Origin of the sequence: Pseudomonas fluorescens (genome assembly GCF_902497995.1) — a bacterium.
GTDB classification, from domain to species: Bacteria; Pseudomonadota; Gammaproteobacteria; order Pseudomonadales; family Pseudomonadaceae; genus Aquipseudomonas; species Aquipseudomonas fluorescens_BK.
The window spans coordinates 1-55,837 of sequence record NZ_CABVII010000028.1; the positions used below are offsets into that span (position 1 = coordinate 1).

General features: G+C 60.9%; 60 protein-coding genes and 4 pseudogenes (1 of these 64 cut by a window edge). 14 read left to right on the forward strand and 50 right to left on the reverse strand.

What is annotated here, in order from left to right; all coding sequences use genetic code 11:
* The 8 genes and pseudogenes from F8N80_RS25865 to F8N80_RS25900 form a co-directional block, all read left to right on the forward strand.
* The coding region (locus F8N80_RS25865; RefSeq protein ID WP_150784976.1) for a TIM barrel protein at positions 1-419 on the forward strand (419 nt) is incomplete at its 5' end.
* A gap of 148 nt (positions 420-567) precedes the next feature.
* Positions 568-1,458: a 2-hydroxy-3-oxopropionate reductase gene (locus tag F8N80_RS25870; RefSeq protein ID WP_150784977.1), complete on the forward strand. Its 891-nt coding sequence runs from the start codon at positions 568-570 to the stop codon at positions 1,456-1,458.
* A 64-nt stretch (positions 1,459-1,522) separates the two neighbouring features.
* A complete protein-coding gene (locus F8N80_RS25875; RefSeq protein WP_150748685.1) occupies positions 1,523-2,803 on the forward strand; it encodes a glycerate kinase type-2 family protein in 1,281 nt (426 codons plus the stop codon).
* Positions 2,793-4,208: a pyruvate kinase gene (gene pyk, locus F8N80_RS25880; protein WP_150784978.1), complete on the forward strand. Its 1,416-nt coding sequence runs from the start codon at positions 2,793-2,795 to the stop codon at positions 4,206-4,208. Before F8N80_RS25875 ends, pyk begins: the two co-directional genes overlap by 11 nt.
* 164 nt (positions 4,209-4,372) lie before the next feature.
* Positions 4,373-5,288 (forward strand): annotated as a pseudogene (locus F8N80_RS25885) (urea transporter).
* Positions 5,289-5,309: 21 nt separating this feature from the next.
* Positions 5,310-6,134 (forward strand): ion transporter, encoded by an 825-nt coding sequence (locus F8N80_RS25890; protein WP_150748682.1) that lies wholly within the window; start codon positions 5,310-5,312, stop codon positions 6,132-6,134.
* Positions 6,135-6,358: 224 nt separating this feature from the next.
* The gene (locus F8N80_RS25895; protein ID WP_064680773.1) at positions 6,359-7,357 is read left to right on the forward strand and encodes a sulfate ABC transporter substrate-binding protein; all 999 of its coding nucleotides are present in this window, start codon (positions 6,359-6,361) and stop codon (positions 7,355-7,357) included.
* A gap of 467 nt (positions 7,358-7,824) precedes the next feature.
* The gene (locus F8N80_RS25900; RefSeq protein WP_150784979.1) at positions 7,825-9,030 is read left to right on the forward strand and encodes an MFS transporter; all 1,206 of its coding nucleotides are present in this window, start codon (positions 7,825-7,827) and stop codon (positions 9,028-9,030) included.
* 67 nt (positions 9,031-9,097) lie between these two features.
* Here F8N80_RS25900 and F8N80_RS25905 read toward each other — a convergent pair whose 3' ends face one another.
* The gene (locus tag F8N80_RS25905) at positions 9,098-9,502 is read right to left on the reverse strand and encodes a type II toxin-antitoxin system HicB family antitoxin (protein WP_150748679.1); all 405 of its coding nucleotides are present in this window, start codon (positions 9,500-9,502) and stop codon (positions 9,098-9,100) included.
* A complete protein-coding gene (locus tag F8N80_RS25910; RefSeq protein WP_150784980.1) occupies positions 9,502-9,714 on the reverse strand; it encodes a type II toxin-antitoxin system HicA family toxin in 213 nt (70 codons plus the stop codon). Before F8N80_RS25910 ends, F8N80_RS25905 begins: the two co-directional genes overlap by 1 nt.
* A gap of 318 nt (positions 9,715-10,032) precedes the next feature.
* Here F8N80_RS25910 and F8N80_RS25915 point away from each other — a divergent pair, with 318 nt between their 5' ends.
* A complete protein-coding gene (locus F8N80_RS25915; RefSeq protein WP_150748678.1) occupies positions 10,033-10,500 on the forward strand; it encodes a helix-turn-helix domain-containing protein in 468 nt (155 codons plus the stop codon).
* Positions 10,497-11,072, forward strand: coding sequence for a PIN domain-containing protein (locus F8N80_RS25920; protein WP_150784981.1), 576 nt, complete (start codon positions 10,497-10,499; stop codon positions 11,070-11,072). Before F8N80_RS25915 ends, F8N80_RS25920 begins: the two co-directional genes overlap by 4 nt.
* Before the next feature lie 37 nt (positions 11,073-11,109).
* Here F8N80_RS25920 and phnN read toward each other — a convergent pair whose 3' ends face one another.
* The 11 genes from phnN to ccmA form a co-directional block, all read right to left on the reverse strand.
* Complete coding sequence (phnN, locus tag F8N80_RS25925) at positions 11,110-11,679, reverse strand: phosphonate metabolism protein/1,5-bisphosphokinase (PRPP-forming) PhnN (protein ID WP_150784982.1); 570 nt, start codon at positions 11,677-11,679, stop codon at positions 11,110-11,112.
* Positions 11,680-11,950: 271 nt separating this feature from the next.
* Complete coding sequence (locus F8N80_RS25930) at positions 11,951-12,361, reverse strand: hypothetical protein (protein ID WP_150784983.1); 411 nt, start codon at positions 12,359-12,361, stop codon at positions 11,951-11,953.
* Positions 12,362-12,391: 30 nt separating this feature from the next.
* On the reverse strand, positions 12,392-13,594 hold the full coding sequence (ccmI, locus tag F8N80_RS25935; RefSeq protein ID WP_150784984.1) for a c-type cytochrome biogenesis protein CcmI: 1,203 nt from the start codon (positions 13,592-13,594) through the stop codon (positions 12,392-12,394).
* Positions 13,587-14,060, reverse strand: coding sequence for a cytochrome c-type biogenesis protein (locus tag F8N80_RS25940; protein ID WP_150748673.1), 474 nt, complete (start codon positions 14,058-14,060; stop codon positions 13,587-13,589). Before F8N80_RS25940 ends, ccmI begins: the two co-directional genes overlap by 8 nt.
* Positions 14,057-14,593, reverse strand: a complete 537-nt coding sequence (locus F8N80_RS25945) for a DsbE family thiol:disulfide interchange protein (RefSeq protein WP_150784985.1) — start codon at positions 14,591-14,593, stop codon at positions 14,057-14,059. The genes F8N80_RS25940 and F8N80_RS25945 overlap by 4 nt, the downstream gene beginning before the upstream one ends.
* Positions 14,590-16,593, reverse strand: coding sequence for a heme lyase CcmF/NrfE family subunit (locus tag F8N80_RS25950; RefSeq protein ID WP_150784986.1), 2,004 nt, complete (start codon positions 16,591-16,593; stop codon positions 14,590-14,592). The genes F8N80_RS25945 and F8N80_RS25950 overlap by 4 nt, the downstream gene beginning before the upstream one ends.
* A gap of 3 nt (positions 16,594-16,596) precedes the next feature.
* The gene (ccmE, locus tag F8N80_RS25955; RefSeq protein WP_064679076.1) at positions 16,597-17,052 is read right to left on the reverse strand and encodes a cytochrome c maturation protein CcmE; all 456 of its coding nucleotides are present in this window, start codon (positions 17,050-17,052) and stop codon (positions 16,597-16,599) included.
* A complete protein-coding gene (gene ccmD / locus F8N80_RS25960) occupies positions 17,049-17,225 on the reverse strand; it encodes a heme exporter protein CcmD (RefSeq protein ID WP_150748670.1) in 177 nt (58 codons plus the stop codon). Before ccmD ends, ccmE begins: the two co-directional genes overlap by 4 nt.
* Positions 17,222-17,977 carry a heme ABC transporter permease gene (locus tag F8N80_RS25965; RefSeq protein ID WP_150748669.1) on the reverse strand — a complete coding sequence of 252 codons (756 nt, stop codon included), beginning with the start codon at positions 17,975-17,977 and terminating at the stop codon, positions 17,222-17,224. The genes ccmD and F8N80_RS25965 overlap by 4 nt, the downstream gene beginning before the upstream one ends.
* A gap of 91 nt (positions 17,978-18,068) precedes the next feature.
* A complete protein-coding gene (ccmB, locus tag F8N80_RS25970; RefSeq protein WP_150784987.1) occupies positions 18,069-18,737 on the reverse strand; it encodes a heme exporter protein CcmB in 669 nt (222 codons plus the stop codon).
* Positions 18,734-19,369: a cytochrome c biogenesis heme-transporting ATPase CcmA gene (ccmA, locus tag F8N80_RS25975; protein WP_150748667.1), complete on the reverse strand. Its 636-nt coding sequence runs from the start codon at positions 19,367-19,369 to the stop codon at positions 18,734-18,736. Before ccmA ends, ccmB begins: the two co-directional genes overlap by 4 nt.
* A gap of 255 nt (positions 19,370-19,624) precedes the next feature.
* Between ccmA and fliK the strand changes: the two are divergent.
* Together fliK and F8N80_RS25985 are read left to right on the forward strand one after the other, a co-directional pair.
* Positions 19,625-20,710: pseudogene (gene fliK / locus F8N80_RS25980) on the forward strand (flagellar hook-length control protein FliK); the annotation flags it as partial.
* Entirely contained in the window at positions 20,707-21,036 is a 330-nt protein-coding gene (locus tag F8N80_RS25985; protein WP_150784988.1) for an EscU/YscU/HrcU family type III secretion system export apparatus switch protein, read from the forward strand. The pseudogene fliK and the gene F8N80_RS25985, both read left to right, overlap by 4 nt.
* Here F8N80_RS25985 and rarD read toward each other — a convergent pair.
* From rarD to flhA, 16 genes and pseudogenes are all read right to left on the reverse strand, one after another.
* Positions 21,030-21,929 carry an EamA family transporter RarD gene (gene rarD, locus F8N80_RS25990; protein ID WP_150748665.1) on the reverse strand — a complete coding sequence of 300 codons (900 nt, stop codon included), beginning with the start codon at positions 21,927-21,929 and terminating at the stop codon, positions 21,030-21,032. The genes F8N80_RS25985 and rarD overlap by 7 nt on opposite strands.
* A 169-nt stretch (positions 21,930-22,098) precedes the next feature.
* A complete protein-coding gene (locus F8N80_RS31260) occupies positions 22,099-22,242 on the reverse strand; it encodes a hypothetical protein (protein ID WP_191632981.1) in 144 nt (47 codons plus the stop codon).
* A 206-nt stretch (positions 22,243-22,448) separates the two neighbouring features.
* Complete coding sequence (locus F8N80_RS25995) at positions 22,449-22,844, reverse strand: DUF2802 domain-containing protein (protein ID WP_150784989.1); 396 nt, start codon at positions 22,842-22,844, stop codon at positions 22,449-22,451.
* Positions 22,845-23,330 (reverse strand): chemotaxis protein CheW, encoded by a 486-nt coding sequence (locus F8N80_RS26000; protein WP_150748663.1) that lies wholly within the window; start codon positions 23,328-23,330, stop codon positions 22,845-22,847.
* A 144-nt stretch (positions 23,331-23,474) separates the two neighbouring features.
* Positions 23,475-23,639, reverse strand: a pseudogene (locus tag F8N80_RS26005) (chemotaxis protein CheW); the annotation flags it as partial.
* 64 nt (positions 23,640-23,703) lie between these two features.
* A complete protein-coding gene (locus tag F8N80_RS26010) occupies positions 23,704-24,492 on the reverse strand; it encodes a ParA family protein (RefSeq protein WP_150748662.1) in 789 nt (262 codons plus the stop codon).
* 42 nt (positions 24,493-24,534) lie between these two features.
* Positions 24,535-25,428, reverse strand: a complete 894-nt coding sequence (gene motD, locus F8N80_RS26015; protein ID WP_150748661.1) for a flagellar motor protein MotD — start codon at positions 25,426-25,428, stop codon at positions 24,535-24,537.
* Positions 25,429-25,443: 15 nt separating this feature from the next.
* The gene (locus F8N80_RS26020; protein ID WP_150748660.1) at positions 25,444-26,184 is read right to left on the reverse strand and encodes a flagellar motor protein; all 741 of its coding nucleotides are present in this window, start codon (positions 26,182-26,184) and stop codon (positions 25,444-25,446) included.
* Positions 26,184-27,311: a protein-glutamate methylesterase/protein-glutamine glutaminase gene (locus tag F8N80_RS26025; protein ID WP_150784990.1), complete on the reverse strand. Its 1,128-nt coding sequence runs from the start codon at positions 27,309-27,311 to the stop codon at positions 26,184-26,186. The genes F8N80_RS26020 and F8N80_RS26025 overlap by 1 nt, the downstream gene beginning before the upstream one ends.
* A gap of 50 nt (positions 27,312-27,361) precedes the next feature.
* Entirely contained in the window at positions 27,362-29,146 is a 1,785-nt protein-coding gene (locus tag F8N80_RS26030) for a chemotaxis protein CheA (protein WP_150784991.1), read from the reverse strand.
* 23 nt (positions 29,147-29,169) lie between these two features.
* Positions 29,170-29,499 (reverse strand): annotated as a pseudogene (locus tag F8N80_RS26035) (protein phosphatase CheZ); the annotation flags it as partial.
* A 67-nt stretch (positions 29,500-29,566) separates the two neighbouring features.
* Positions 29,567-29,938: a chemotaxis response regulator CheY gene (locus F8N80_RS26040; protein ID WP_191632982.1), complete on the reverse strand. Its 372-nt coding sequence runs from the start codon at positions 29,936-29,938 to the stop codon at positions 29,567-29,569.
* 167 nt (positions 29,939-30,105) lie between these two features.
* Positions 30,106-30,846, reverse strand: a complete 741-nt coding sequence (gene fliA, locus F8N80_RS26045; protein ID WP_150748851.1) for an RNA polymerase sigma factor FliA — start codon at positions 30,844-30,846, stop codon at positions 30,106-30,108.
* The gene (fleN, locus tag F8N80_RS26050; RefSeq protein WP_150748850.1) at positions 30,843-31,673 is read right to left on the reverse strand and encodes a flagellar synthesis regulator FleN; all 831 of its coding nucleotides are present in this window, start codon (positions 31,671-31,673) and stop codon (positions 30,843-30,845) included. Before fleN ends, fliA begins: the two co-directional genes overlap by 4 nt.
* Positions 31,674-31,789: 116 nt before the next feature.
* Positions 31,790-33,115, reverse strand: coding sequence for a flagellar biosynthesis protein FlhF (gene flhF / locus F8N80_RS26055; protein WP_150748849.1), 1,326 nt, complete (start codon positions 33,113-33,115; stop codon positions 31,790-31,792).
* An 11-nt stretch (positions 33,116-33,126) separates the two neighbouring features.
* Complete coding sequence (gene flhA, locus F8N80_RS26060) at positions 33,127-35,256, reverse strand: flagellar biosynthesis protein FlhA (protein WP_150748848.1); 2,130 nt, start codon at positions 35,254-35,256, stop codon at positions 33,127-33,129.
* A gap of 388 nt (positions 35,257-35,644) precedes the next feature.
* On the opposite strand from flhA, the gene F8N80_RS26065 reads away from it, so the two are divergent.
* Both F8N80_RS26065 and F8N80_RS26070 read left to right on the forward strand, forming a co-directional pair.
* The gene (locus tag F8N80_RS26065; protein ID WP_150784992.1) at positions 35,645-36,751 is read left to right on the forward strand and encodes an RHS repeat-associated core domain-containing protein; all 1,107 of its coding nucleotides are present in this window, start codon (positions 35,645-35,647) and stop codon (positions 36,749-36,751) included.
* Positions 36,752-37,340: 589 nt separating this feature from the next.
* The gene (locus F8N80_RS26070; protein ID WP_150748846.1) at positions 37,341-37,703 is read left to right on the forward strand and encodes a DUF6124 family protein; all 363 of its coding nucleotides are present in this window, start codon (positions 37,341-37,343) and stop codon (positions 37,701-37,703) included.
* A gap of 159 nt (positions 37,704-37,862) precedes the next feature.
* Here the strand turns inward: F8N80_RS26070 and flhB are convergent, their stop codons facing one another.
* From flhB to fliS, 21 genes are all read right to left on the reverse strand, one after another.
* Positions 37,863-39,002: a flagellar biosynthesis protein FlhB gene (gene flhB, locus F8N80_RS26075; RefSeq protein WP_150748845.1), complete on the reverse strand. Its 1,140-nt coding sequence runs from the start codon at positions 39,000-39,002 to the stop codon at positions 37,863-37,865.
* Between the two features lie 3 nt (positions 39,003-39,005).
* A complete protein-coding gene (fliR, locus tag F8N80_RS26080) occupies positions 39,006-39,788 on the reverse strand; it encodes a flagellar biosynthetic protein FliR (protein WP_150748844.1) in 783 nt (260 codons plus the stop codon).
* A gap of 3 nt (positions 39,789-39,791) precedes the next feature.
* Entirely contained in the window at positions 39,792-40,061 is a 270-nt protein-coding gene (gene fliQ, locus F8N80_RS26085; protein ID WP_150748843.1) for a flagellar biosynthesis protein FliQ, read from the reverse strand.
* Positions 40,058-40,816, reverse strand: coding sequence for a flagellar type III secretion system pore protein FliP (gene fliP / locus F8N80_RS26090; RefSeq protein WP_150748842.1), 759 nt, complete (start codon positions 40,814-40,816; stop codon positions 40,058-40,060). Before fliP ends, fliQ begins: the two co-directional genes overlap by 4 nt.
* A complete protein-coding gene (fliO, locus tag F8N80_RS26095; protein ID WP_150748841.1) occupies positions 40,816-41,271 on the reverse strand; it encodes a flagellar biosynthetic protein FliO in 456 nt (151 codons plus the stop codon). Before fliO ends, fliP begins: the two co-directional genes overlap by 1 nt.
* On the reverse strand, positions 41,272-41,715 hold the full coding sequence (gene fliN / locus F8N80_RS26100) for a flagellar motor switch protein FliN (RefSeq protein WP_412071196.1): 444 nt from the start codon (positions 41,713-41,715) through the stop codon (positions 41,272-41,274).
* An 81-nt stretch (positions 41,716-41,796) separates the two neighbouring features.
* Positions 41,797-42,765, reverse strand: a complete 969-nt coding sequence (gene fliM / locus F8N80_RS26105; RefSeq protein WP_150784993.1) for a flagellar motor switch protein FliM — start codon at positions 42,763-42,765, stop codon at positions 41,797-41,799.
* Between the two features lie 9 nt (positions 42,766-42,774).
* Positions 42,775-43,281, reverse strand: a complete 507-nt coding sequence (fliL, locus tag F8N80_RS26110) for a flagellar basal body-associated protein FliL (protein WP_150748839.1) — start codon at positions 43,279-43,281, stop codon at positions 42,775-42,777.
* A 320-nt stretch (positions 43,282-43,601) separates the two neighbouring features.
* Positions 43,602-44,930, reverse strand: coding sequence for a flagellar hook-length control protein FliK (locus tag F8N80_RS26120; protein WP_150748837.1), 1,329 nt, complete (start codon positions 44,928-44,930; stop codon positions 43,602-43,604).
* Positions 44,931-45,012: 82 nt separating this feature from the next.
* On the reverse strand, positions 45,013-45,381 hold the full coding sequence (locus tag F8N80_RS26125) for an Hpt domain-containing protein (protein WP_150748836.1): 369 nt from the start codon (positions 45,379-45,381) through the stop codon (positions 45,013-45,015).
* Between the two features lie 30 nt (positions 45,382-45,411).
* Positions 45,412-47,118 carry a fused response regulator/phosphatase gene (locus tag F8N80_RS26130; protein WP_150748835.1) on the reverse strand — a complete coding sequence of 569 codons (1,707 nt, stop codon included), beginning with the start codon at positions 47,116-47,118 and terminating at the stop codon, positions 45,412-45,414.
* A 5-nt stretch (positions 47,119-47,123) separates the two neighbouring features.
* Positions 47,124-47,423 (reverse strand): STAS domain-containing protein, encoded by a 300-nt coding sequence (locus tag F8N80_RS26135; protein WP_150748834.1) that lies wholly within the window; start codon positions 47,421-47,423, stop codon positions 47,124-47,126.
* Positions 47,424-47,636: 213 nt separating this feature from the next.
* The gene (gene fliJ / locus F8N80_RS26140; protein ID WP_150748833.1) at positions 47,637-48,086 is read right to left on the reverse strand and encodes a flagellar export protein FliJ; all 450 of its coding nucleotides are present in this window, start codon (positions 48,084-48,086) and stop codon (positions 47,637-47,639) included.
* A 6-nt stretch (positions 48,087-48,092) separates the two neighbouring features.
* Entirely contained in the window at positions 48,093-49,451 is a 1,359-nt protein-coding gene (fliI, locus tag F8N80_RS26145; protein WP_150784995.1) for a flagellar protein export ATPase FliI, read from the reverse strand.
* Entirely contained in the window at positions 49,441-50,241 is an 801-nt protein-coding gene (gene fliH / locus F8N80_RS26150; RefSeq protein WP_150748832.1) for a flagellar assembly protein FliH, read from the reverse strand. Before fliH ends, fliI begins: the two co-directional genes overlap by 11 nt.
* 7 nt (positions 50,242-50,248) lie before the next feature.
* A complete protein-coding gene (gene fliG, locus F8N80_RS26155) occupies positions 50,249-51,268 on the reverse strand; it encodes a flagellar motor switch protein FliG (RefSeq protein WP_150748831.1) in 1,020 nt (339 codons plus the stop codon).
* The gene (gene fliF, locus F8N80_RS26160) at positions 51,261-53,048 is read right to left on the reverse strand and encodes a flagellar basal-body MS-ring/collar protein FliF (RefSeq protein WP_150784996.1); all 1,788 of its coding nucleotides are present in this window, start codon (positions 53,046-53,048) and stop codon (positions 51,261-51,263) included. Before fliF ends, fliG begins: the two co-directional genes overlap by 8 nt.
* A 15-nt stretch (positions 53,049-53,063) precedes the next feature.
* Positions 53,064-53,393, reverse strand: coding sequence for a flagellar hook-basal body complex protein FliE (gene fliE / locus F8N80_RS26165; RefSeq protein ID WP_150749005.1), 330 nt, complete (start codon positions 53,391-53,393; stop codon positions 53,064-53,066).
* Between the two features lie 272 nt (positions 53,394-53,665).
* Complete coding sequence (locus tag F8N80_RS26170; protein ID WP_150749006.1) at positions 53,666-55,141, reverse strand: sigma-54 dependent transcriptional regulator; 1,476 nt, start codon at positions 55,139-55,141, stop codon at positions 53,666-53,668.
* Between the two features lie 171 nt (positions 55,142-55,312).
* Complete coding sequence (locus F8N80_RS26175) at positions 55,313-55,609, reverse strand: flagellar protein FliT (RefSeq protein ID WP_150749007.1); 297 nt, start codon at positions 55,607-55,609, stop codon at positions 55,313-55,315.
* 25 nt (positions 55,610-55,634) lie between these two features.
* Positions 55,635-55,837: the 3' portion of a flagellar export chaperone FliS gene (gene fliS, locus F8N80_RS26180; RefSeq protein WP_150784997.1), read on the reverse strand. Its footprint extends 187 nt past the window's final position; 203 of the gene's 390 nt are visible here — the last part of the coding sequence; the start codon falls outside the window, past its right edge; it ends in the stop codon at positions 55,635-55,637.

The window sequence follows — 55,837 nt, forward strand, 5'->3', positions numbered from 1 at the left end:
TCGTCGCCAACCTCAAGTACGCGGCCGACAAGCTGCAAGCGGCGGGCATCAAACTGGTGATGGAAGCGATCAACACCCGCGACATCCCCGGTTTCTACCTGAACAACACGGCGCAAGCCCTGTCGATTCGCGAACAGGTGGGCAGCGCCAATCTGTTCCTGCAATACGACATCTACCACATGCAAATCATGGAGGGCGATCTGGCCCGCACCATGGCCGCGCACCTGGGCGAGATCAACCACATCCAGTTGGCCGACAACCCTGGGCGCAACGAACCGGGCACCGGTGAAATCAACTACCGTTTCCTGTTCGAACACCTGGATCGCATCGGTTATCAGGGCTGGATCGGCTGCGAGTACAAACCGCTGACCACCACTGAAGCGGGCCTGGGCTGGCTGAAAACCCATAACGCAATCTGATCCGAGACCGCGTCATCGTTCTTCGCGGGCAAGCCACGCTCCTACAGGAGCCCGGGTTGTTTGTAGGAGCGAGGCTTGCCCGCGAAGGCGTCCTCGCTAAACCCCAAGAATTTTGCGAACAGAGCAATAAAAACAAGAGGATTTTCTCATGGCTAAAATCGGATTTATCGGCACCGGCATCATGGGCCACCCAATGGCGTTGAACCTGCAGAAAGCCGGTCACAGCCTGTTCCTGTCGGCGCACCACGACGCCGCCCCGGCCGACCTGATCGCCGCTGGCGCCGTCGCCCTGGCCAACCCGAAAGAAGTCGCCCAGGAAGCCGAATTCATCATTGTCATGGTGCCAGACACTCCGCAGGTCGACGACGTGCTGTTCCGCGCCGACGGCATTGCAGCCGGCGTCGGCAAAGGCAAGGTCGTGATCGACATGAGTTCGATCTCGCCGACCGCCACCAAGGCCTTCGCTGCAAAAATCAACGAAAAAGGTGCGCAGTACCTCGACGCGCCAGTGTCCGGCGGCGAAGTCGGCGCCAAGGCCGCGACCCTGAGCATCATGGTCGGCGGCGATGCCGATGCCTTCGAACGCGTTTTGCCGCTGTTCCAGGCCATGGGCAAGAACATCACCCTGGTCGGTGGCAACGGCGACGGTCAGACCGCGAAAGTGGCGAACCAGATCATCGTGGCGTTGAACATCCAGGCCGTGGCCGAAGCCCTGCTGTTCGCCTCGAAGAACGGTGCCGATCCAGCCAAGGTCCGTGAAGCCCTGATGGGCGGTTTCGCTTCGTCGAAGATCCTCGAAGTACACGGCGAGCGCATGATCAAAGGCACCTTCGACCCGGGCTTTCGCATCAGCCTGCACCAGAAGGACCTCAACCTGGCCCTGGCCGGCGCGCGCGAACTGGGGATCAACCTGCCGAACACCGCCAACACCCAGCAAGTGTTCAGCACCTGCGCGGCCATCGGTGGCAGCAACTGGGACCACTCGGCGCTGATCAAGGGCCTGGAACACATGGCGAATTTCTCGATTAGAGATAAGTAAGCAAGCCCGCTCCCACACTGGTCCGAGTTGCCCTTTCAAATAACAAGAATTCCGGGAGCCCGCCATGTCGGTCGATCCGCAACAATTGCTGCGCGAGCTGTTTGCCACAGCCATCGACGCCGCCCATCCACAGCAAGTCCTCGAAGCCCATTTGCCCACTGACCGCAGCGGTCGGGTGATCGTCATCGGTGCCGGCAAAGCCGCGGCGGCCATGGCCCGGGTGGTCGAGCGTTGCTGGCAGGGTGAAGTGAGCGGGCTGGTGGTGACCCGTTACGGCCACGGCGCCCCGTGCGAAAAAATCGAAGTGGTCGAAGCCGCGCATCCGGTGCCTGACGCTGCCGGCCTGGCGGTCGCCAAACGCGTGCTGGAACTGGTCAGCAACCTGACTGAAGAAGACCGGGTGATCTTCCTGCTCTCCGGCGGCGGCTCGGCATTGCTGGCCCTGCCCGCTGCCGGTATCACCCTGGCTGACAAGCAATCGATCAACAAAGCCCTGCTCAAATCCGGCGCCACCATTGGTGAGATGAATTGCGTGCGCAAACATCTTTCGGCGATCAAGGGCGGTCGCCTCGGCAAAGCCTGCTGGCCGGCCACTGTTTATACCTACGCGATTTCCGATGTGCCGGGCGATCTTGCCACGGTCATCGCTTCCGGCCCTACCGTGGCCGACCCGAGCACCTCCACCGAAGCGTTGGCGATCCTCAAGCGCTACGGGATCGAAGTCCCCGCCTCCGTACGCAACTGGCTGCAAAGCCCGGAATCGGAAACGGTCAAACCCGGCGATCCGAGCCTTGCGCGCAGTCATTTCCAATTGATCGCCCGCCCCCAGCAATCGCTGGAGGCCGCTGCGGTGAAAGCCCGTCAGGCCGGTTTCAGTCCGCTGATCCTCGGTGACCTGGAAGGCGAATCCCGGGAAGTGGCCAAGGTTCACGCCGGCATCGCCCGTCAGATCGTGCTGCATGGTCAACCGTTGGCAGCCCCCTGCGTGATCCTTTCTGGCGGCGAAACCACGGTCACGGTGCGCGGTAACGGCCGCGGCGGACGCAACGCCGAGTTCCTGCTGAGCCTGACCGACAGCCTCAAAGGCCTGCCCGGCGTCTACGCCCTGGCCGGTGACACCGATGGCATCGACGGCTCCGAAGACAACGCCGGCGCGCTCATGACCCCGGACAGCTACGCCCGCGCCGCCGCGCTTGGCCTGAGCGCCAGCGACGAGCTGGACAACAACAATGGCTATGGCTATTTCGAGGCGCTGGACGCCCTGATCGTCACCGAGCCGACCCGCACCAACGTCAATGACTTCCGCGCCATCCTGATTCTCGAGAGCACAAAACATGACGCCTGATAAAAAGGTCAAAATCCTCGCCACCCTCGGCCCGGCCACGGGCGGGATCGACGACATCCGTGAGCTGGTGCAGGCCGGGGTCAACATCTTCCGCCTGAATTTCAGCCACGGCGATCATGCCGACCACGCCCAGCGCTACCAGTGGATTCGTCAAGTCGAGCGCCAGCTGAATTATCCGCTGGGCATTCTGATGGACCTGCAAGGTCCGAAACTGCGGGTCGGCCAATTCGCCGAGGGCAAGGTGCAACTGCATCGCGGCCAGGCGTTTCGTCTGGACCTGGACCCGACGCCAGGGGATCAGCGGCGGGTCAACCTGCCGCACCCGGAAATCATCGCCGCGCTGGAACCGGGTATGGACCTGCTGCTCGATGACGGCAAACTGCGGCTGCGCGTGGTCACCCAATACGCCGATGCCATCGACACCACCGTGCTCAATGGCGGCGAATTGTCGGACCGCAAAGGGGTGAACGTACCGCAAGCGGTGCTTGAGCTGAGCCCGCTGACCGCCAAGGACCGTCGCGACCTGAGCTTCGGCCTGGAGCTGGGCGTGGATTGGGTGGCGCTGTCATTTGTCCAGCGTCCGGAAGACATTCGCGAAGCCCGCGAACTGATCGGCGATAAAGCGTTTTTGATGGCCAAGATCGAGAAGCCGTCGGCGGTGGCTCAGCTGCGGGAAATCGCCGAACTGAGCGACGCGATCATGGTCGCCCGCGGTGACCTGGGCGTGGAAGTGCCGGCCGAAAGCGTGCCGCAGATTCAGAAAAACATCATCGGCATCTGCCGCCAGCTCGGCAAACCGGTGGTGGTGGCGACGCAGATGCTGGAGTCGATGCGCTTCTCTCCTGCGCCAACCCGTGCCGAGGTGACCGACGTTGCCAACGCCGTGGCCGAAGGCGCGGACGCGGTAATGCTATCGGCGGAAACCGCGTCCGGCGAGTACCCGCTGGAAGCGGTGCAGATGATGAGCAAGATCATCCGCCAGGTGGAAAACGGCCCGGACTATCAGGCGCAACTCGACGTCAGCCGGCCGAAGGCTGAAGCCACTGTATCCGACGCCATCAGCTGCGCGATCCGCCGCATCAGCAACGTGCTGCCGGTGGCGGTGCTGGTCAATTACAGCGAGTCGGGCACGTCGAGTTTGCGTGCGGCGCGGGAACGGCCGACGGTGCCGATCCTCAACCTGACGCCGAACCGGCAGACCGCACGCCGGTTGACGGTGGCGTGGGGCGTGCACTCGGTGGTCAATGATCGGTTGCGGCAGGTGGATGAGGTCTGCTCGACGGCGCTGGAGATTGCGCAGGCGCAGGGGATGGCTCAGCGCGGGGATACGTTATTGATTACGGCGGGTGTGCCGTTCGGGCAGCCGGGGTCGACTAACTCGCTGCGAATCGAGACGTTGATTTAGCGCCTGCACCGGCCCCTTCGTCGGAACGCCGCCCGGAGCAAGCCCGCTCCCACAGTTGATTTGTGTTCACCACCTATTCAATGACTGAACAGAGATCCACTGTGGGAGCGGGCTTGCTCGCGAAGCAGGCGACGCGATTTAACTGAAACACCACAGACCCCATCATGCCTGCCCACTACTTCAACACCCACTGCCCCGACTGGGCCACGGCCCTGCTCAACGGCTTCAGCCAGATTTTCCTCCAGCGTCATCCGCTGTGCGGTCTGCTGTGCCTGTTGGCGATCCTTTTCACCGCGCCATCCCTGCTCGGCGGTGCGCTGCTGGGTGGCGTCGCCGGCTTGCTCACCGCCCAACGCCGCGGCTATGCCAAGGCCGATCGCCAGGCCGGGCTGTTCTGTTACAACGGTATTTTGCTCGGCATGCTGCTGTGCCTTTGTTTCCCCTGGTCCGCGATGTTGCCGCCGCTGATCATCGCCGGCGGTGGCCTGAGTGCGATGCTGATTCAACAATGGCTCAAACGCACCCGCGATCATCATTCCCTGCCCGCCTACACCACCCCCTATGTCGGGTTGAGCTGGTGGCTGCTCTCGATTGCCGTGCCCCAACATCCGGCGCCGCTGATCGAAATGAATACCCTCAACCTGCTCGCCGCCTCATTGAAGGGCTTCGGTCAGGTGGTGTTTCTGGGGCATCCGTTGGCCGGTGCACTGATTGCTGCGGGGCTGCTGATCGCTGATCGTCGGGCCTTTCTCTGGGGACTGCTCGGCTCGATGGCCGGCCTCGGATTCGCGCTTCTACATCACGAAACTTCAAACGCGCTGCTGGGTTTGAGCGGCTACAACCCGGCGCTCGCCGCCCTCGCCTTGAGTCAGGTGCGCCGCCAGCCCTGGCTGCCGCTGCTGGGCATTGTCCTGGCAATACTGCTCACACCAGGCTTCGCCGCACTCGGCCTGGCCACCTTGACCGCGCCTTTCATCCTCGCCTGCTGGCTGATCCAGGCGGGCATTCGGGTGCTGCACCAGGCCCCCGTGGGACAGTGCGCCTTGCGCAACCACCGGGAATCACCCTAGGCTTCGCTGATTCCCGGTTCAGGCGTTTTCCATGGACAGCAGCAAAAACTGGCGTGAAGAGCTTTACGTCATGATTTTCCAGACCGAGACCAAGGCCGGGCGGCGCTTTGACGGCATCCTGCTGTTGATCATCCTCGCCAGCCTGGTGATCGTGATGCTCGACAGCATCGACACGATCCACCAGAACTACGCCAATGTGCTGGCGTATATCGAGTGGGGCTTCACCGTCATCTTCGCCATCGAATACGGTCTTCGCCTGTATTGCTCGCCCAAGCCGCTGCGCTATGCGTTCAGCTTCTACGGGCTGGTGGATTTGCTGGCCATCGTACCCGGCATCCTGGCGCTGTATTACAGCGACGCGCAGTACTTGCTGATTATCCGGATCATCCGGATGCTGCGGATATTCCGTGTGCTCAAGCTCAGCCCTTATCTGAAGCAAGCCAACTACTTGATGTCGGCGCTGCGCGGCAGCAAGCAAAAAATCGTGGTGTTTCTGGTCAGCGTCTGCACGCTGGTCACGGTGTTTGGCACGCTGATGTACGTGATCGAAGGCCCGGAACACGGTTTCACCAGCATTCCCAAAGGCATCTATTGGGCTATCGTGACGCTGACTACCGTGGGCTTTGGCGACATCGTGCCCAAGACGCCACTGGGTCAGGTGATTTCGTCATTGGTGATGATCACCGGCTATTCGATCATCGCGGTGCCGACCGGGATTTTCACTGCCGAACTGGCGAACGCGATGCGCGGTGAACAGCAACAGACCGATTGTCCGGTGTGCAAGAAAAACAGCCACGAACAGGGTGCGGCATTCTGCTCGCGCTGCGGCAATGCGCTATTTAAGAAAATGGAATAAGCAAAGAGCTTTTTAATCTTTAAAGGACTATTCACGCCCGGCTATAGTCGCTAGCAAAACGCTGGCAACACTTCTTTTAATGACTGAAAAAAAATTACCCCGTAGGAGCGAGGCTTGCCCGCGAAGGGATCGCCTCGGTGCAGCAGAAACACCGAGGTGCCTGGTTCGCGGGCAAGTCGGATCGCCGCATCGCTCGCTCCTACACACACAACAAGGAATGCGCAGTGAAAAAACTCTTTGGCGCCTCACTTCTGGCCGCTGGCCTGGCATTGACCAGCGTGGCTCAAGCCGCACCGACCCTGCTCAACGTTTCCTACGACGTGATGCGAGATTTCTACAAGGACTACAACACTGCCTTCCAGAAACACTGGAAAGCCGAGCACAACGAAAACATCACCCTGCAGATGTCCTTCGGCGGCTCCAGCAAACAGGCGCGTTCCGTGATCGACGGCCTGCCAGCCGACGTCATTACCATGAACATGGCCACCGACATCAATGCCCTGGCGGACAACGGCAAACTGATCCCGGACAACTGGGTCACTCGCCTGCCGAACAACAGCGCGCCCTTCACCTCGGCCACCGTGTTCATCGTGCGTAAAGGCAACCCGAAAGCCCTGAAAGACTGGCCGGATCTGCTCAAGGATGGCGTGCAAGTGATTGTGCCGAACCCGAAAACCTCGGGCAACGGCCGCTACACCTACCTCTCGGCCTGGGGTTATGTGCTGAAGAATGGCGGTGACGAAACCAAGGCCAAGGATTTCGTCGGCAAGCTGTTCAAACAAGCGCCGGTGCTGGACACCGGTGGCCGTGCAGCCACCACCACCTTCATGACCAACCAGCTTGGCGACGTGCTGGTGACCTTTGAAAACGAAGCGGAAATGATCGCTCGCGAGTTTGGCCGCGATCAGTTCGAAGTCATCTACCCAAGCGTCTCCGCCGAAGCCGAGCCGCCGGTGTCGGTGGTCGACAAAGTGGTCGAGAAAAAAGGCACCCGCGCTGCCGCCGAGGAATATCTGAAGTACCTGTGGTCGCCGGAAGGTCAGGAGATTGCCGCGGCGAACTACCTGCGTCCACGTGATCCGGCGGTGCTGGCCAAGTACACCGACCGCTTCCCGAAAGTGGACTTCCTGTCGGTGGAGAAGACCTTCGGTGACTGGCGCACCGTACAGAAGACCCACTTCAATGATGGCGGGGTTTTTGATCAGATTTACAGCGGTCAGTAATCGCTAAGCCCAACGAAAAAGGCGACCTGCAGAGGTTAATGCCTGTCAGTTAAGGGTAAATCGGACCTGTAGGAGCCAGGCTTGCCGGCGAAGGCGTCCTTAAGAGCGCCTTCGCCGGCAAGTCGGATCGCCGCACCGCTGGCTCCTACAGAAAAGCGGCTCATTCGCTTAACTGACTGGCATTAACCTGCAGAGGTCGCCTTTTTTTGTGGGAGCGAGCCGGCTCCGGGCGGCGTTCCGACGAAAGCGGACTGTCAGTCAACATTACTATTGAATGTGCTGCCGCATTCGTCGGAACGCCGCCCGGAGCCGGCTCGCTCCCACAGGGTTTGCGCAATCGCCATTACATTGGCGGCGGGGTCATTTCATTGCGCACAGGAATGATGACTATCACGCCAATCCCTCTTCCGCCGTTTTGGGCTGCCGGTTAGCCTGCGCGCCTTCCCTTTGGTTTAGCGAGCCCCGTCATGAGCCCAGCCACCCAAGTGCCCCACGGCACCGCGACGATGACCCGAGGCATGGTGCTGCTGTTCGCCTTCTGCTGTGGCGCCATCGTTGCCAACCTCTATTACGCCCAGCCGATCATCGAGCTGATCGCTCCGGACGTTGGCTTGACCAGCTCCATGGCCAGTTTCATCGTTTCGCTGACCCAGATCGGTTACGCGTTGGGCATGTTATTCCTGGTGCCGCTGGGTGATCTGCTCGAGAACCGCCGACTGATGATCATCACCAGTGTGGTGGCGATTGCCAGCCTCCTGGGCGCGGCGTTCACCGATCAGCCCAATGTGTTTTTGCTGATTTCGCTGCTGGTGGGTTTCAGTTCGGTGTCGGTGCAGATCCTGATTCCCCTGGCTGCGCACCTGGCGCCGGAAGAGTCTCGTGGTCGGGTGGTCGGTGGGATCATGGGCGGGTTGCTGCTGGGGATCCTGCTCGCGCGACCGGTGTCCAGCGTGGTGGCTGACCATTTCGGCTGGCGGGCGATGTTCGTGATTGCGGCGGTGTTGATGGCGGCGATCAGCGTCGTTTTGGCGGTGACCATTCCCAAGCGCCAGCCTGATCACAGTGCTACTTACGGCCAGTTGTTGGGTTCTCTCTGGACCCTGTTGCGTAAAGAACCGGTACTGCGTCAGCGCGCGTTTTACCAGGGCTGCATGTTCGCGACCTTCAGCCTGTTCTGGACCGCCGTGCCGCTGGAGTTGGCGCGCAATCATGGCCTGTCGCAAACCCAGATCGCGGTTTTCGCCCTGGTCGGGGCCATCGGCGCCATTGCCGCGCCCATCGCCGGTCGCCTCGCGGATGCCGGCCACACCCGCATCGCGTCACTGCTGGCCCTGCTGTTCGCCAGCCTGAGCTTCCTGCCGGCTTTCATCCACCCGGCCTACAGCGTCATCGGCCTCGCGGTCACCGGTGTGATACTCGACTTTTGCGTGCAGATGAACATGGTCCTCGGCCAACGCGCGGTTTATGCCCTCGATGCCAAAAGCCGCAGTCGGTTGAATGCGCTGTACATGACCAGCATCTTCATCGGTGGCGCGTTTGGTTCGTCGGTGGCCAGTGCGGTGTACGAACAAGGTGGATGGTTGTGGATCGTGATCCTCGGCAGTGCGTTTCCGTTGTTGGCGTTATTGCGGTTTTTGAGTGTTTCAGAGAAGCGTTCGCTCGCTACCGCGTAAAACCATCAAAAAGCATTGTCGGATCACCGCCCGGGCGATCCGACAATGGTGATATGGCCTACACCACTTAATGCCGAACCAGCTTCTCCATCGCCGCATCGGCCAGGAAGGAAGAGCGGCTTTTGACGTTGTGCTCGCGCACGTAGCGGTCAATACGCTGGATCACATAGCCAGGCAACGTCACATTGACCTTCTCGGTCTTGCCCATATACGGCGCGATATCCAGCTCCAGCATGCCCCAGCCCATGTCGACAAACTCGGGATTGTTGCGATGCGCAGCCGCCGAACTCGGCATCGGAATCGATTCCCCGTCGGCCGCCATCTCTTGCAGCATGATGTGGGCAATTTCAATTGCCGCGTTATAGGCATCTTCAAAAGTATCCCCGGCGGTTACCGCGCCCGGAATATCGGGGATCTGAATACCGATGGCGGTGTTCTCGTCGCCCCATTCGATACAGATTGGATATTGCATTATGGATCTCCTGTGCAACCGGATTGCGGGTAAATCAGCCCGGCTCGCCTCCTGATGCTTTTGATCGTCCCGATCGGTAAATCCTTTTTCGGATGAGGGACGGGAATCGTGTAGGGGTTGTAAGGATGAGTGAAGATGTGATGACTGCCAGCGACCCGATCCAGCGTCCAGCCCGCCTCTTCCAGCTCCTTGATCAATAGCCTGCTCTGCACCACCAGCCTCCTTGCTCGGCCCAAATAAAAATAACCCTAGAGTTATCTTTACTCAAGCACAAAAACCCGGAGGACGACGTTCGGTTGTTTTACGGCGTGTGATTGGAGATGGTTGCATTCCCTCCAGACATTTCGTTCATTGTTTGCCGCTGTAGGGTGTTCAACGGGAAGAATGGCCAGTGCCAAGGCGCGGCCGTTGTGGATTATGTGTGGAGGTTGCTCACAAAGAGCTCTGAATTACGTCTGTTTCGTTTATTGCGATTTTCGATTAATTCGAATAGCCTGCCACCTTCAGTTATTCAGATATTGGAAACCGCCATGTCACTTGCCACTCATCCCCCGATCACCTTACCCATGGAGCGTGAGGTACAGGCTGCTGTCGAGGGCCAGCGCGCCTTGGCTGCCTTCCTCACGACTCAAATCGAAACTCAGCACATCCAGATTTTTGACCAACAGAATGAAGCCCATAGCGTTGAGCTGCCTACCTCGGCACTGCGACTGCTGGTCGATATTCTGGCCGAGCTGGCAGCCGGCAACGCCGTCAAGGTGGTCCCGGTCCATGCTGAGCTGACTACCCAGGAGGCGGCGGATCTGCTCAACGTCTCACGCCCCCACCTGATCAAGCTGCTTGAATCCGGCGAATTGTCCTACCACAAAACAGGCAAGCACCGACGTGTGCGCTTTGTCGATTTGATGGACTATAAAGACCGGCGCGACACTGCCAGCGAGCAAGCAATGATGCTTCTTGCCGAGCAGGCACAGGCGTTAAGGACAGGATACGAGTGAGGCATTCCTCTTTTACCGCTGTTTATGACGCCTGTGTGCTCTACCCCGCGCCCCTGAGAGATTTTCTGATGTGGCTTGCGCTCTCCGGATGTTTCAGAGCGAAATGGCCTCTGGAGATACACAACGAATGGAAGCGCAACCTGCTGAAAAACCGTCCGGATCTGACCGCAGAGCAACTCGATCGCACGTCCGAGCTGATGGATCAGGCGTTACCCGACGCTTGTGTAACGGGTTACGAAGACCTGATTGAAGGATTAACGCTGCCCGACATTGATGATCGACATGTGCTGGCAGCCGCCATTCGTTGCAATGCCAGCGTCATCGTCACTTTCAATCAGAAAGACTTCCCTCGTGAGGTACTAGGTCCTTTCGGTATCGAGGCTCAGCATCCTGACCAGTTCGTCGACAACCTCTTTGACCTGGACCCGGCAGCAGTGATAGCGGCGGCCCAACGTCAACGAAAACAGTTGAAGATGCCACCGATAGACGTCAACACCTATCTTGATCTTCTTTTGCGTCAGGGCCTGGTTCAGTCGAGCAAAGCATTGACTCTCTACTCAGCCATACTCTGAATGATGCTCCCATGACCCTATGTTGTGCCCAGCAATATCAGGCGCATTCGGATTGTCCATCGACGCAGGCCAGCAAACATTCGACCGTGTGCTCGAGCGACCCGGAGTTGTCGATCACGCACAATGCCGGATCGTGCCCGGCGAGCACGCGCTCGCTGAAACGGGCATTGCGCGCCAGCCGCGCCTCGATCTCGAAGACCGACTCCCGCCCCCGTGCCAGCAGGCGCTGGCGTAAAACCGCTTGATCCACGGTCAGCAAGAGCACGAGCAGGTTTGGGTAACGCAGGCGCGTAGCCCTCAGATGACCGCGTGAGCCATTGACCAGCACGTCCTGCCCGGCCGCCAGCCAGTCGTCGATTTCCCGCGGGATGCCGTAGGCCAGGCCATTGGCGTGCCAGCTCAGGGCAAACGCGCCCTGCGCCTCCATCTCGGCGAACTTGTGCGCACTGACACCGTGCGCCGCCTCCCCCACCGCTTCCGCCGAACGGGTGATGACCCGCCGCACACTGCGACAGCCACGATCGGCCAAGGGCGTCCGTGCCGCCTCCAACAGGCTGTCCTTGCCCGAACCCGAAGGTCCGATGAGATAGATCAACCTGCCCGCCATCAACACACCCTCTGCGCCTGTCCCCAGACTTGTTGGACTACCGGCAGAGCGTCCTGGCTCCGTGTCTATATGATCAAAAAGGCGGCCCGAAGGTCTAATGTCAGTCAGTTAAGCTGCAGAACCTATGGGAGCGGGCTTGCTCGCGAAAGCGGTGGATCAGGCGACATCAATGTTGACTGTGCCGCCGTCTTCGCGAGCAAGCCCGCTCCCACAGGGATTTCGCTTAACTGACTGGCATTGGCCCGAAGGTCGCCTTGTTCTGTGCTGATTGTTACTTCCCGAACTGCCGCCCCAACCCACCCGGCACGCCCTGGATATCGGTATCTTCCCACGGCCCGTTCGGGCTGATCGACCGGCTCCAGCCGTTGTTCCAGCGGTAGTAGGTGCGCTGGCGGTAGAAGGTATTGGTCTGGTCTTCCAGAACGTATACGCCAAGCTTGGGATCCCAATGGCTGTTGCCACCCGGCGGCGGGGCGAAGCTGGCGGAGGTGCGGGGCAGTGGTTTGGCAGGCTTGGCCGGAATGCTCGGCTTGCTCGGCGTCGGTGTGGTAGACGGCGTCGGGCGGGGCTGCGAGGGCGGGATCGGTGGCAGCGGCCTCGGCGTCGGCTCGGGCCGCTGGACCGCGCAAGCGCTTAACCCCAGGACCATACTGAGCAGGGTGATACGAGCGAGGGCGGTCATGGTGGTGCTTCCTGTTTTTTTGCCGGGCGGTTATTTATCCGGACTGTCGATGGTCAGTTGTTGCTGCGCGGTGGTGCTGCTGGCCAAGGGCTGGCTGCGACCGATCCATTCGCCCGCCGTGGGTTGGCCGGCGCGGGAGATGCGTGCAACCAGTTGGACTTCAGGGAAGTTCGACAGTTTCAACTGCGGCATCATGGCATCGGCATCACCCAGCTCGACGGTCGCCGGCAAGTCGGCCACGGTCAGGCGTTTGGCCGCCAGTGGCGCGGGAGGGCCGGACGTGGCGCGGGCAAAGATGAACACGCTGTCGCCCGGCTGGACCTTGGCTTTGAGCGCTGGTGAAAGATCCACACGGACCTTGAGCACCGCCGCCACCTTGGCCGCTGGCGCCTGGGCCACCTTGCCGCCGCTGGCGACGAGTTTTTCGCTGGCCCGGGCAATCCCGCCTTGCAGCGCGGCACGGGAATTGTCATCCGCCGGCAATTGCGCCAGCAGGCGATTCCAGTAGTCGATGGCGTCCTGATAACGCTCGCTTTCGAAAGCAGCGATCCCGAGCAGGCCGAGGCTGGTGACTTCCTTCGGATCGGCTTTGAGCGCTTCGTCGGTCAAGGCCTGAACCTTGTCCGACCACTTCTTGCCATCGGCGAAGTACTGGGCCTGGGCCCACTGGCCGAGCAACTCCGGCTGGCGACCGGCCAGCTTGACCGTGCGCTCGAAGATCTTCGCCGCATCCCCAGGACGATCCTGAGCCATGTAGGTGCGACCGAGGAAGTACAGGCCTTCAGCCGAATCCGGCTGCGCCTCGACCGCGCGCTCCAGGCGACGGGTCATCTCTTGCATCGACTGTGGCGCCTGGGCGAATTCCCGGGTCAGTTCGACCTTGTCGCTGGCCCCGAAATGCAGGTACAGGCCAAGGCCCAGCACCGGCACCAGAATCGCCGCCAGCAAGGGTAACGGCTTGCCCAGGCGGGACACGCGCGGTGCCTCGACGCCTTCGGTGTCCGCCAGCAACTCACGCGCCGCTTCGGCGCGGCCGGTATCCATCTGCACGGTGTCGAGAACGCCCTCCTCCTGCTGGGTCTGCAGTTCAGCCACGCGTTCCTGATACAGCGCGACGTTGAGGGCGGTACGATCCTCTTCAAGCTGGGCGCGACGGCCACGCAGAACAGGGATCAGCAGAAAACTCAGGGCAACCAGTAGCAGCAGGCCTGCAGCGAGCCAGAAATCAATCATTCTTGGTTTTATCCAACAGATGGTCGAGGCGCTCACGCTCCTCGGCGGAAAGCTCATCCCTGGTGTCAGCGCGTTGCACTCGACGACGGCGGACGATCACGGCGATGATCACAAAACCGCCCAGCAACAGGCCGGCGGGGCCGAACCAGAGCACAGCAGTCTTGGCGTTCAGTGCGGGTTTGTAACGGACGAAATCACCGTAGCGGTCGACCATGAAGTCGATGATCTGCTGATTGTCCTTGCCCTCGCCGAGCATGCGGAAAATCTCTTTACGCAGGTCGGCGGCAATCGGTGCGTTGGAATCGGCGATGTCCTGATTCTGGCACTTGGGGCACCGCAGCTCCTTGGTCAACTGGCGAAAACGCTCGCGATCGCCCTCTTTGGCGAACTCATAGGTGTCGATGGCCGCGTGTGCCACGCCGGCCATGCTCAAGCCCAACGCAATAGCGGCTATCCAGCGCTTCATGGCTTGGCCTCATCCACCAGCGCCTGATACTTGGCCGCCAGTTTTTCACGCCAGACCTGTTCGTCGATCACCCCGACGAACTTGTCGCGGATAATGCCCTTGGCGTCGATGAAGAACGTTTCCGGGGCACCATACACGCCGAGGTTCAGGCCCAATGTGCCCGCATCGTCGCGGATGTCCAGCTGGTACGGGTTGTGGAATTCATCCAGCCACTTCAAGGCGTCGGCGTTGACGTCCTTGTAGTTGATGCCGTAGATCACCACGCCCTTTTCGGCCAGCTTGTTCAGCACCGGGTGCTCGACCCGGCAGGAAATGCACCAGGTGCCCCAGACGTTGACCAGCGCCGGTTTGCCGAGGAGGTCGGCCCTGGTCAGGGTCTTGTCGCCCTGCACCGTCGGCAGGGAGAACTCCGGGAACGGCTTGTTGATCATCGCCGAGGGCAGCTCGGCCGGGTTCAGGTACAGACCGCGGTACAGGAACACGGCGACCACCAGGAAAATCGCCAGGGGCAATAGCATCAGCCAACGTCTCATGCCGTCGCCCCCGTCATGCCCAGTGTTTCACGCACGCGGCTTGTCACCTTGACCCGATAACGCCGATCCAGCGCCGCCAGCAACCCACCGAGACCGGTGAGCAGGCCGCCGAACCAGATCCAGCGCACGAACGGCTTGACGTGGACCCGCACAGCCCAGGCGCCATCGCCCAGCGGTTCGCCGAGGGCAACGTAGAGGTCGCGGGTAAAGCCGGCATCGATTCCGGCTTCGGTCATGACCGAGTTCTGCACGGTATACAGACGTTTTTCCGGGTGCAGCACGCTGATTTCCTTGCCGCCCTTGATCACCCGAATGGTGCCCTTGTCGGAGGTGAAGTTCGGGCCTTCGAAGTGCTTGGCGCCTTCGAACACGAACTGGTAACCGCCCAGGGCCATGGATTCGCCCGGCGCCAGGCGCAGGTCGCGCTCGGCACTGTTCTGGCTCGAGAGCACGACACCGAGGGCGCACACGGCAATGCCCAGGTGCGCGACCTGCATGCCCCAATAGCTGCGGGTCAGGGTCGGCAGGCCTTTGATCAGGCCCTTGTGGCGAGTCTTGTCGACGATGTCGCGAACGCCGGCCAGCAACACCCAGGCCGCGAGCATGAAGGTGGCGATCACCGCCCAGTTGAAATCACCGTAGGCGACGCCGGCCACCACCGCCAACGCGGCGCTGCCCAGCAACACCGGGGTCAACATGCTCATCAGCCATTTGACCGGGGTGTCTTTCCAGCGCACCAGCATGCCGACCGCCATCACCACCATCAGCAACGCCATCAACGGAATGAATAGCGCATTGAAGTACGGCGGGCCGACGGACAGCTTGGCGCCGGTCATCGCATCGAGGATCAGCGGGTACAAGGTGCCGAGCAGAATCATCGAAGCCGCCACCACCAGCACCAGGTTATTGCCCAGCAGCAGGGTTTCCCGGGACCAGAGGTTGAAGCCGACGTGGCTCTTGACCACCGGTGCGCGCAGGGCGAACAGCGTCAGCGAACCGCCGACCACGAACAGCAGGAAGATCAGGATGAACACGCCACGCTCGGGGTCGGACGCAAAGGCGTGCACCGAGGTCAGCACGCCGGAACGCACGAGGAAGGTGCCGAGCAGGCTCAACGAGAACGCGGCGATGGCCAGCAACACGGTCCAGCTCTTGAACACACCACGCTTTTCCGTGACCGCCAACGAGTGAATCAGCGCCGTGCCGACCAGCCATGGCATGAAGGAGGCGTTTTCCACCGGGTCCCAGAACCACCAGCCGCCCCAGCCGAGCTCGTAATAGGCCCACCAGGAGCCCAACGTGATGCCGATACCGAGGAAGGCCCAGGCAACGATGGTCCACGGACGGGACCAGCGCGCCCATGCCGCATCGAGACGACCACCGAGCAACGCGGCGATGGCAAAGGCGAAGGCCACGGAGAAACCGACATAGCCCATGTACAGCATCGGCGGGTGAACGATCAGGCCGATGTCCTGCAGCAAGGGATTGAGGTCACGACCGTCCGTTGGAACCTGCGGCAGGATCCGCTCGAACGGATTGGACGTCAGGATCAGGAACAGCAGGAAACCGATGCTGATCATGCCCATGATCGACAACACACGGGCGAGCATCACTTGCGGCAACTGCCGGGAGAACACCGACACAGCAAAGGTCCAGCCACCGAGTATCAACGCCCACAGCAGCAACGAGCCTTCGTGGGCGCCCCATACCGCGCTGAATTTGTAGTACCACGGCAAGGCGCTGTTGGAGTTGCCGGCGACATAGGCCACGGAGAAATCGTCGGCCATGAACGCGTACGTCAGGCAACCGAAGGCAAACAGCAGGAACGCGAATTGCCCCCAGGCGGCCGGCTGGGCCAGGCTCATCCACAAGCGGTCGCCACGCCAGGCACCGAGCAATGGCACCACGGCCTGAACCAGCGCGAAACACAGTGCCAGGATCATTGCCAGGTGGCCCAGTTCGGGGATGAACAGCCCTGAGCCAAACAGTGCGGAAGTCATCGATCAACCCTCCTTCGCGGGCGTTGGAGCAGATTGACCGCTGTCTTTCAAAGCCTTGGTCACTTCAGGCGGCATGTATTTTTCATCGTGCTTGGCCAGCACTTCATCAGCCACCACCACGCCATCGGCGTTGAGCTTGCCCAGCGCGACGATGCCCTGCCCTTCACGAAACAGATCCGGAAGGATGCCGCGGTAGCTGATGGTCACGGATTCCTTGAAGTCGGTAACCACGAATTTCACGTCCAGGGAATCGCCGGAACGTTGCAGCGAACCTTTCTCGACCATGCCGCCCGCGCGGATGCGGGTGTCTTGCGGGGCTTCGCCGTTGGCGATCTGGGTCGGGGTGTAGAACAGGTTGATGTTCTGTTGCAGGGCGCTCAGGGCCAGGCCGACGGCAGCGCCGACGCCCACCAGGATCGCGAGAATGATGATAAGACGCTTTTTACGCAGGGGGTTCACTTGCCGTTCTCCCGGCGCAGACGACGCGCCTCTTGTTGCAGATACCGCTTGCGGGCCAGGACCGGCGCCGCCACGTTGAGGACCAGTACCGCCAGGCAAATGCCATAGGCCGACCAGACATACAGGCCGTGATGGCCCATGGCGATAAAGTCGCCGAATGAAGCAAAACTCATCGCACGGCCTCCAGGCTGTTCTGCACTTCGGCCTTGACCCAGCTGGCGCGGGCTTCGCGCTTGAGCACTTCAAGGCGCATGCGCAACAACAGCACGGCGCCGAAGAAACAGTAGAAACCCAACACCGTCAGCAGCAATGGCAGCCACATCTCGACCGGCATCGCCGGTTTTTCGGTGAGGGTGAAGGTCGCGCCCTGGTGCAGGGTGTTCCACCACTCCACCGAGTATTTGATGATCGGGATATTGATCACGCCGACGATCGCCAGTACCGCGCAGGCCTTGGCCGCGCTGTCACGATTGCTGATCGCGTTGCCCAGCGCAATGAGACCGAAGTACAGAAACAGCAGGATCAGCATGGACGTTAGTCGCGCATCCCAGACCCACCACGAGCCCCAGGTCGGTTTGCCCCAGATCGCGCCGGTGACCAGCGCCACGGCGGTCATCCAGGCACCGATGGGCGCCGCGCATTGCAGGGCGACGTCGGCCAGTTTCATCTTCCACACCAGCCCGACGATGCCGCACACGGCCAGCATCACGTAGATGGACTGCGCGAGCATGGCGGCCGGAACGTGGATATAGATGATGCGAAAGCTGTTGCCTTGCTGGTAGTCCGGCGGCGCGAAGACCAGGCCCCACACCACGCCAACGCCGATCAACAGCAACGCCGCGACACTCAGCCACGGCAGCAGTTTGCCGCTGGTGCCGTAAAACCATTTGGGCGAGCCGAGCTTATGAAACCAGGTCCAGTTCATTGCTGTTTCCATCACGGTTGCTCTCGGCTATCAAGAGCCAGGAGTCTGCCTTCTTCAAAAGAAGTGGTCAAAATTTGACCAGGCCTCATTATTATTCGCCGACGCTGATCTTCAGGCCAGCAGCTATTGCAAAAGGTGTCAGGGTTATCGCCAGGGCGGTCAGGCTGCCAAGCCACAGGAGATAACCGGTCGCCGGCATGCCTTGCAAGGCCGCCTGCAAGGCGCCACTGCCCAGGATCAACACCGGGATGTACAACGGCAGGATCAGCAACGCCAGCAGCAGGCCGCCGCGCTTCAATCCCACCGTCAGGGCCGCGCCCACCGCACCGAGCAGGCTCAGCACCGGTGTACCCAGCAATAACGAAATCAGCAACACCGGCAGACAGGCGGCAGGCAAACCGAGCATCAATGCCAGCAGTGGTGCGAGCAAAACCAGTGCCAGGCCCGAGAAGGCCCAGTGTGCCAGTACCTTGGCCAATACCAGAAGAGGCAGGGGGTGCGACGAAAGGACCCACTGTTCCAGGGAACCGTCTTCGAAATCACTGCGGAAAAGCCCGTCCAGCGAGAGCAAAACCGATAAAAGGGCCGCTACCCAGACCAGTCCCGGAGACAAGGTTTGCAACAATTGAGACTCGGGACCGACCGCCAACGGGAACAGCGACACCACGATCGCGAAGAATACCAACGGATTGGCCAATTCCGCAGGACGGCGGAACAGCAAGCGGGCCTCATGGGCGACCAACAGGCCGAAAACACTCATACGGCCCAGTTCCCCAGATCGATGTCGCGATAACCGGCCGGCATCCGGCTCAGGGTGTGGTGCGTGGTCAGCACCACCATTCCGCCCCGCTCGCAGTGTGCGGCCAGGTGCTCTTCGAGTTGCGCCACACCTTGTTTATCGAGCGCGGTAAACGGCTCGTCGAGGATCCACAGTGGCGGGCTGTCCAGGTACAACCGCGCCAATGCCACGCGACGCTGTTGGCCGGCGGACAGGGTATGGCAGGGAACATCCTCGAAACCGCGCAGGCCGACAGCGGCCAAGGCTTGCCAGATCGCCTCATGGGACGCCGGCTGATGCAAGGCGCAGAGCCAGCTCAGGTTCTCTTCCGGGGTCAGCAAGTCCTTGATCCCGGCGGCATGGCCGATCCACAGCAGGTTGTGCGCCAGTTCACTGCGCTGCTCGTTGAGCGGCTGGCCATTGAGCAGTACTTGACCGGCGGTCGGCTGCATCAGGCCGCAGAGCAGACGCAGAAGACTGGTCTTGCCGCTGCCATTGGGGCCACTGATTTGTACCATTTCGCCACTGGCCAGTCTCAATTCGAGATTTTCGAAAAGCAGCCGAAGGTCTCGCTCACAGGCAAGGGCAACGGTTTGCAGGACAGGACTGGTCAAGAGATCACGGGCCTTTACGGTTCAAGTCGGCAGCGGTACGGCCGCTAAAGATTTGCAGGATAAATGCTTTGGCGGCTCGTTCTAACGAGCCGGATCAAGTATTTGCAAATGATTTCAGCGCCCCGGATACAACGGGGCCGCATTATACATGCCATGCCCTACTCTAAAGAGGGCAATTTCCTCAGGTTGTGACCGCATATGACAGGCGAAATGAACATCCTCCCACTACCGCCGACCGCGCCTGCGACACCACGTGGCAGCACCTTGAGCATCGACAGCCCGACGCCGTTGCACACCGGCACTTTGCTGAGCGCCTTGGTCCAGGATAGCCAGGCGCTGAAGTTCGTCCCTCTGGGCAGTCGCTCGGAGCAATTGGCGGTAACGCAACAACTGGCCAGCCAACAGAGCCGTCAAGGATCACTGAGCGGACTGCTCAACGTCCTGCAAAACCTGACGGATTCGGGGCAAACCTCCAGCGACTTGCGCGCAGCCGCGGACAAGCTGCTCGCCGGCCTGCCCGATGTTCACCAACTGAGCACAGCAAGAGGCCTGGCCCTGGCATTAGCCAACAGCGGAGCGTTCCTCGAATCGAAACTGCTGAACGGACAAAATCCGTCACTCGCGCCCGACATGAAAGGCGATCTGCTCAGGCTTATCAACCAACTGACGCCAGCACTGGCGTCCAACACCCACCTCAATGGGATCATCGCCGCCGATACATTGGCCCAGGCCGTGCCGAGCTTCGTGCGTAACGCCCTCGGCATGCTCGGCCAGGTCAGCGCCAAGCCATCGCCGACCCGCTTCCCCCTGCCCGAACGCCTGTTGCAAAGCGCAGACGGCGAGGACGATCTCGAACACCTGCTGCGCCTGGCGGCTGCAGCGGTTTCGCGTTTGCAAAGCCATCAGCTGTCGAGCCTGGAACAAACCGGCGCGACCAGTGACGGGCGCCTGATGAGCACCTGGCAGCTGGAAATCCCGATGCGCACTATGCAGGACATCGTGCCGTTGCAAGTCAAGTTCCAGCGCGAAGAAACGCCCGAAAAACAGCCGCCAAAAGAACGCCAACCCAAACAACACCTCTGGCGCGTCGAGCTGGCATTCGACATGGAACCGCTGGGGCCGCTGCAGGTTCAAGCGCAGTTGATCAGTGGCAGCCTTTCCAGTCAGCTATGGGCCGAGCGGCCGTATACCGCCAGCCTGATCGAAACCAACCTGGCTGCACTGCGTCAACGCCTGCTGTCCTGCGGCCTGAACGTCGGCGACATCGATTGCCACCTCGGCACACCGCCGCAAGGCTCCCAAACCCGTCTCGAACAACGTTGGATCGACGAAACCGCATGAAAACCCCTGACTCCCCGCGCCAGGCCATCGCCCTCACATACGACGGCAGCCACGCCCCGACCCTCGCGGCCAAGGGAGACGAAGCACTGGCCGAAGCCATTCTGAAAATTGCCCGTGAATACGAAGTGCCGATCTACGAGAACGCCGAACTGGTGAAGCTGCTGGCGCGGATGGAATTGGGGGAGAGTATTCCAGAGGCGTTGTATCGCACGATTGCCGAGATCATCGCGTTTGCCTGGCACCTCAAGGGAAAATTCCCCGAAGGCCAGGCCCCGAACGCTTCCCAGGCCGAGAAAGACCTGACGGCACGCGCTGATGATTATTGATCGGTAAACTTGATTGCGCGACGCATCCGGTTCAGGTGCTTCAACCCTTCGATGATCAATACCACCACGGCCAGCCAGATCGGCAGGTAAGTCATCCACTGCCCGGGTTTCAGGCTGTCACCGAGCAACAGCGCCACGGCGACCAGCAGCACCGGTTCGGCATAGCTGAGCAGCCCGAACAGACTGAAAGGTAGCAGCCGACTGGCGAGGATATAGGCGAACCCCGCTGCCGCGCTGACAATGCCCATGAGCGGAATCAACCAATACAGCGCCGGACGCTGCGCGCCGATTTCAGCAAACGGCTCGCCGCTGAGCACAAACCATAGCGCCGCCGGGATCATCAGCATCATGTCCAGCCACAACCCGCCCAGATTGTCCGTGCCGAGGCGCCGGCGCAACACGAAGTACATCGGATAGCCCAGCGCAACGACCAGCGTGGTCCAGGAAAATCCGCCGGTGCGGTACAACTCGTTGATCACACCGATGGCCGCGAATACCGCCGCGATTTTTTGCAGGTGCGACATCCGCTCGCCATACACGATGCGCCCGGTGATCACCATCGTCAGCGGCAGCAGGAAGTAGCCCAGCGACACGTCCAGGCCATGGCCATTGAGCGGCCCCCACATGAAGATCCACAGTTGCACGGCGACCAGCGCACTGGTGAGCAGCACGCCGAACATCAGCTTGGGTTTTTCACGCACGCGCCGATAGATCTGCGGGACCCATTTCCAGTCGCCGGAGAGGCAGATGAACAAGGTCATGAAAGGCAGCGAAATGAGCATTCGCCAGCCAAAGATTTCCTGACCATCGAGCGGGGAAAGAAGAGACGTAAAGTAATACAGAACGCCAAACAGGAATGATGCAGATACCGCTAGAACAACGCCTTTAGACACAACAGCCTCGACGAAAACCGCATGAATCGAATTGAAGTCGAGATCACATAAAAGTGCGAGATTACTTACAGGCAAGCATTAAAACGCGACAAGGGAGTCATTGCCAAACTTCAACTTTACAGTTGGTATTTTTTAGCAACAAGAATCAGGCGCAGTTACATGTTTTTTATTATATTGCGCAAAGTTTATCCGGCACGTTATCGAACCCGACGTCGGTCATTGATAGAAGATCACCCAGCACGAGTGCTTCCAGGTAAAACGCTGCAACCGCCGGGAAATGCTCGCCGCGATTGAGTTTGAGCCCTGATTTCAAGGGCTTTCGCCTGCACCAGAGCGGGACAGGACGAATGGTTTGCTACGGGTAACGCGTATTCGCAGGCCAAAAGATTGCCAGTTGGCCAGACGGCAGAGATTATAGAAAATAACGGAATTAGTCCAATAAAAAATCGCAGCCTGCGCAAGCTTTTACGCGCTCCCGCCCCCTGCGATCCTGAACTTGTCGCAGGCAGCTCGAATGGCTCAACTACTTTTGTGCAACTTGCTCATCAACTCCGCCTCAGCCTGGGTCAAGCCACAGGACTGAGTCAGTTCATTGACGCTCGCACCCATGCCCACCAGGCGAGCCGCCTGGGCGAACGACAGGCTCGACGGGTCGCGCTGTTCCAGCTGCGCCAGTTTGTCCGGCAACGGCCCGACCACCGCGCGCAATTCTTGCAGGTCCTGGCCCATGCGCACGTTACTGTTCTGGTAATCGTCGACGCGCCTGGCCAGGTCCTTGAGGCGCTGATCGCGCAGCGCGTCGCCCCGGGCCTGTTGCGCGGCGATCAGCTTTTGCGCGCGAACGTAGGCCAGGAACATCGCCAGCGTACCTGCCCAGAAGAGGAACAGGACAAAGACCGCCACCTCAAGCATCAATCAGATGTTCTCCAGGTCCGACCATTCTTCTTCGCTCATCATCTTGTCCAGTTCGACCAGGATCAGCAATTCGTTGTTCTTGTTGCACACGCCTTGAATGAACTTGGCGGACTCGTCGCTACCGACGTTCGGCGCCGTTTCGATTTCCGACTGACGCAGGTAAACCACTTCGGCCACGCTGTCGACCATGATCCCGACCACTTGCTTGTCGGCCTCGATGATGACGATGCGGGTGTTGTCGCTGATCTGGGCGTTCATCAGGCCGAAGCGCTGACGGGTGTCGATCACGGTGACCACGTTGCCGCGCAGGTTGATGATGCCCAGCACGTAGCTCGGGGCACCCGGTACCGGGGCGATTTCGGTGTAGCGCAGGACTTCCTGGACGCGCATCACGTTGATGCCGTAGGTTTCATTGTCCAGCTTGAAGGTTACCCATTGCAGGATCGGATCTTCGGAACCTTTTGCAGACGACGCCTTATCATTCATACCCTGCCCCCTCGAAAAACCGCGCTGGCGGTGAGTGTTCTGTGCGGCGACTTTGAGTGCCGCCATCCGTTAGTCATGTCGCTTCTATATTGATTGACGGGCCGGCTAGCTGCCGCCCATGTGCCTTGCCCCACCGCTGGCTATCAGCTCGGCCAGTTCGGCAACGTCGACCGGAGCATTCGCGACTGGAGCCTCAGGTAGCGCCTCGATTTCCAGCGGCAGCGCTTCGGTCGTCTCCACCAGCAAGCTGTCCAGATAGGATTGCAGCGCCAGTTGTGGAGGTGAAGTGATCTTCACTGGCCGGTTCATGCGCGCTCCTACAGGGGCGGCGTCTGCTTCGCGGGCACGTCGGGCCGCCGGGGTCGGGTTCATCTCAGGCCACCTGCGGAACGAGTTGCGCCGCCAGCAGGTGTTTGAGCAGGGCGCGGTAAGCGAGGACGCCGCGGCTCTTGCTGTCGAATTGCGACGGGGTGAGCCCCGCGCAGCTGGCATCGCGCAAGCGGGTGTCGACCGGAATATGGCCTTGCCAGATTTCCTCCGGGTACCTGTCGCGCAACACCCGCAGCGTCCCGAGGGATGCCTGGGTGCGGCGATCGAACATCGTCGGCACGATGTTGAACGGCAGCGTCTGTTTGCGTGAGCGGTTGATCATCGTCAGGGTGTTGACCATGCGTTCCAGGCCTTTGACCGCCAGGTGCTCAGTCTGCACCGGGATCACCAGCTGCTGGCTCGCCGCCAAGGCATTGACCATCAGCACGCCGAGCAACGGCGGGCTGTCGATCACTGCGTAATCGAAGTCCTGCCACAACTGCGCCAGGCTCTTGGCAATCACCAGGCCCAGGCCGCTCTGGCCCGGCGACTGGCGCTCGAGGGTCGCCAGTGCGGTGCTCGACGGCAACAGCGAAATGTGTTCATGACTGGTGGGCAACAACAACTGACCAGGCAAACCCGCAGGTACACTGCCCTTGTGCAGAAACAGGTCGTAGCTGCTGTGCTCCAGGCGATCGGGGTCGTAACCGAAGTAACTGGTCATGGAACCGTGGGGGTCGAGATCGACCACGACCACGCGCTTGCCCGCCTCGGCCAGTAACCCGGCCAAAGCGATGGAGGAAGTGGTTTTACCGACACCACCCTTTTGATTGGCGACTGCCCAGACTCTCATTGGATTGTTCCTCCCGGTCGAAAGGCTCGACCGAGAATTAGCTCAGGGTATTAATGCGGGTGACGGAGAATTGACGGCAGTCTCTCGTCCCGGCGACTTGACCGGGGTCGGTGCAGTTTGTGTGCCAGCACGCTTCAATGCGGCATCCGGTCTGGCATGGGCGGTTCCGGTGCCGGTAAGGCTGCGACGTACATCGAGATTTCGCGACACCACCAGCACCACGCGACGGTTGCGCGCCCGGCCCTCGGCGGTAGCGTTGTTGGCCACCGGCTGGAACTCACCGTAACCCACCGACGCCAGACGGCCGGGGTTCACCCCCTGCATCGCCAGCATGCGCACGATGCTCGCCGACCGCGCTGAGGACAGCTCCCAGTTGGTCGGGTATTGCGCGGTGCGGATCGGTCGATCGTCGGTGAAACCTTCGACATGAATCGGGTTGTCGAACGGCTTCAGGATCGCGGCGATCTTGTCGATGATATTGAACGCGATGTCGCTGGGCATGGCGTCGCCGCTGCCGAACAACAGGCTGGAATTAAGCTCGATTTCGACCCACAACTCATTGCCGCGCACGGTCATCCGGTCGGAGCTGATCAGGTCGCCGAACGCGGCGCTGATGTCATCGGCGATGCTTTTCAGCGGATCGCTGGCGGCCTGGGCGATGCCGGCGTCGATCTGCTCGCTGTCCTTGACCAGCGGCTTGGCCGGGGTCACGGTCTTCGGTCGCTCGTCGCCGACGGGGATCGGCTGGAGCGCGCGATCGGAGTCGGCAAAGACGCCGATCAACGCTTGGGAAATCACCTTGTACTTGCCTTCGTTGACCGAAGAGATCGAGTACATCACCACAAATAAGGCGAACAGCAAGGTGATGAAGTCCGCATAGGACACCAGCCAGCGTTCGCGATTGACGGTTTCTTCAGGTTGCCGGCGACGAGCCATCGTCCATGACCTCCATCAATCCATGAAGCCTTGAAGCTTCAACTCGATAGAGCGAGGGTTTTCACCTTCGGCGATCGACAGGATGCCTTCGAGCATCATTTCGCGATAACGGGACTGGCGCAGGACGACGGACTTGAGCTTGGCGGCAATCGGCAGCAGCAACAGGTTGGCACTGGCCACGCCGTAGAGGGTGGCGACGAAGGCCACAGCGATGCCGCTGCCCAGTTGCGAGGGGTCGGCCAGGTTGCCCATGACGTGGATCAGGCCCATCACCGCACCGATGATGCCGATGGTCGGCGCGTAGCCGCCCATGCTTTCGAAGACCTTGGCGGCTTCGATGTCGCGGCTTTCCCGGGTGTAGAAATCCACCTCCAGAATGCTGCGAATCGATTCCGGCTCGGCGCCGTCCACCAACAGTTGCAGGCCTTTGCGCGAGTAGTTGTCGGGTTCGGCGTCGGCCACCCCTTCCAGGCCGAGCAGGCCTTCCTTGCGCGCGGTCAGGCTCCAGCTCACCACGCGATCGATACCGCCGGCCAGATCCACCCGCGGTGGGAACAGGATCCAGACCAGAATCTGCAGGGCGCGCTTGAAAGCGCTCACCGGCGACTGCAGCAGCGCCGCACCGACGGTGCCGCCGAGGACAATCAATGCCGCCGGGCCGTTGGCCAATGCGCCGAGGTGGCCGCCTTCAAGGTAGTTGCCGCCGATGATCGCGACGAACGCCATGATGATCCCGATCAGGCTCAGAACATCCATCAGACACAAGCCTCGACCAGATGCTTGCCCATCTCGTCCAGGCCATACACCGCGTCGGCCAGTTCGGCTTTGACGATGGCCATCGGCATGCCGTAGATCACGCAGCTGGCTTCATCCTGAGCCCAGATCGAGCTGCCAGCCTGCTTGAGCAGGCGCGCACCTTCGCGACCGTCGGCGCCCATGCCGGTCAACACCACCGCCAGAACTTTGTCACCGTAGGACTTGGCCGCCGAACCGAACGTGATGTCCACGCACGGCCTGTAATTCAGGCGCTCGTCGCCGGGGAGGATTTTCACCGCGCCGCGGCCGTCGACCATCATCTGTTTGCCACCCGGTGCCAGCAGGGCGAGACCCGGACGCAGGATGTCGCCATCCTCGGCTTCCTTGACGCGGATGCGGCAGAGCTTGTCCAGACGCTCGGCGAACGCCTTGGTAAAGGCCGCCGGCATGTGCTGGACCAACAGGATCGGTGCCGGGAAGTTGGCCGGCAACTGGGTCAGCACCCGCTGCAGGGCAACCGGGCCGCCGGTGGACGTGCCGATGGCGACCAGTTTGTAGGCTTTGCGTTTTGGCGCGGGCGACGACGGCGGCGCGGCCGGGGTGCGCGCCGGAATCGGGGCCGGGGCCGGACGCGCAGGCGCGCTGCTGCCGTAACTGCTGACACTCGCAGGCGCAGGCGTCGGGGCTGGCGCGGCGACCGGGGCCGGAGCGCTGTAGCTGACACGCCGGTTACTGCGCGAGAGGCTCAGGATCTTCTCGCACAGCAGTTGCTTGACCTTCTGGGGATTGCGGGAAATGTCTTCGAAATTCTTCGGCAGGAAATCCACCGCGCCGGCGTCCAGCGCATCCAGGGTGACCCGGGCACCTTCATGGGTCAGCGAGGAGAACATCAACACCGGGGTCGGGCAGCGTTGCATGATGTGCCGCACGGCGGTGATGCCATCCATCATCGGCATCTCGTAGTCCATGGTGATCACGTCCGGCTTGAGGGCCAGCGCCTGATCGATCGCCTCTTTGCCGTTGGTCGCCGTGCCGACGACCTGGATATTCGGATCTGCTGAAAGAATTTCCGAGACACGGCGGCGGAAAAACCCCGAATCGTCCACCACCAGGACTTTGACTGCCATAAACACTCCGTTAGACGCAGCGGGGCCTCAGTCGCCCCGCCCCGCCAGAATCAAATACGCCGTGTGGCGTAACGCTTGAGCATGCTCGGAACATCGAGAATCAACGCGATGCGGCCGTCACCGGTGATGGTGGCGCCCGATATGCCCGGGGTTCCCTGGAGCATTTTGCCCAATGGCTTGATGACCACTTCTTCCTGGCCCACCAGTTGATCGACGACGAAGCCGATCCGCTGGGTGCCCACCGTAAGGATCACCACATGGCCTTCACGCTGCTCTTCGTGAGCGGCGGAGCGGACCAGCCAGCGCTTGAGGTAGAACAGTGGCAGCACCTTGTCGCGCACGATCACCACTTCCTGGCCGTCCACCACGTTGGTGCGCGACAGGTCGAGGTGGAAGATCTCGTTGACGTTCACCAGCGGGAAGGCGAACGCCTGGTTGGCGAGCATGACCATCAATGTCGGCATGATCGCCAGGGTCAGCGGCACCTTGATGACGATCTTCGAGCCCTGGCCCTTGACCGAGTAGATGTTGATCGAACCGTTGAGCTTGGAAATCTTGGTTTTCACCACGTCCATGCCCACGCCACGACCCGAGACGTCGGAGATCTCGGTCTTGGTCGAGAACCCCGGGGCGAAGATCAGGTTGTAGCACTCGATGTCGCTCAGGCGCTCGGCCGCGTCCTTGTCCATCACCCCGCGCTTTACCGCGATGGCACGCAGGGCGTTCGGGTCCATGCCTTTGCCGTCATCGGAGATCGACAGCAGGATGTGGTCGCCTTCCTGCTCGGCCGCGAGTATCACCTTGCCGCCGCGGGACTTGCCCGAGGCTTCGCGTTCTTCCGGCGTTTCGATGCCGTGGTCGACGGCGTTGCGCACCAGGTGGACCAGCGGATCGGCCAGGGCCTCGACCAGGTTCTTGTCGAGGTCGGTTTCTTCGCCGACCAGCTCCAGGTTGATCTCTTTCTTGAGCTGGCGCGCCAGGTCGCGAACCAGGCGCGGGAAGCGTCCGAAGACCTTCTTGATCGGTTGCATCCGGGTCTTCATGACCGCGGCCTGCAGGTCGGCCGTGACCACGTCGAGGTTCGACACGGCCTTGGACATGGCCTCATCGGCGCTGTTGGCACCCAGGCGCACCAGGCGGTTGCGCACCAGCACCAACTCGCCGACCATGTTCATGATTTCGTCGAGCCGCGCGGTGTCGACCCGTACGGTGGTCTCGGCTTCGCTGGCGGGCTTCTCGGCCGGCGGCGTCGCGGGTGCACGCGCAGGCGCCGACTCCAGCGCCTGGACCGCGAAGTTGCCCTTGCCATGCAGCTGATCGAGCAGTGCTTCGAATTCTTCGTCGGTGATGTCGCAGCTGTCGCCTGCCGCTTTCGGCGCAGACGATGCGGCGGGCGCTGCTGACGCAACCACGGCGTCGACAACCGGCGCCGCTTCATCGGCCGATTGCGGCTCGGCCAGCCGCGCCAGGGCCGCCAGCAATTGCGGCGTGGCCGCCGTGACCGGGCTGCTTTCGCGGACCTCGGTGAACATGTTGTTCACCGTGTCCAGCGCTTCGAGAACCACGTCCATCAGTTCCGAGTCGACGCGACGCTCACCCTTGCGCAGGATGTCGAACACGTTCTCGGCGATGTGACAGCACTCCACCAGCTCGTTGAGCAGGAGGAAGCCGGCGCCCCCTTTTACAGTGTGAAAACCGCGAAAAATTGCATTGAGCAAATCCGCATCATCCGGTCGGCTTTCCAGCTCGACCAGCTGTTCGGACAGTTGCTCTAGAATCTCGCCGGCCTCAACCAGGAAATCCTGAAGGATCTCTTCATCGGCGCCGAAGCTCATTAAGGGGGTGCTCCTGACAGGTCTTAAAATCCAAGGCTGGAAAGCAAATCGTCCACATCGTCCTGACCGGACACAACGTCTGCTCTGTTATCGGCACGAATCTGCGGACCTTCACCCCGAGCGAGCTGTTTTTGCGGATTTTTTTCTGCCCACATCGCTTCACGGTCATGTTCGATGCCCGCAAAACGGTCCACCTGACTGGCCATCAGCACGAGCTTGAGCAGGTTGCTTTCAACTTCGGTGACCATTTGGGTCACACGCTTGATCACTTGACCGGTGAGGTCCTGATAATCCTGAGCGAGCAGGATATCGTTGAGGTTGCCCGCCACAATGCGGTTGTCGGCGCTGCTGCGTGTCCTCGACTCGAAATCGCCCTGTGAAGATTCTTTATGCCCCATAGCTTCCCCGTGGCGCAGTGGCTCAACCGATGCGCTCGAAAACCTTCTCGATTTTTTCTTTCAACGCCTGGGCCGTGAAGGGTTTGACCACATAGCCGTTGACACCGGCCTGGGCCGCTTCGATGATCTGCTCGCGCTTGGCTTCAGCGGTCACCATCAGCACCGGCAGGTGCTTGAGCTTTTCATCGGCACGCACGTGGCGCAGCAGCTCGATGCCGGTCATGCCAGGCATGTTCCAGTCGGTGACCAGAAAGTCGATGCTGCCGCTGTTGAGCATCGGAATGGCCGTGGTGCCATCATCCGCCTCGACCGTGTTGGTGAACCCAAGGTCACGCAACAGGTTTTTGATGATCCTCCGCATCGTCGAGAAGTCATCAACGATAAGGATTTTCATGTTCTTGTCCAATTCGACCTCCAAGCAGTCTTGAACGCGCCCACCACCTGGACGCGCCATTTCAATCAATCCGGCGATACACTCGATGACTGTCTGGAGCACAACAGATCGAGACCGGCGCAGTTCACCACCCCGCCAGTCACGTTCGCAGTGTCCCCACACTGCCTTCAGCGCGCTCGCCACTCCCCCAAACGCGCCCGCAAACGGGCCGCGCACTGGCTGTGCAACTGGCTGACCCGGGATTCGCTGACCCCCAGGACCTCGCCGATTTCCTTGAGATTCAGCTCTTCGTCGTAGTACAGCGCCAACACCAGGCGCTCACGCTCAGGCAAATTGGCAATCGCGTCCGCCAGCGCCGCCTGGAAGCGTTCATCTTCCAGATCGCTGGATGGCTGCGGATGTGCACTCGCGCCATCCTCGTGCAGCCCTTCGTGTTCGCCGTCCTGCAACAGATCGTCGAAACTGAACAGCCGGCTGCCCAGGGTGTCGTTCAAAATCCCGTAATAATCGTCGAGACTCAATTGGAGTTCGGCCGCAACTTCCTGATCTTTAGCGTCTCGACCGGTTTTAGCTTCAATCGAGCGAATCGCGTCGCTGACCATGCGGGTATTGCGGTGGACCGACCGTGGCGCCCAGTCCCCCTTGCGCACTTCATCGAGCATCGCGCCGCGGATTCGAATGCCCGCGTACGTCTCGAAGCTGGCGCCTTTGCCGGCGTCATATTTGGTCGACACTTCCAGCAGGCCGATCATCCCGGCCTGGATCAGGTCTTCGACCTGGACACTGGCCGGCAAACGCGCCAGCAAGTGGTAAGCAATGCGTTTGACCAGTGGCGCGTAACGCTCGATCAGCTCGTACTGCGCGTCACGTGCCGACTGCTTGTAGAAGTTGTAGCCACTGGCTGTCATAGCACCGGACCTGCGGATTGTTGCACGAGGCGTTCGACGAAAAACTCCAGGTGCCCGCGGGGGTTGGCCGGCAGCGGCCAGGTATCGACCTTCTGTGCAATAGCCTTGAAGGCCAGGGAGCACTTGGAACGCGGGAAGGCTTCATAGACGGCGCGCTGCTTCTGCACGGCCTTGCGCACGCATTCGTCGTACGGCACTGCGCCGACGTATTGCAAGGCGACATCGAGGAAGCGATCCGTGACCTTGGTCAGCTTGGCGAACAGGTTGCGACCTTCCTGCGGGCTCTGGGCCATGTTGGCCAGGACGCGGAAGCGGTTCATGCCGTAATCGCGGTTCAGCAACTTGATCAGGGCGTAGGCATCCGTGATCGAGGTCGGTTCGTCGCAGACCACCAGCAACACTTCCTGGGCTGCACGAACGAAGCTGACGACCGACTCACCGATGCCCGCCGCGGTGTCGATCACCAGGACGTCGAGGTTATCGCCGATCTCGCTGAAGGCCTGGATCAGTCCGGCATGTTGCGCCGGGCTCAGATGAACCATGCTCTGCGTGCCGGACGCGGCCGGCACGATGCGGACGCCGCCAGGGCCTTGCAACAGAACGTCGCGCAGCTCGCAGCGGCCTTCGATAACGTCGGCCAGGGTACGTTTGGGTGTCAGTCCCAGCAGGACGTCGACGTTCGCCAGCCCCAGATCGGCGTCCAGCAGCATGACGCGCCGGCCGAGCTCAGCTAAAGCCAGGGACAAGTTCACTGACACGTTAGTTTTGCCGACGCCACCTTTGCCGCCGGTCACCGCGATCACCTGTACGGGATGCATGCTGCCCATGTTATTTCTTTACCTTGTCTTGCATAGACGGAGGCCACATTACTGGCTGCGCGTTCACCAACGGAACAATGCATGGCAGACCATCGATGTAGGTACAAAAACGATTCATCAATACCTCAGCCAACCTGCTTGGTCGGGCTGTGATAAATATCAGCGAACATATCAGCCATGGCTTCCTCACTGGGTTCTTCCTGCATTTGCACGCTGACCGCGCGACTGACCAACTGATGACGACGCGGCAGATGCAAATCATCCGGAATCCGCGGGCCATCGGTCAGGTAAGCCACCGGCAAACCATGGCTGATGGCCAGGCTCAACACGTCGCCCAGGCTGGCGGTTTCATCCAGTTTAGTCAGGATGCAGCCCGCGAGCCCGCAACGCCTGTAACTGTGATAAGCGGCCGTCAGCACCTGTTTCTGGCTGGTGGTGGCCAGGACCAGATAATTTTTTGACTTGATGCCGCGCCCGGCCAGGCTTTCGAGCTGCATGCGCAGTGCCGGATCGCTGGCTTGAAGGCCGGCGGTATCGATCAGCACCACACGCTTGCGCAGCAAGGGATCGAGCGCCTGCACCAACGATTGCCCCGGGTCGACGTGCGTCACCGGCACATTGAGGATGCGACCGAGGGTCTTGAGCTGTTCCTGGGCACCGATGCGGTAGCTGTCCATGCTCACCAGCGCGATATTCTGCGCGCCGTACTTGAGCACGTAGCGGGCCGCGAGTTTGGCCAGGGTGGTGGTCTTGCCCATGCCCGCAGGGCCGACCATCGCAATCACACCGCCCTCTTCCAAGGGTTCGATTTCCGGAGTGGAGATCATCCGCGCCAGGTGCGCCAGCAACATGCGCCAGGCCTGACGGGGTTCTTCAATGTCGGGAATCATCGCCAGCAAATCCCGGGACAACGGGCCGGACAGGCCGATGCGTTGCAGGCGACGCCACAGGTTGGCCTGGGCCGGGCGACTGCCTTGCAGCTGATTCCAGGCCAGGGAGCCGAGTTGCACTTCCATCAGTTCGCGCAGGCTGTTGAGCTCGAAACGCATCGAGTCGAAGGCACGCGGGTCGACGCCGCCAGTGGCAGCAGGTGGCGGCGCAGGTTGGGCAGGCTCGCTACAGGTCGGCTCGACCAGCGGCTCGGCGGCGGTCAACGGCAGGCCGGCGAACAACTGGCGATTGGTGCCCTTGTCGCTCTCGCCCTCGCTACGCAGGCTCAGTTCGGCCTGGGCGGTGACGATCCGCGACTGGGTCTTGCGCAGTTCGTCTTCGAGCTCCATGTTCGGCACCCGCGGCGCCAGCGCCGACAGCTTGTAATCCAGGGCTGCCGTCAGCTCGACACCACCGGCGATCCGGCGGTTGCCAATGATGGCGGCATCGGCCCCCAGCTCATCACGAACCAGCTTCATGGCCTGACGCATATCGGCGGCGAAAAAACGCTTGACTTGCATGAAGCACTACCTCAGCCGTTGGGCCCTACTGTCGCAACAATGGTCACTTGCTTGTTGTCAGGAATTTCCTGGTACGCCAACACATGCAAACCCGGGACGGCGAGTCGGCCAAATCGCGACAGCATCGCGCGAACCGGACCGGCTACCAGCAGAATCACCGGTTGACCTTGCATTTCCTGACGCTGCGCCGCCTCGATCAACGAACGCTGCAGCTTTTCAGCCATGCTTGGCTCCAGCAGAACGCCCTCTTCCGAGCCTTGTCCCGCCTTCTGCAGACTATTGAGCAATATTTGTTCCAACCTTGGCTCCAGCGTGATCACTGGCAGCTCGGAGTCAGTGCCTACAATGCTTTGCACGATTGCGCGGGATACGCCGACGCGGACTGCCGCCACCAGCGCGGCGGTATCTTGACTCTTGTTGGCGTTGTTCGCGATGGCTTCGGCAATGCTGCGAATGTCCCGTACCGGCACCTGTTCGGCCAACAACGCCTGCAACACCTTGAGCAGCTGCGACAGCGAGACCACGCCCGGCACCAGTTCCTCAGCCAGTTTTGGCGAGCTTTTGCCCAGTAAATGCATGAGTTGCTGCACTTCTTCGTGGCCGATCAGCTCACTGGAGTGCTTGTACAGAATCTGGTTCAAGTGGGTTGCCACTACGGTACTGGCATCGACCACGGTATAGCCGAGCGATTGCGCCTGGGCACGCTGGCTGACTTCGATCCAGACCGCTTCCAGACCGAAAGCCGGATCTTTGGCGTTTATGCCGTTCAACGTACCGTAGACCTGCCCCGGGTTGATCGCCAGCTCCCGGTCCGGGAAAATTTCCGCTTCGGCCAGGATCACCCCCATCAGGGTCAGGCGATAGGCGCTCGGCGCCAGGTCGAGGTTGTCACGGATATGCACGGTCGGCATCAGAAAGCCCAGGTCCTGGGACAACTTCTTGCGCACGCCCTTGATCCGCGCCAGCAACTGGCCACCCTGGTTGCGATCCACCAGCGGAATCAGGCGGTAGCCGACTTCCAGGCCGATCATGTCGATCGGGGTGACGTCGTCCCAGCCCAGCTCCTTGGTTTCCTGGGCGCGGGCCGGCGATGGCAGCAGCTCCTGCTGGCGCTGCACCTCTTGCAGGGCCTGGACCTTGACGCTGTTCTGCTTCTTCCAGAACAGGTACGCGCCGCCAGCCGCCAGGGCCGCCATGCTGAGAAAGGAGAAGTGCGGCATGCCGGGCACCAGGCCCATCACTGCCATCAAACCCGCCGCGACCGCCAAGGCTTTCGGCGAGGCGAACATCTGCCGGTTGATCTGCTTGCCCATGTCTTCGGAACCGGAAGCACGGGTCACCATGATCGCGGCGGCTGTCGATAACAGCAGTGATGGCAATTGCGCCACCAAACCGTCACCGATGGTCAACAGCGCGTACACCTTGCCGGCGTCGCCGAAGGTCATGCCGTGCTGGAAGATCCCGACCGCCATGCCACCGATCAGGTTGATGAACAGAATCAACAGCCCGGCGATGGCGTCACCGCGCACGAACTTGCTGGCACCGTCCATGGAGCCGTAGAACTCGGCCTCCTGGGCGACTTCGGAGCGTCTAGCCTTGGCCTGGTTCTGGTCGATCAAACCGGCGTTCAGGTCGGCGTCGATCGCCATTTGTTTGCCCGGCATGGCATCGAGGGTGAAACGCGCGCTCACCTCGGAAATCCGCCCGGCACCCTTGGTCACCACGACGAAGTTGATGATCATCAAAATCGCGAAGACCACGATACCGACCACGTAGTTACCGCCGATCACCACCTCTCCGAAGGCCTGGATCACCTTGCCGGCGGCGGCGTGACCGTCCTGGCCATGGAGCATCACCACCCGTGTCGAGGCCACGTTCAACGCCAGCCGCAGCAACGTCGCCACCAGCAGGATGGTCGGGAACACCGCAAAATCCAGTGGCCGCAAGGCGTAGACGCAAACCAATAGGACGACGATGGACAAGGCGATATTGAACGTGAAAAACACGTCCAGCAGGAACGGCGGCATCGGCAACATCATCATCGCCAGCATGACCAGCAGCAACAACGGCACGCCCAGATTGCCCCGACTCAAGTCGGCGACGTTGGTGCGGGCAGTGTTGAGTAGCTGAGAGCGATCCACCGGTTTTTCCCCGTGCCTTTAAAGCGAACTTTTGACGCCAGATGCCGGCGTAGAGGGGGTACTGCAAGAAACCTTCCAACTTTTGCGGGGGGTTGAAACAGAGGGGTTTATTCGGGGATTTGCGGTGCCATGGCTGGCCTCTTCGCGGGCAAGCCCGCTCCCACAAGGTTCTGTGTTGACCGGTGATCTTGCGGTCATCCCCGATCCTGTGGGAGCCGGGCTTGCCCGCGATGAGGCCGGTACTGCCAGCGAATATTTCGGAAAGTAAGTTACAGATCAGCATATTGAACGCACAAACACAGCGTACCTATCAGTTCTGCTAGTACCCAACCCTTGCCAAACCGCCAATACTGAGTTCCCGCACTTCGGACCTTCGGAGCAACCACCCATGCCATCTTCGCGCGAGACCGTACTCTGCCAATACCACTACGATCCCCTTGATCGACTGACCAGTCATGCCCTGCCAGATACCCCCGAGCGCCAGCGCTTTTACTGCAAAAGCAGGCTGGCGACCGAAATACAGGGGGCGATGCGCTATTCAATCGTCCAGCATGGCGAGCAGTTGCTGGCGCAACAGCGAAGTGAGGGTGATGCGCCTGATACCACGTTGTTGGTCACCGATCAGCAGCGTTCGGTGTTGCAGGCGCTCAAGGCCGAACGTCCAAGACATCCTATCGCCTATTCGCCTTATGGCCACCGTTCTGTTGACAGCGGATTACTCAGCCTGCTTGGCTTCAACGGCGAACGGCCGGATCCGGTGACTGGGTGTTATTTGTTGGGGAATGGGTATAGGGCGTTTAATCCGGTGCTGATGCGGTTTAATAGTCCGGACAATTTGAGTCCTTTTGGGAAGGGTGGGTTGAATGCGTATGCGTATTGTGCAGGAGATCCTATCAGCAGGGCGGATCCGACAGGGCATGGATTTATAAAAAGCCTTGTTAGCGTTATGTCAACAAACACAACCCCAATAGCAGAAAACACAATAGATGCATTGCGTCTGACAAAAAGACATCTTGGCACCACAACAGAGTTAAGAAAAGTGGCAGCCAAAAAAAATACAACAGCCGAAGCGCTTGTAATTAGCGAGACTATCAATAGGGAGATGGAGAGTATAGCTAGGGAATTCAGTTATCTTGAAAAACCCGGATTTAGAATAACCAAGATTCAAGACATAAACAAGATCTACGCCGATACCACAAAAACCGTAGGCAAGCATGTCGAAATCCTTCGTGAACTTAGATATAAAAATAAATATTTACTAAGCGGCGATACGCTAGCCAACAGCAAAAAGACTCTTGACAGAAGCAACCAATTCCTGAACGACGATGCTTTGCGAGTTACCGAGGCAAGGATAAAACGCTTCAACAGGGATAAAGTTCTTAATTATACGCGTGACACCCCACCCCATTATGAAGAGCAACTTTTCAATAGTAGATCTGACTCACCAAGCGCCTCCAACAATCAAGTCCGGGGGGGAATAGCTTCAACCGCTTAATGAAGCAAGCCATAGAAAAAGAAGACACCCATTAACCGATCTCGGGTCATAGTTAAAAACCGCCGCGTCCAGCAGTCCCAATAAGCTCACTTGGTAGACGACCCGATTACAACACACTCAGGCGGTGACAGGCGGCCAGCCGCTTCGAGATCAAAAGATCGCAGCCTTCGGCAGCTCCTACACAGGTATTGCGTACACCCTGTAGGAGCTGTCGAAGGCTGCGATCTTTTGATTTTAAACACCCATGTTTAATCGACATCTCCAGACACTTACAGAGCCTACACAAGCTTGCGCCGCAGCCTACGACTACGCCAGAATCCGCCGGCTTGTGCGCCTGAGGGCCGGGCTTTATCGTTTCACGGTCGCTGAAAACAGCGATCGGGTTTGGTAGCCCGCCGTTCACACATGGCGCATAGCGTCACCTTGTCCAAGTGCTTTATCGGCACTTGTTTTATGGTGGCTGTGCGCAGGGCGCCCTCGGGCGCGCCGGTTTTTCCATGTGGGCCGGTCTACCAACCTGCGTATGGCCGCCACCTTTCGTTTGGTAGCGATGGTGATGGCTCTTCCAATTACATATGGAGTTCCATCTATGTTCAAAGTAACGCCCAACCCGCCGGAAACCGAAGACGTTTCCCCAGACACCTCAATCGATCCGCAAAAACTCCACGAAGCCGCCGACCGCGCGCTCGATGAGTACATCAACCTGTCCGCCCGCATAAACGCCACTGCGCGAAAGCCCAGCACGATGTTCGTCATTGCGCCTGGTATCGATACTGAAAGCCTGTTGGCCCATGCCTGCGAGTCGCTGGCGTCGGCCAGGGTCGTGGCGGATGATTTTGCTGGATGTCTGAAGGGTTCTCAGCGCAATACGATGATGGCCATTGCGCAGATGATCATGCTCGGCGAATTGGCGGTGAATCGCGCGCTGGATAATATCGATCCACAGGGCTAGACAGGGCGATGCGGGCTTGAGTCAAAGCGCAATTCCTGTGGGAGCGGGCTTGCTCGCGAAGAGGGAGTGTCAGTCGGCACTCATGTCGCCTGACACTCCCTCTTCGCGAGCAAGCCCGCTCCCACAGGTTTTGCGTGTTGGCTGAGTCGTTTGGACTGGTCAGGCATCGCGGCGCAGGTCTGGCGGAATTGGTAGATCATCCTTGAGTGGGTCTGGTCGTTTGCCTTTGCCTGCGCGGTGCTGGCGGATCTGGTAGACGTAGGCCAATACCTGCGCAACGGCGAGATAGAGTCCGCCCGGGATTTCCTGTTCAAGCTCGGTGGAGTAGTAGATCGACCGCGCCAGCGCCGGGGATTCGAGCAACATCACTTCGTTGGCCACGGCAATCTCGCGCATCTTCAACGCCAGGAAATCAGTGCCCTTTGCCACCAGCATCGGCGCGCCGCCCTTGTCCGGGTCGTACTTGAGTGCCACGGCGTAGTGGGTCGGGTTGGTGATGACCACGTCGGCGTCCGGAATGGCGGCCATCATCCGGCGCTGGGACATTTCCCGCTGCAGTTGACGAATCCGTTGTTTAACTTCTGGCCGCCCTTCCTGGTCCTTGTGCTCGTCGCGAATTTCCTGCTTGGTCATCTTCAGCTTTTTGGCGCTTTCCCACAGCTGCACCGGCACGTCCACGGCGGCGATGATGATCAGGCCGCAGGCCATCCACAACGTGCTCCAGCCGACCACTTGCAGGCTGTGGATGATGGCCATGTCCAGCGGTTCATGGGCGATGCGCTGCAGGTCGTCGATGTCCGAGGACAACACGGCCAGCGCTACGAACAGGATGATGAAAAACTTCGCCAGGGCCTTGAGCAGTTCCACCACGGCCTTGGACGAGAACATGCGTTTGAGGCCCGCGCCGGGGTTCATGCGGCTGAACTTGGGGGCCATGGTGCCGGCGGAGAATAACCAGCCGCCCAGGGAGATGGGGCCGATCAGCGCCGCCAGCAGCAAGGTGATCATCACCGGCTGGATCGCCAGCAACGCAATCAACCCCGAGTGCAGCAGGTAGGTGCCCATGGCGCGCTGGTCCAGCACCACCTCCCGCGACAGCGAGAAGTTCAGGCGCATCAATTCCATCAAGTCCTGGGCCAGCGCCCCGCCGAAGATCAGCAGCGCACCGGCACCGGCGAGCATGATCGCCAGGGTGTTGAGCTCCTTGGAGCGGGCAATCTCGCCCTTCTCCCGGGCGTCCTTTTTCTTTTTTTCCGTGGGGTCTTCTGTCTTGTCCTGACCGCTTTCGCTTTCTGCCATGACTCAGCGCGCCCGTGCCAGTTCGCGTAACCACTGCAAGGCCTCGGAGGCCAGCGGTTGATACTGGTTGATGATGTCCGCCAACCCGACCCAGACGATGAACAGCCCGAGCACCAGGGTCAGCGGGAAACCGATGGAGAAGATGTTCAGCTGCGGCGCCGCCCGGGTCATCACGCCAAACGCGATGTTGACCACCAGCAGCGCGGTGATCGCCGGCAGCACCAGCAACAGCGCCGCGCCCAGGACCCAGCCGAGCTTGCCGGCCAGGTCCCAGAAATGATTAACCACCAACCCGCTGCCGACCGGCAAGGTGGTGAAGCTTTCAGTGAGGATTTCGAACACCACCAGATGGCCGTTCATGGACAGGAACAGCAGCGTGACCAGCATGGTGAAGAACTGCCCGATCACCGCCACCGAGACGCCGTTGGTGGGGTCGACCATCGAGGCGAAGCCCATGCCCATCTGAATGGAAACGATCTGCCCGGCGACCACGAAGGCTTGGAAGAACAGCTGCAAGGCAAACCCCAGCACCGCGCCGATGAGGATCTGCTCGGCAATCAGCAGCAGCCCGCTCAAGTCCAGCGCGTTGACCGGCGGCATCGGCGGCAGGCCCGGGACGATCACCACCGTGATCGCCAGGGCGAAGTACAGGCGCACGCGCACGGGCACCAGGGTCGTGCCCACGATCGGCATCACCATCAGCAACGCCCCCACGCGAAACAGCGGCAACATGAAGGTCGCGACCCAGGTGCTGATCTGGGTATCGGTCAGCTGTAACAGCGACATGGCTTAGCCGATGACCTGGGGAATACTGCCGTACAACTGCAGGATGTATTCCATGAAGGTCTGCACCAGCCACGGGCCGGCCACGATCAGCGTCACCAGCATCACCAGCAGGCGCGGCAGGAAGCTCAGGGTCTGTTCGTTGATCTGGGTCGCCGCCTGGAACATCGCCACCAACAGCCCCACCAGCAGACTCGGGATCACCAGCACGGCGACCATCACGGTGGTCAGCCACAGCGCTTCCCGGAAGATGTCGACGGCCACTTCCGGGGTCATGGCGAGACACCGCCGAAGCTGCTGGCCAGGGTGCCGATGATCAACGCCCAGCCATCCACCAGCACGAACAGCATGATCTTGAACGGCAGGGAAATGATCAGCGGCGACAGCATCATCATGCCCATGGCCATCAGCACACTGGCCACGACCAGGTCGATGATCAGGAAGGGAATGAAGATCATGAAGCCGATCTGGAACGCGGTTTTCAGCTCGGAGGTGACAAAGGCCGGCACCAGGATGGTCAGCGGCGCCTGATCCGGCGAGGCGATGTCGGTGCGCTTGGACAGGCGCATGAACAGCTCCAGGTCGCTGCTGCGGGTCTGGGCCAGCATGAAGTCCTTGATCGGCACCTGGGCCTTGGCCACGGCATCCTGGGCCGTAAGTTTTTCCGCCAGATAGGGTTGCAAGGCGTCCTGATTCACCCGCTCGAACACCGGCGCCATGATGAACAGGGTCAGGAACAGCGCCATGCCCGTGAGGATCTGGTTCGACGGCGTCTGCTGCAGGCCCAGGGCCTGGCGCAGGATCGAGAAGACGATGATGATCCGGGTGAAACTGGTCATCAGCATGACGAACGCCGGGATGAAGCTCAGCGCGGTCATGATCAGCAGGATTTGCAGGCTGACCGAGTATTCCTGGGCGCCCTCGGCATTGGTGCCCAGGGTGATCGCCGGGATCGACAACGGATCGGCGGAGTACGCCAGCGGCGCAGCCAGCATCAGGGCCAGCGTCAGGACCATGCGTAACCCGGCCATTACTGCTTATCCTTCTGATCCTTGCCCATCAGCTCCATCAGGCGCTGGGCAAACTCGGGGGTGGTCTTCCCGGTGCTCGGCACCTGCACGGGCTCCTTGAGCACATGCAGGGCGGTGATGCTGCCGGGACTGAGGCCGAGCAGAATCTGCTCGTTGCCGACCTGCACCAGCATCAGCCGGTCACGCGGACCGAGCGCGCGGGAACCGATCAGCTCGATCACCTGCCCTTTGCCCGCCGGTCCGGCCTGCTGCACCCGGCGCAGCAGCCAGGCGAGGAAGAAAATCAGCCCCAGCACCAGCAGCAAGCCGAACACCAGCTGCGTCAATTGCCCGGCCACACCGCTGCTGACCGCCGGTGCCGCAGCCGCGGCGGCAGTCGCCACCGGCTCGGCCGCCAGCACGTTGAACGGCAAGGCCAGCGCCAACCCTGGTAAAGCCCTTAGAACCTTTTTCACTTAGCGCAGCTTCTTGATGCGTTCGCTTGGGCTGATCACGTCGGTCAGGCGGATGCCGAACTTCTCGTTGACCACCACCACTTCGCCGTGGGCGATGAGCGTGCCGTTGACCAGGACGTCCAGTGGCTCACCGGCCAGGCGATCGAGCTCGATCACCGAACCCTGGTTGAGTTGCAGCAGGTTGCGGATATTGATCTCGGTGTTGCCGACTTCCATGGAGATCGACACCGGGATGTCGAGGATCACGTCCAGGTTCGGACCGTCAAGGGTCACCGGATGATGGTTTTTCGGCACGCCGCCAAATTCTTCCATCGGCAGACGATTGGACGACGACCTGGCAGCACCGGCAGCCAGCAAGGCGTCGATGTCGGCCTGCCCGTCACCGGCTTCTTCGAGGGCCGCAGCCCATTCATCAGCCAGAGCCTGGTCGTCCCGGGTGTGCATATTGTTAATCATCATGTGTCCTCGGCGGGCAACCCTTTCAAGTGGAAGCCGTCAGTTAAAAGCGAATGTGCAACGCGCCGGTCAACGGCGCTCGACCGGCTCGATCACCTGCAACGCGAGGTTGCCTTTGTGCGAACCCATCTTGACCTTGAACGCAGGCACGCCATTGGCGCGCATGATCATTTCTTCCGGCATGTCGATCGGGATAATGTCCCCCGGCTGCATGTGCAGGATGTCGCGCAGGCGCAACTGGCGACGGGCAACCGTGGCATCGATCGGTACATCGACATCCAGCAGGTCCTGGCGCAGGGCGTTGAGCCAGCGCTCGTCCTGATCGTCGAGGTCCGACTGGAAGCCGGCGTCGAGCATTTCGCGCACCGGCTCGATCATCGAATAGGGCATGGTCACGTGCAGATCGCCGCCACCGCCATCGAGTTCGATATGGAAGGTCGACACCACGACGGCCTCGCTCTGGCCGACGATATTGGCCATGGCCGGGTTCACTTCCGAGTTGATGTACTCGAAGTTCACTTCCATGATCGCCTGCCAGGCTTCCTTCAAATCGACGAAGGCCTGCTCCAGCACCATGCGCACCACGCGCAGTTCGGTCGGGGTGAACTCACGCCCTTCGATCTTGGCGTGACGGCCGTCGCCGCCGAAGAAGTTGTCCACCAGCTTGAACACCAGCCTGGCATCGAGGATGAACAGCGCGGTGCCCCGCAACGGTTTGATCTTGACCAGGTTGAGGCTGGTCGGCACGTACAGCGAGTGCATGTATTCGCCGAACTTCATCACCTGCACCCCACCGACGGCAACGTCCGCCGAGCGGCGCAGCAGGTTGAACATGCTGATGCGGGTGTAGCGGGCGAAACGCTCGTTGATCATTTCCAGGGTCGGCATGCGTCCACGGACGATGCGATCCTGGCTGGTCAGGTCATAGCTTTTGACGGTGCCGGGTTCGGCAGCGATATCGGCCTGTACCAGACCATCGTCGACACCGTGCAACAGCGCGTCGATTTCCTCCTGGGACAGCAGGTCCTGCACGGCCATGTCGTGTTCCTACTGCAGTACGAAATTAGTGAACAGCAATTGTTCGATGACCACTTTGCCGAGTTCTTTGTGCGCCACTTCCTGGACGCTGGCCGTGGCTTTCTGACGCAACATTTCCTGGCCGACCGGGGAGGCCAGGGTGGTGAAGTCCTGCCCGGAGAACAGCATGACCAGGTTATTGCGGATGACCGGCATGTGCACCTTGAGCGCTTCCAGATCGGCCTGGTCGCGACCCAGCAGGGTGATGCTCACCTGCATGTAGCGCTGACGGCCGTTCTGGTTGTAATTGGCAATGAAGGCCGGAAGCAGGGGCATGAACATCGCCGGCTGCTTGTCGATGACCGCGGATTCCGGCGCGGCGACTGGCGTGCTCCGGGGGCTGTGCATGAAGTACCAGGTGGCCCCCACGGACAAGCCGATCGCCAGCAGCAGGGCGCCCACTGTCGCAATGATCAGCTTGATCTTGCCTTTGGCTGCGGGGTCTTTTACTGCTTCTGCTTCGTCGCTCTTCGCCATGCCAATAATCCGTCACTCTTCGGGGTTTCACAGTCGCCGGCTTGGCAAGAGCAAGTGTTATGCCACAAATGTCGGGGAGGCGTCCCCCGTAGGAGCGAGGCTTGCCCGCGAAGAACGATAATACGGTTTGCCTGATAAACCGCAGCGTCTGCTTCGCGGGCAAGCCTCGCTCCTACAGATGTGTGTTTGCGTGTGTATTTACGTGTGTGTTTGCGTGTGTATTTGCGTGTGTATTTGCGTGTGTGTTTGCGTGTGTGTTTGCGTGTGTGTTTGCGTGTGTGTTTGCGTGTGTGTTTGCGTGTGTGTTTGCGTATGTTTGATCAGGCGTAGTAGTCGACTGCGCTGGAGCCGATGACGCTGGTTGTGCTAGCCGCCACTTCGGCGACTGTTGGCGCAATCTCATCGCTCATGGAGTCAAGGCGACCACCGTTGGAACGGGTGCGCCCCCCCTCTCCCTGCTGAGCCTGTTCCTGGCCACGGGACTGATCGGACACATTGACATCAACCTGCCCCATGCCTTGTTGCGCAAACATCTCGCGCAAGCGCTGCACCTGCCCGTCCAGTGCTTCGCGGACACCGGGATGGGCGCTCATGAAGGTGACCTGGGTCTGCTGATCCGGAACCATGTTCACCCGAATATCGAGGCGCCCGAGTTCGGCCGGTTGCAACTGGATGTCGGCCGCCTTGAGGTTGGCACTGGACAGGTACATGACCCGGTTCACCACTTCTTCGGTCCAGCCACTTTGATGCAGGGCGAGCGGCGGGTTCACCGGCACCGCATTAGCGGTTTTCGGCGTGGCCGCCTGGGTCAGCGCCGCCAGTCGGCTGGCGAAATCATCGACACGGGTATCGCTGCTGGCGGTCTTCAAGTCTTTCAAGCCGTCATCGAGCAGGTCGCTGAAGGCCTTGTCCCCGCCCTGGGTGCTGTCCTTTTCGGCCTGCACGTCAAGCATGCTCGCCATGCCGGCGACCAGGTTTTGCGCCGCAGCCGGCTCGCCGTCGGCCTCGGCCGAGGTCGGCAGCGCATTGGGCTGAGCCTGGCTGGAAGCGGTGACGTGCCCGCTCTGCTCCATGGCCATGCGCAAGGCTGGCAGGGCATCGAGGGGGTCGGCGTGCGGATCGAACGCGGTGTCAGCGGTGGCGGCCGGCGTCGTTGCCGCAACGACCTGCTGCTCGTCCAGTGGCGGCATGGCGTCTATCACTGGCGGAGTTTGTGCAACGAGTGCGGGCCCTGCAGGATCGGCGGCCGGGTCACCCGCCGCCTCGGTGACAGAGGTGTCAGCGGCATCTGAACCCTCGGTGCCAGAAGTGTCAGCGGCATCCGAAGCATCGTCGGCGATCTTGTCGTCGGCCCCCGGTTTATCGGCGGGCAAGGATTTGCCGCTATCGGCAACGACCGGTTTCGGGGCGGCAGCCTTGTCGTGGCAAAGGTGCTTTTTGCCCGGCCCCTCAGCGGCTTTGTCGCGCATGGGCGTGGGCGGCCCATCGTGCCCTACAGAACGTTTGTCCTGCGCCTGACTGGCGTAGACATGAGCGAAGCTGGATGCCTTGCCCCCGGGCTCGGCGACCTGTGCCGGTGTCTTGGCGCAAGCCACTTTGGCCTTGGCCTGGGCGGCGGCCTGGAGAAGAATATTGGGGGTAACGGGCATGGAACGGTCTCCGCCGCACTGGGATCGTAGGTACAGTTGACGGAGATGAAAGCAAAGGTCGCGCCAGGTTACAGGACAGGCGCTAAAAGCGCTGGACGGTCGCCTTGGTCGGCGAAGTGCGCTGCCGTTCCGCCTCATACATCGGCCGGACTATGGCAAATTCACGGTCGATTTCGCCGACCAGTTTTTCCACGCCTGAAAGGTTTTTATTCTTGGCACGCTGCTCCAGCTCATGGCACAGCCCGGCCAGGCGAACGGCCCCCATGTTGCTGCTGCTACCCTTGAAACTATGGGCAGCATTCATCAGTTGCAGGGCATCTTCAGCCTTGTGCAACAGAACCAGGCGTTCTTCAGCGTCAACGAGAAAGGTATCCAGCAACATCGGATACCCATCCTCCATGACCTCTTGCAACGCGCTCAGCACGTCGCGGTCCAGATGTGTGTCAACCACTTGCTCACTCCTTGATCAAGAATGCGTGGATTATGCCAGAGCCTCCCAGAAAAATTCCACGCGGGCACTGCGACCATCGTCAGACCAGCTGGCATGACGGCTCAATTGACGGATCAGACCGATGCCTCGCCCCGACAGACGGACACCATCAGCGGGCAGCTGCATCACCCGACCCACATCGAAACCCTTGCCACTGTCTTCGACGCGAACCGTCAGGCAACCGCCCTCGCCCTTCGGTGTCACCTGCAAATGCACCCGGATGAAACCATCCTGCAACGCATCCAGGCGCGAACTGCGTTGTTGATAATAACGGGTAAAACCCGAGGCATCCCGTTTGAGGCTGGAGTCCAGGCCCAGTACGCCATGCTCCAGGGCGTTGGAGTACAGTTCCGCCAGCACACTGTAGAGCGCCCCGCTTTGCGCCCGCAGCCCATGGACCTCAAGCAGCAACTGCAACAGATAAGGCAGCGGGTTGAAGCGCTTGAGCGTGGCCGCGCGAAACTCGAAACTCAGCGACCAGTCCAGCGGACAGGACTGGCCACTGTCGGAATACACCAACGCTGGCGGGCTCATCTGCGCCGCCTCCAGCAAGCTGACCTCGACCATACTGACGTCGTCACGGGCTTCACCGCGAAAATCGCGCAGCGCCTGTTCGATCTCTGCGAACAATTCATCAGGCTGACGATTGGCGGCAAACACCCGCTGCAGCCGCTCGACACCAAACAGTTGTTCGTTGGTATCGCAGGTATCGAGCACACCGTCGGATAACAGAAACACCCGATCGCCGACCGCCATCGGAAACACCTCGGTGCGATCGTCAAAGGTTTGCGGGCTCAGCACGCCGAGCGGCAAGTGCCGAGCCTTGAGCGGCGTGCGCTCACCGCTCGCGATGCTGTGCAGGTAACCGTCCGGCATCCCGCCGTTCCACACCTCCACCGAACACCGCTGAAAACTCAGGCGCAGCAGGGTGGCACAGCAGAACATGTCCACCGGCAGGATGCGCTTGAGCTTGGCATTCATCTCGCGCAAGGTTTCGGACAGACCGTAACCCTTGGCCGTCATGCCATAGAAGACTTCAGCCAGGGGCATGGCCCCGACAGCCGCCGGCAGACCATGGCCGGTGAAATCCCCGAGCAATACATGCATATCGCCGGCCGGGGTGAACGCGGCCAGCAGCAAGTCACCGTTGAACAGCGCGTAGGGCGATTGCAGGTAGCGGATATTCGGGGCATTCAGGCAACCGGAATGGGCCACCTTGTCGAATACGGCCTTGGCCACCCGCTGCTCGTTGAGCAGGTGTTGGTGATGTCTGGCGATCTGGTCACGCTGCTGCAACACGGTGGCCTGCAGCCGGCGCAAACGGTCCATCGCCTTGATTTTGGCGGCGAGTATCACCTGGTTGTAGGGCTTTGCCAGAAAGTCGTCGCCCCCCGCCTCCAGACAGCGTGCCAAGGCTTCGCTTTCGGTGAGCGAAGTGAGAAAGATGATCGGCACCAGGGTTTCCCCGGCCAGTGCCTTGATCTGCCGCGCCGCCTCGAAGCCGTCCATCACCGGCATCATCGCGTCCATCAACACCAGTTGCGGGCGTTGCTGACGAAAGGCTTCGACCGCCTCGGCACCGTTGGCGGCCGTCAGCACTTCATGGCCCTGGCGACGGACGATGGTCGACAGCAGCAAGCGATCGGCCGCGCTGTCTTCGGCGATCAGGATCGTCAGCGGCTCAAGTGCAGCCTGCATGCTGCTCAACTGATGTCGAACAGTTTGTCGAAATTGGAGATGGCGAGGATCTTCTTCACGTCGGAACTGCTGTTGACCACGCGAATGTCGGCGTTGTCGCCACCGGCGTGATCGCGCAGCAAGAGCAACATGCCCAGTGCCGAACTGTCGAGGTAGGTGGCTTCTTTCAAGTCGACGACGACGGCGGAGAGTTTCTTGTCCTCGTAGGACTGACGAAACTCCTGATGCTTGGCGAAATCGAATCGTCCCTTGATCGAAATCGTCAGCTGTTGGCCATCTTGGGATACTTCTGTAACGACTGACATGAACGGCTTCCTTGTCATTGGGGAACGTACGTGTGGAAGGTTTAGCACTTGCCGGGGGTGGGGGCAAGGCTGGTAGTTGTGGTGGGGCCCAGGACGCCTTCGCGGGCAAGCCTCGCTCCTACGGGTGCAGTGTCGTTCGTAATTCCCGTGAACGACGCTGAACCTGTAGGAGCGAGGCTTGCCCGCGAAGAACGATAACGCGGTCTTTCTGATTCAATACGGATCCTGCCGCGGCAACCGCTGGGACAATTCATCCAGCAGCTTCTGCTCGCGCTTGTCTTCCAGCCGTCGCGCCTCATCCCTGTAGCGCTGAACCAGTTTGCGCAACCCTTCGACCCGGGCATACGCCTGCTGCCAGGTTTCCCGTGCCTTGTTCAGATTGTTCTGATGCCAGGCGAGGCTTTGTCGTTGCTGGTCGATGGCCGTGCCCAGCTGCGCCAGGAAGCCTTGATAACCCAGCAACCATTGGCCGGTAACGCCGCTGCTGCCGCGCACGATCCATTGCTCCTGGTAGTCGAGCCGAAACGCCTCGAGGTCGGCGAGTTTGCTTTCGGCCAGACGGGCCTGCCCCTGAAAGTGCCCCAGGCGCTGGACCGCGGCTTTCTCGACCTTTTCGGCCATGTCCACCACGGGTGCCAGGCGGGCTGCGCGGCTCTGGGCCATGGCCGGTCAGCCGCCGGCCGCAGGGGCGAAGATCGAACCCAGGTAGGCTTCGCTTTCACCCAGGCTGATGCTGTCGTTCAGGCCCTGGCGCTGGTATTTGACCAACTGCGGCTGCAGGGCAATCGCCAGGTCGGTGTCCCGGTCACCGCCGGCGACGTAGGCGCCGACGCTGATCAGGTCGCGACTTTGCTGGTAACGCGACCACAGCTGCTTGAAATACTGGGCGCGGGCCATGTGTTCCGCGGACACCACCGACGGCATGACCCGGCTGATGGACGCTTCGATATCGATCGCCGGGTAGTGACCTTCCTCGGCCAGGCGCCGGGACAGCACGATGTGCCCGTCGAGCACGCCTCGCGCCGAGTCGGCAATCGGATCCTGCTGGTCGTCGCCTTCGGACAACACGGTGTAGAACGCCGTGATCGAACCACCGCCCTTCTCGGCATTACCGGCGCGCTCCACCAGTTTCGGCAACTTGGCGAACACCGACGGCGGATACCCCTTGGTCGCGGGCGGTTCGCCGATGGCCAGGGCGATTTCCCGCTGGGCCTGGGCGAATCGGGTCAGGGAGTCCATGAGCAACAACACGTTCTTGCCCTGGTCGCGGAAATATTCGGCGATGCGCGTGCAGTACATCGCCGCGCGTAGTCGCATCAGCGGCGCGTCGTCCGCCGGCGACGCCACCACCACCGAACGCTTGAGGCCTTCTTCACCGAGGCTGTGCTCGATGAATTCCTTGACTTCACGACCCCGCTCACCGATCAGCCCGACCACGATGATGTCGGCCTCGGTGAAGCGGGTCATCATGCCCAGCAGCACACTCTTGCCCACGCCCGTACCGGCGAACAACCCGAGGCGCTGGCCGCGACCGACCGTCAACAAGCCGTTGATGCAACGAATGCCCACGTCCAGCGGCTCGCTGATCGGGTGGCGCTTGAGCGGGTTGATGGTCGGGCCGTCCATCGGCACCCAGTCTTCGGCCTTCATCGCGCCCTTGCCGTCCAGCGCACGACCGGCGCCGTCGAGCACCCGCCCGAGCATGCTCATGCCCATCGGCAGGCGACCGGTATCCGCCAGCGGAACCACGCGCGCACCGGGGGCGATGCCGGCGACGCTGCCGACCGGCATCAGAAAGACCTTGCTGCCCGAGAAGCCCATGACTTCGGCTTCGACCTGCATCGGGTGGTAACTGTCGTCGTTGATCACCATGCAGCGGCTGCCCATGGCGGCGCGCAAGCCTTCGGCTTCGAGGGTCAGGCCGACCATGCGCAGCAGGCGCCCTTCGAGGATCGGCGCGCCGGCAAGCTTTGTGGCCTCGGCGTAACTGCCCAGGCGCTTGGCGAAGCTGGTGCGGTCAAGGCGCATCGGGCAGGTCCGGTGCGGGGGCGACTGCCGGCGTGTTGCCCATCGGCAGCTCCAGGCTCAGGTCCGGCGCAGCCGGGTGCCGCGCTTGTTCGTGCAGTTGATCGAACAGCTGGTCCATGACCTGCGCAATCCGGGTTTCAACCGTCGCGTCAATGCGACTGTGCTCGGTCTCGACCCGGCAACCACCCGGCAACAATGCCTCGTCCTCGACGATGCGCCAGGTTTCTTCATGACGCTCGCGCAGGGCTTTGACCTGGGCGAAATCCTGCGGATTGATGTACAGGCGCACGTTGCCCACGCCCAATGGCAACAGCTTGAGGGCATCGCGCATGACGTGTTCGAGCTGTGTCGAGTCGATGGCCAGTTCGCGCTGGATCACCTGTCTGGTGATGTGCTGCACGAGGTCGACCAGGGACTTCTCGATCTCGGTGTCCTGCTCGGCAATCGGTTCCAACAGGTGGCCCATCAGCTTTTCCAGCGCGGCAAGCTTCGCCGTCAGCGCCACTTCGGCTTCCTGGCGGACCTTGAGCGTGGTGCTGTGAAAGCCCTCCCGCTCGCCGGTGGCAAAGCCTTCGTTGTAAGCTTCCTGGCGAATGCTTTCGAGCTCTTCGAGGGTCAGCGGCTGGACTTCCTCCAGCGGCACTTCCTGCATGGACGGCGGCTCGGGTTCAGGCTCCGGCTCGGGCTCGGGGACGTGCGGATCGAAACTGGGCAACGACCAGAGATCGGCCGCCCTGACGTCCTTGGCACGGATCAGGTCGGTCTGGGACTCATCATGTTCGGTCAACATAGTGATGTCAGATCATCTCTTCGCCGCCCTTCCCGCCGAGAACGATTTCTCCGGCTTCGGCCATACGGCGGGCAATGGTGAGGATTTCTTTCTGCGCGGTTTCCACGTCGCTGACACGCACCGGGCCCTTGGACTCGAGGTCGTCGCGCAACAGTTCGGCCGCCCGCTTGGACAGGTTCTTGAAGATCTTGTCCTTGACGTTTTCGTCCGCCCCCTTGAGGGCCAGCACCAGCACATCGGAGGACACTACGCGCAGCAACGCCTGGATCCCGCGGTCGTCGACATCGACCAGGTTGTTGAACACGAACATCAGGTCTTCGATCTGCCCGGAGAGGTCTTCGTCGACTTCGCGGATCGAGTCCATCAACTGGACTTCGACCGAACTGTCGAGGAAGTTCATGATGTCGGCCGCGCGCTTGATGCCCCCCAGGTTGGTCCGCGAGGCACTCGAATTGCCGGCGAACTGCTTCTCGAGAATCTGGTTGAGTTCTTTCAGGGCGGCTGGCTGCACGGTGTTCAGCGCGGACACCCGCAAGATAATATCGAGGCGCACCTTGTGGTCGAAGTTGCCCAGCACCTCACCGGCCTGGTCCGGGTCGAGATAGGCGATCACGATGGCCTGGATCTGCGGGTGCTCGTAGCGGATCACGTCGGCGACGGCCCGCGGCTCCATCCACTTCAGGCTGTCGAGGCCGCTGGTGTTGCCGCCCAGCAGGATGCGGTCGATCAGGCCGTTGGCCTTCTCTTCGCCCAGGGCCTGGGTGAGCATTTTGCGCACGTAGTCGTCGGAGCCGACGCCCAGGCTGGTCTGGTCGCCGACGATCTCGACGAACTCGCTCATCACCTGCTCGACCTGCTCGCGGTGCACGTTGCCCATCTGCGCCATGGCCACGCCCACCCGCTGCACCTCTTTGGGGCTCATGTGGCGCAACACCTGGGCGGCGTCGGAGGAGCCCAGGGACAGCAGCAGGATCGCGGCTTTGTCGACCTTGGACAGTTTGGCGGCAGCGGCTCGGTTATCATTCATCGGCGTTAATCCACTCTTTCACGACCTGGGCCACGCGACCCGGGTCTTCGACCACCAGACTCTTGATTGCATTCAACCGGGCGTCATAGCCTTCGCTCGGGCTCGGCAGCAGGATGCTTTGCGGCCCGCCGAGGCTGACGCGGTCATTGGCCAGTTCGCCATCCAGGCCGCCCATGCCACCCAGTTCGACGTCACTGCCGACGCCGGCCAGCTGCCTGCCTTTACCGCCATTGGTGATGTTGTTGAGGACCGGACGCAGCACACCGAATACCAGCACCAGGATAAACAGCACGCCCAGTATTTGTTTGATCACGTCCCAGAACCACGGCTGGGAGTAGAACGCCACATCGGCGATCACTTCGGCACGCTCGGCGGAGAACGGCATGTTGATCACGCTGACGCTGTCACCCCGGCTGGCGTCGAAACCGACGGCGTCCTGCACCAGACGGGTGAAGCGCGCCAATTCATCGGCGGTCCACGGCGCGCGGCTGGTTTCACCGTTGGCCGGGTTGATCTTGACCTGATCGTCCACCACCACCGACACCGACAGGCGATTCAAACGGCCCTGCTGCTGTTTGGTGTGGCTGATGGAACGGTCGAGCTCGAAGTTCCTGGTGGACTGTGAACGCTTGTCCGTCGGGTACGGTGCGAGCATCGGCTGGCCGGTGGCCGGGTCCATGATTTGCTGACCGTTGGCGTCCAGCAACGGCTGGCCAGGCTGCACCATGCCGGCCGACGCGGTGCCGCCACCGGTGGTCGCAGGCGCGGACGCCGGCGCTGGCGGCTGGTTGCTCAGGGCACCCGGCACGCCTTGCGGGCCATTGCTGGTGGTGCGTTGTTCGTTCACCGATTGTTCGCTGCGCAATGCCGGCTGGTCCGGGTTGAACTGCTCGGAGGTCGACTCGACGGCACTGAAATCCACATCGGCCGACACTTCGGCTTTGTAACGATCGTTGCCCAGCACCGGTTGCAGGATGTTATGCACGCGCTGAGTGAGCATGCTTTCCATGCGCCGGCTGTAGTCGAACTGCTTGCCGGCCATGGCCAGCCCGGAGTTTTCCGCCTGATCCGACAGCAGGTTGCCCTTCTGATCGACCACGGTGACCTGGGATTTGCTCAGTTCGGGCACACTGCTGGCGACCAGATTGATGATCGCCAGCACCTGGCCAGGTTCCAGGGAGCGGCCGGCATACAGCTCGATCAGCACCGAAGCGCTGGGCTTGCGCTCATCGCGCACGAACACCGAGCTTTTCGGAATGGCCAGGTGCACCCGGGCACCCTTGACGTTGTTCAGGCTGGAGATGGTCCGTGCCAGTTCGCCTTCAAGGCCGCGCCGATAACGGGTCGCTTCCATGAACTGGCTGGTGCCCAGGCCCTGGTCCTTGTCGAGGATTTCAAACCCGATAGTGCCGTCGCTGGGAGTGACACCAGCGCCCGCGAGCTTGAGGCGCGCGCGGGACAGGTCTTCGGCCTTGACCAGCAAGGCGCCGGAATTGGGTTCGACGGAGTAGGCAATATCGGCGGCCGCCAGGGTGTCCATGACCTGCTTGGCGTCCATCCCGGCGAGGCTGCCGTACAGCGGCCGGTAGTCCGGTTGCTGGGACCACAACACCACGGCAAAGCCAATCGCCACGCTCGCCGCCAGACCGACCAACAGGCCCACCTGACGCAGCACGGTCATCTCGGAGAGATTTTCCAGAAAGGACAAGCCGAACAGCGGCGGCTTGCCGCCTATCGGAGTGGCCCGGGCCGGAACGTGATCACCGCCTGCTTCTGCCATGACTCGATACCGTCCTTAAACCGGCATCTGCATGATGTCTTGGTAAGCCTGAACCAGCTTGTTACGCACTTGAGTGATCGCCTGGAACGACACACCGGCTTTTTCCTTGGCAATCATCACGTCGGTCAGATCGACGCCGCTTTTGCCGATCTCGAACGCCGTGGACAACTGGCTGGAGGCCTGCTGGGTCTCGTTCACTTTATTGACGGCCTGGCCGAGCATGTCGGCAAAGCTGCTGCCCGCCAGTTGAGGGACGGCAGCCGTCGATTTCGACGCAGACATGGCGTCCATTTGCATGGCCCGCATATCCAGCATCAATCGATTGAATTCAATACCTTGGCTCATGGGCTACTCTCTTTGACGACCCGCAATTTTTTGACGCTCACTCGGCGGGTAGACAGGTGTTAGCAACAAGGGTGCCAGCTCCTCGGTAGGAGCTGGCTTGTCGGATCGCCGCACCGCAGCGAAGACGGCATGTCAGTGGACACATAAATTGCCTGACACACCGCTCCCCCCCTGTAGGAGCGAAGGCGGCGTGTCAGGCGATACATGTATTGGCCGATAGACCGTCTTCGCTGGCAAGCCAGCTCCTACAGGGGGGGGTTGTAAAACAGGCGTCAATCCTCCGCCTGTTCATCACCCTCACGCCGGCTCATGCCGTATTTGCGCATCTTCTCCACCAGGGTGGTGCGACGAATACGCAGCCGTTCCGCCGCGCGCGCGACGATGCCATTGGCATCATCCAGCGCCTGCTGAATCAGCCCTTGCTCCAGACCACCCAGGTAGTCCTTCAGGTCCAGGCCTTCCGGCGGCAGCAGGGCGTTGGCGCTGAAGGTCGGGGCATGCCCATTGATGGCCACCCGCTCTTCCAGATCACTGCGCAGGCTGTCGACCAGTTGCTCGTCCTCATCGTCGACATAGCGGAATTTCTTCGGCAACTCGACCACGCCTATCACCCCGTAGGGATGCATGATCGCCATGCGCTCCACCAGGTTGGCGAGCTCACGGACGTTGCCCGGCCAGCCGTGACGGCACAGCGACATGATCGCCGCGGAATTGAAACGAATCGAACCACGCTTCTCATGCTCCATGCGCGAGATCAACTCGTTCATCAGCAGCGGAATGTCTTCGACACGCTCGCGCAGGGGCGCCATTTCGATCGGGAACACGTTCAGGCGGTAATACAGGTCTTCGCGGAACGAGCCGATCTCGATCATGCTTTCGAGATTCTTGTGGGTCGCCGCGATGATGCGCACATCGACGCTCTGGGTCTTGTTACTGCCCACGCGCTCGAACGTGCGCTCCTGCAACACGCGCAACAGCTTGACCTGCATCGGCAGCGGCATGTCACCGATTTCATCGAGAAACAGGGTGCCGCCGTTGGCCAGTTCGAAGCGTCCGGCCCGACTGGTGATCGCCCCGGTAAAGGCGCCCTTCTCATGCCCGAACAATTCGCTTTCCAGCAACTCGGCCGGAATCGCCCCGCAATTGACCGGTACGAACGGCGCATCACGACGCTTGGAGTGGTAATGCAGGTTGCGCGCGACCACCTCCTTGCCGGTGCCGGACTCCCCGAGGATCAGCACGCTGGCATCGGTGTCGGCAACCTGCTGCATCATCTGCCGCACGTGCTGAATCGCCCGGCTGGTGCCGACCAGACTGCGGAACAGATTGGGTTCGCGATGACGACCGCGCTCGCGCGCCTGGTCATACATCTCGCGATAGACCTGGGCCCGGTGCAACGAATCGAGCAATTTGCTGTAGCTGGGCGGCATTTCCAGGGTCGACAGCACCCGACGACGCAAGTCTTCCGGCAAGTCACCGGAAAAATTATCGCCCATCAACAACACCGGAAGGAACTCATCCCAGGTCGAGAGTGTCTTTAACAAGCCCAACAGTGCGCCAGGCGCACCGACCGTACCGATAAGGACACAGATCACTTCACGACTGGACGACAACGAGCCGACAGCCTGCTGCCAGTCATGGCTGCCGCAGGGTAAATTTTCTTCGCCAAGAAAATTCAAAATCACCGCCAGGTCGCGGCGACGAACGCTATCGTCATCGATCAGCAGAATTTTGGTTTCACGCCACATGCAATAGCTACTTCCCTAGTCAACCCGGTGCCCGAAATGAGTGGGCAAGCCAAACACTTGCAGACCGAAAGGCCTGTAGACGTCGGCAATCTGGAAACAGCCACTAGTTAAGTCAAAAAACCGTGCATAGTCAAATTTATGGCGCAGTACAATTTGGAGTAATGACGGTTTTCAACCGAACAGATGGTAAACCTTTGCCGCGCTCTTCGCTTGGTTGATCTGGGACATTTCGTCGACTATCGACTGGCGCTCGCCTATGGTCGCTGTCAATAAATCCTTGTAGACGGCAAGCAGACTTTCCAGATTCGTGCGCACCGCCGCCTCGTCGATTGGCGCTTCGGTGAGCACCTCGTCGACACACTCTCGACACGCCATATCCAGTTCGCCGATCGCATCCCAATTACGCTCGGCCAGCGCGTCGATGAGGGCTTCGCGGGTTTGTTCAATCCGTTGCAGTGCTTGACTCATGGCGTCATTCCTCAGTCTCGCGGGCCTATTGGTTGGCGATGGCATCCCAGCCGCTTTTCAGGGTTTCGAGCAGACCCGAGACTTCGTCGATGATAGCCGCATCGTTATAGCGGTTAGCTTCCATCAGCCGCGTCATCATGTAGGCGTACAGGTTGTCGAGTTGCTGCAGCGATGCAGGATCTTCAGTCTTCTGCGGGTTCAAGCCGTCACGCAAGCCGATGATGATGT

What these genes read in the sequence shown, in the direction of transcription:
- fliL (WP_150748839.1), bottom strand. Translation starts at nt 43,281, where the DNA reads ATGGCGAAGAGCGACGAAGCAGAAGCAGTAAAAGACCCCGCAGCCAAA.
- F8N80_RS26070 (WP_150748846.1), top strand. Translation starts at nt 37,341, where the DNA reads ATGTTCAAAGTAACGCCCAACCCGCCGGAAACCGAAGACGTTTCCCCA.
- F8N80_RS25870 (WP_150784977.1), top strand. Translation starts at nt 568, where the DNA reads ATGGCTAAAATCGGATTTATCGGCACCGGCATCATGGGCCACCCAATG.
- fleN (WP_150748850.1), bottom strand. Translation starts at nt 31,673, where the DNA reads ATGGGCAGCATGCATCCCGTACAGGTGATCGCGGTGACCGGCGGCAAA.
- F8N80_RS25875 (WP_150748685.1), top strand. Translation starts at nt 1,523, where the DNA reads ATGTCGGTCGATCCGCAACAATTGCTGCGCGAGCTGTTTGCCACAGCC.
- ccmB (WP_150784987.1), bottom strand. Translation starts at nt 18,737, where the DNA reads ATGAGTGTTTTCGGCCTGTTGGTCGCCCATGAGGCCCGCTTGCTGTTC.
- flhB (WP_150748845.1), bottom strand. Translation starts at nt 39,002, where the DNA reads ATGGCAGAAAGCGAAAGCGGTCAGGACAAGACAGAAGACCCCACGGAA.
- F8N80_RS26170 (WP_150749006.1), bottom strand. Translation starts at nt 55,141, where the DNA reads ATGTGGCGTGAAACCAAAATTCTGCTGATCGATGACGATAGCGTTCGT.
- F8N80_RS25900 (WP_150784979.1), top strand. Translation starts at nt 7,825, where the DNA reads ATGAGCCCAGCCACCCAAGTGCCCCACGGCACCGCGACGATGACCCGA.
- F8N80_RS25905 (WP_150748679.1), bottom strand. Translation starts at nt 9,502, where the DNA reads ATGCAATATCCAATCTGTATCGAATGGGGCGACGAGAACACCGCCATC.
- F8N80_RS25945 (WP_150784985.1), bottom strand. Translation starts at nt 14,593, where the DNA reads ATGAGACGTTGGCTGATGCTATTGCCCCTGGCGATTTTCCTGGTGGTC.
- flhF (WP_150748849.1), bottom strand. Translation starts at nt 33,115, where the DNA reads ATGCAAGTCAAGCGTTTTTTCGCCGCCGATATGCGTCAGGCCATGAAG.
- F8N80_RS26030 (WP_150784991.1), bottom strand. Translation starts at nt 29,146, where the DNA reads ATGAGCTTCGGCGCCGATGAAGAGATCCTTCAGGATTTCCTGGTTGAG.
- fliR (WP_150748844.1), bottom strand. Translation starts at nt 39,788, where the DNA reads ATGTCGCTGTTACAGCTGACCGATACCCAGATCAGCACCTGGGTCGCG.
- F8N80_RS26135 (WP_150748834.1), bottom strand. Translation starts at nt 47,423, where the DNA reads ATGTCAGTCGTTACAGAAGTATCCCAAGATGGCCAACAGCTGACGATT.
- F8N80_RS26130 (WP_150748835.1), bottom strand. Translation starts at nt 47,118, where the DNA reads ATGCAGGCTGCACTTGAGCCGCTGACGATCCTGATCGCCGAAGACAGC.
- F8N80_RS26010 (WP_150748662.1), bottom strand. Translation starts at nt 24,492, where the DNA reads ATGAGAGTCTGGGCAGTCGCCAATCAAAAGGGTGGTGTCGGTAAAACC.
- F8N80_RS26120 (WP_150748837.1), bottom strand. Translation starts at nt 44,930, where the DNA reads ATGCCCGTTACCCCCAATATTCTTCTCCAGGCCGCCGCCCAGGCCAAG.
- fliP (WP_150748842.1), bottom strand. Translation starts at nt 40,816, where the DNA reads ATGGCCGGGTTACGCATGGTCCTGACGCTGGCCCTGATGCTGGCTGCG.
- fliG (WP_150748831.1), bottom strand. Translation starts at nt 51,268, where the DNA reads ATGAATGATAACCGAGCCGCTGCCGCCAAACTGTCCAAGGTCGACAAA.
- F8N80_RS26025 (WP_150784990.1), bottom strand. Translation starts at nt 27,311, where the DNA reads ATGGCAGTCAAAGTCCTGGTGGTGGACGATTCGGGGTTTTTCCGCCGC.
- F8N80_RS26020 (WP_150748660.1), bottom strand. Translation starts at nt 26,184, where the DNA reads ATGGATGTTCTGAGCCTGATCGGGATCATCATGGCGTTCGTCGCGATC.
- fliQ (WP_150748843.1), bottom strand. Translation starts at nt 40,061, where the DNA reads ATGACCCCGGAAGTGGCCGTCGACATCTTCCGGGAAGCGCTGTGGCTG.
- fliF (WP_150784996.1), bottom strand. Translation starts at nt 53,048, where the DNA reads ATGGCAGAAGCAGGCGGTGATCACGTTCCGGCCCGGGCCACTCCGATA.
- motD (WP_150748661.1), bottom strand. Translation starts at nt 25,428, where the DNA reads ATGGCTCGTCGCCGGCAACCTGAAGAAACCGTCAATCGCGAACGCTGG.
- F8N80_RS25950 (WP_150784986.1), bottom strand. Translation starts at nt 16,593, where the DNA reads ATGACTTCCGCACTGTTTGGCTCAGGGCTGTTCATCCCCGAACTGGGC.
- fliA (WP_150748851.1), bottom strand. Translation starts at nt 30,846, where the DNA reads ATGACAGCCAGTGGCTACAACTTCTACAAGCAGTCGGCACGTGACGCG.
- fliN (WP_412071196.1), bottom strand. Translation starts at nt 41,715, where the DNA reads ATGCACACCCGGGACGACCAGGCTCTGGCTGATGAATGGGCTGCGGCC.
- F8N80_RS26000 (WP_150748663.1), bottom strand. Translation starts at nt 23,330, where the DNA reads ATGAATGATAAGGCGTCGTCTGCAAAAGGTTCCGAAGATCCGATCCTG.
- F8N80_RS26175 (WP_150749007.1), bottom strand. Translation starts at nt 55,609, where the DNA reads ATGAGTCAAGCACTGCAACGGATTGAACAAACCCGCGAAGCCCTCATC.
- ccmD (WP_150748670.1), bottom strand. Translation starts at nt 17,225, where the DNA reads ATGAGTTTTGCTTCATTCGGCGACTTTATCGCCATGGGCCATCACGGC.
- F8N80_RS25940 (WP_150748673.1), bottom strand. Translation starts at nt 14,060, where the DNA reads ATGAAGCGCTGGATAGCCGCTATTGCGTTGGGCTTGAGCATGGCCGGC.
- fliE (WP_150749005.1), bottom strand. Translation starts at nt 53,393, where the DNA reads ATGAGCCAAGGTATTGAATTCAATCGATTGATGCTGGATATGCGGGCC.
- F8N80_RS25890 (WP_150748682.1), top strand. Translation starts at nt 5,310, where the DNA reads ATGGACAGCAGCAAAAACTGGCGTGAAGAGCTTTACGTCATGATTTTC.
- F8N80_RS26065 (WP_150784992.1), top strand. Translation starts at nt 35,645, where the DNA reads ATGCCATCTTCGCGCGAGACCGTACTCTGCCAATACCACTACGATCCC.
- ccmI (WP_150784984.1), bottom strand. Translation starts at nt 13,594, where the DNA reads ATGATTGATTTCTGGCTCGCTGCAGGCCTGCTGCTACTGGTTGCCCTG.
- fliM (WP_150784993.1), bottom strand. Translation starts at nt 42,765, where the DNA reads ATGGCCGTGCAGGACCTGCTGTCCCAGGAGGAAATCGACGCGCTGTTG.
- F8N80_RS25985 (WP_150784988.1), top strand. Translation starts at nt 20,707, where the DNA reads ATGAAAACCCCTGACTCCCCGCGCCAGGCCATCGCCCTCACATACGAC.
- fliI (WP_150784995.1), bottom strand. Translation starts at nt 49,451, where the DNA reads ATGCGCCTTGACCGCACCAGCTTCGCCAAGCGCCTGGGCAGTTACGCC.
- F8N80_RS25930 (WP_150784983.1), bottom strand. Translation starts at nt 12,361, where the DNA reads ATGACCGCCCTCGCTCGTATCACCCTGCTCAGTATGGTCCTGGGGTTA.
- fliJ (WP_150748833.1), bottom strand. Translation starts at nt 48,086, where the DNA reads ATGGCCCAGAGCCGCGCAGCCCGCCTGGCACCCGTGGTGGACATGGCC.
- F8N80_RS25965 (WP_150748669.1), bottom strand. Translation starts at nt 17,977, where the DNA reads ATGAACTGGACCTGGTTTCATAAGCTCGGCTCGCCCAAATGGTTTTAC.
- F8N80_RS25915 (WP_150748678.1), top strand. Translation starts at nt 10,033, where the DNA reads ATGTCACTTGCCACTCATCCCCCGATCACCTTACCCATGGAGCGTGAG.
- fliH (WP_150748832.1), bottom strand. Translation starts at nt 50,241, where the DNA reads ATGTTGACCGAACATGATGAGTCCCAGACCGACCTGATCCGTGCCAAG.
- pyk (WP_150784978.1), top strand. Translation starts at nt 2,793, where the DNA reads ATGACGCCTGATAAAAAGGTCAAAATCCTCGCCACCCTCGGCCCGGCC.
- F8N80_RS26040 (WP_191632982.1), bottom strand. Translation starts at nt 29,938, where the DNA reads ATGAAAATCCTTATCGTTGATGACTTCTCGACGATGCGGAGGATCATC.
- phnN (WP_150784982.1), bottom strand. Translation starts at nt 11,679, where the DNA reads ATGGCGGGCAGGTTGATCTATCTCATCGGACCTTCGGGTTCGGGCAAG.